At 72.1% G+C, this 56,089-nt stretch carries 51 protein-coding genes and 3 pseudogenes (1 of these 54 running past the window's edge); 29 read left to right on the top strand and 25 right to left on the bottom strand.

Going from position 1 to position 56,089, the window contains the following annotated elements; genetic code table 11:
* Positions 1-514, top strand: partial view of a CAF17-like 4Fe-4S cluster assembly/insertion protein YgfZ gene (gene ygfZ, locus GV126_RS27060; protein ID WP_159671691.1) — the 3' portion only. 452 nt of this gene lie to the left of the window's left edge; the window shows 514 of its 966 coding nt (coding positions 453-966); its start codon lies beyond the left edge, outside the window; it ends in the stop codon at positions 512-514.
* A 102-nt stretch (positions 515-616) separates the two neighbouring features.
* On the opposite strand, the gene dtd is transcribed toward ygfZ, so the two are convergent.
* The gene (dtd, locus tag GV126_RS27055; RefSeq protein ID WP_159671689.1) at positions 617-1,042 is read right to left on the bottom strand and encodes a D-aminoacyl-tRNA deacylase; all 426 of its coding nucleotides are present in this window, start codon (positions 1,040-1,042) and stop codon (positions 617-619) included.
* 178 nt (positions 1,043-1,220) lie between these two features.
* Between dtd and GV126_RS27050 the strand changes: the two genes are divergently transcribed.
* The 3 genes from GV126_RS27050 to GV126_RS27040 all read left to right on the top strand — a co-directional run bounded on the left by GV126_RS27050 (position 1,221) and on the right by GV126_RS27040 (position 4,842).
* Positions 1,221-2,033 carry an RsiG family protein gene (locus GV126_RS27050; RefSeq protein ID WP_438947866.1) on the top strand — a complete coding sequence of 271 codons (813 nt, stop codon included), beginning with the start codon at positions 1,221-1,223 and terminating at the stop codon, positions 2,031-2,033.
* 81 nt (positions 2,034-2,114) lie between these two features.
* Positions 2,115-3,380: a GNAT family N-acetyltransferase gene (locus GV126_RS27045; RefSeq protein ID WP_159671687.1), complete on the top strand. Its 1,266-nt coding sequence runs from the start codon at positions 2,115-2,117 to the stop codon at positions 3,378-3,380.
* A 553-nt stretch (positions 3,381-3,933) separates the two neighbouring features.
* On the top strand, positions 3,934-4,842 hold the full coding sequence (locus GV126_RS27040) for a FadR/GntR family transcriptional regulator (protein ID WP_159671685.1): 909 nt from the start codon (positions 3,934-3,936) through the stop codon (positions 4,840-4,842).
* 72 nt (positions 4,843-4,914) lie between these two features.
* Here GV126_RS27040 and GV126_RS27035 read toward each other — a convergent pair whose 3' ends face one another.
* Positions 4,915-5,103: a hypothetical protein gene (locus tag GV126_RS27035; RefSeq protein ID WP_028421449.1), complete on the bottom strand. Its 189-nt coding sequence runs from the start codon at positions 5,101-5,103 to the stop codon at positions 4,915-4,917.
* Positions 5,104-5,274: 171 nt separating this feature from the next.
* On the opposite strand from GV126_RS27035, the gene GV126_RS27030 reads away from it, so the two are divergent.
* From GV126_RS27030 to GV126_RS27020, 3 genes are all read left to right on the top strand, one after another.
* Positions 5,275-6,150 (top strand): GntR family transcriptional regulator, encoded by an 876-nt coding sequence (locus GV126_RS27030; RefSeq protein WP_159671683.1) that lies wholly within the window; start codon positions 5,275-5,277, stop codon positions 6,148-6,150.
* The gene (locus GV126_RS27025; RefSeq protein WP_159671681.1) at positions 6,099-6,899 is read left to right on the top strand and encodes an HAD family hydrolase; all 801 of its coding nucleotides are present in this window, start codon (positions 6,099-6,101) and stop codon (positions 6,897-6,899) included. Before GV126_RS27030 ends, GV126_RS27025 begins: the two co-directional genes overlap by 52 nt.
* Before the next feature lie 319 nt (positions 6,900-7,218).
* Complete coding sequence (locus GV126_RS27020; protein WP_159671679.1) at positions 7,219-9,399, top strand: phosphotransferase family protein; 2,181 nt, start codon at positions 7,219-7,221, stop codon at positions 9,397-9,399.
* Positions 9,400-9,577: 178 nt separating this feature from the next.
* On the opposite strand, the gene GV126_RS27015 is transcribed toward GV126_RS27020, so the two are convergent.
* Positions 9,578-10,174, bottom strand: a complete 597-nt coding sequence (locus GV126_RS27015) for a TetR/AcrR family transcriptional regulator (protein ID WP_159671677.1) — start codon at positions 10,172-10,174, stop codon at positions 9,578-9,580.
* A gap of 85 nt (positions 10,175-10,259) precedes the next feature.
* Here GV126_RS27015 and GV126_RS27010 point away from each other — a divergent pair, with 85 nt between their 5' ends.
* The 4 genes from GV126_RS27010 to GV126_RS26995 all read left to right on the top strand — a co-directional run bounded on the left by GV126_RS27010 (position 10,260) and on the right by GV126_RS26995 (position 13,289).
* Complete coding sequence (locus GV126_RS27010; protein ID WP_159671675.1) at positions 10,260-11,207, top strand: SDR family oxidoreductase; 948 nt, start codon at positions 10,260-10,262, stop codon at positions 11,205-11,207.
* Positions 11,208-11,343: 136 nt separating this feature from the next.
* Positions 11,344-11,979, top strand: coding sequence for a helix-turn-helix domain-containing protein (locus tag GV126_RS27005; RefSeq protein WP_159671673.1), 636 nt, complete (start codon positions 11,344-11,346; stop codon positions 11,977-11,979).
* 73 nt (positions 11,980-12,052) lie between these two features.
* Positions 12,053-12,775 carry a hypothetical protein gene (locus GV126_RS27000; protein WP_159671671.1) on the top strand — a complete coding sequence of 241 codons (723 nt, stop codon included), beginning with the start codon at positions 12,053-12,055 and terminating at the stop codon, positions 12,773-12,775.
* A gap of 169 nt (positions 12,776-12,944) precedes the next feature.
* A complete protein-coding gene (locus GV126_RS26995) occupies positions 12,945-13,289 on the top strand; it encodes a DUF2516 family protein (RefSeq protein WP_185947360.1) in 345 nt (114 codons plus the stop codon).
* Positions 13,290-13,389: 100 nt separating this feature from the next.
* On the opposite strand, the gene GV126_RS26990 is transcribed toward GV126_RS26995, so the two are convergent.
* From GV126_RS26990 to GV126_RS26980, 3 genes are all read right to left on the bottom strand, one after another.
* On the bottom strand, positions 13,390-14,802 hold the full coding sequence (locus GV126_RS26990) for a PP2C family protein-serine/threonine phosphatase (RefSeq protein WP_159671667.1): 1,413 nt from the start codon (positions 14,800-14,802) through the stop codon (positions 13,390-13,392).
* A gap of 321 nt (positions 14,803-15,123) precedes the next feature.
* Positions 15,124-16,251: a C40 family peptidase gene (locus GV126_RS26985; RefSeq protein ID WP_185947297.1), complete on the bottom strand. Its 1,128-nt coding sequence runs from the start codon at positions 16,249-16,251 to the stop codon at positions 15,124-15,126.
* A gap of 220 nt (positions 16,252-16,471) precedes the next feature.
* Positions 16,472-17,263 carry a class I SAM-dependent methyltransferase gene (locus tag GV126_RS26980; protein ID WP_159674136.1) on the bottom strand — a complete coding sequence of 264 codons (792 nt, stop codon included), beginning with the start codon at positions 17,261-17,263 and terminating at the stop codon, positions 16,472-16,474.
* A gap of 423 nt (positions 17,264-17,686) precedes the next feature.
* On the opposite strand from GV126_RS26980, the gene mshA reads away from it, so the two are divergent.
* The 4 genes from mshA to GV126_RS26960 all read left to right on the top strand — a co-directional run bounded on the left by mshA (position 17,687) and on the right by GV126_RS26960 (position 23,299).
* Positions 17,687-19,024 (top strand): D-inositol-3-phosphate glycosyltransferase, encoded by a 1,338-nt coding sequence (mshA, locus tag GV126_RS26975; RefSeq protein WP_159671665.1) that lies wholly within the window; start codon positions 17,687-17,689, stop codon positions 19,022-19,024.
* On the top strand, positions 19,017-19,517 hold the full coding sequence (locus GV126_RS26970) for a type III secretion system chaperone family protein (RefSeq protein WP_159671663.1): 501 nt from the start codon (positions 19,017-19,019) through the stop codon (positions 19,515-19,517). Before mshA ends, GV126_RS26970 begins: the two co-directional genes overlap by 8 nt.
* 316 nt (positions 19,518-19,833) lie before the next feature.
* Positions 19,834-22,704 carry a 2Fe-2S iron-sulfur cluster-binding protein gene (locus tag GV126_RS26965; RefSeq protein ID WP_268977448.1) on the top strand — a complete coding sequence of 957 codons (2,871 nt, stop codon included), beginning with the start codon at positions 19,834-19,836 and terminating at the stop codon, positions 22,702-22,704.
* On the top strand, positions 22,697-23,299 hold the full coding sequence (locus tag GV126_RS26960; RefSeq protein ID WP_159671661.1) for a sarcosine oxidase subunit gamma: 603 nt from the start codon (positions 22,697-22,699) through the stop codon (positions 23,297-23,299). The genes GV126_RS26965 and GV126_RS26960 overlap by 8 nt, the downstream gene beginning before the upstream one ends.
* Positions 23,300-23,415: 116 nt before the next feature.
* Here GV126_RS26960 and GV126_RS26955 read toward each other — a convergent pair whose 3' ends face one another.
* From GV126_RS26955 to GV126_RS26940, 4 genes are all read right to left on the bottom strand, one after another.
* Positions 23,416-24,213, bottom strand: coding sequence for an IclR family transcriptional regulator (locus tag GV126_RS26955; protein WP_159671659.1), 798 nt, complete (start codon positions 24,211-24,213; stop codon positions 23,416-23,418).
* 192 nt (positions 24,214-24,405) lie between these two features.
* Entirely contained in the window at positions 24,406-25,278 is an 873-nt protein-coding gene (gene purU / locus GV126_RS26950; protein ID WP_159671657.1) for a formyltetrahydrofolate deformylase, read from the bottom strand.
* Between the two features lie 428 nt (positions 25,279-25,706).
* Positions 25,707-26,543 (bottom strand): helix-turn-helix transcriptional regulator, encoded by an 837-nt coding sequence (locus GV126_RS26945; protein WP_159671655.1) that lies wholly within the window; start codon positions 26,541-26,543, stop codon positions 25,707-25,709.
* Between the two features lie 9 nt (positions 26,544-26,552).
* Complete coding sequence (locus GV126_RS26940; RefSeq protein WP_159671653.1) at positions 26,553-27,314, bottom strand: SDR family oxidoreductase; 762 nt, start codon at positions 27,312-27,314, stop codon at positions 26,553-26,555.
* Positions 27,315-27,699: 385 nt separating this feature from the next.
* On the opposite strand from GV126_RS26940, the gene GV126_RS26935 reads away from it, so the two are divergent.
* Complete coding sequence (locus GV126_RS26935; RefSeq protein ID WP_159671651.1) at positions 27,700-28,641, top strand: MBL fold metallo-hydrolase; 942 nt, start codon at positions 27,700-27,702, stop codon at positions 28,639-28,641.
* Positions 28,642-28,731: 90 nt separating this feature from the next.
* Positions 28,732-29,021, top strand: a pseudogene (locus tag GV126_RS26930) (carbonic anhydrase); the annotation flags it as partial.
* 225 nt (positions 29,022-29,246) lie between these two features.
* Here the strand turns inward: GV126_RS26930 and GV126_RS26925 are convergent.
* On the bottom strand, positions 29,247-29,924 hold the full coding sequence (locus tag GV126_RS26925) for a TetR/AcrR family transcriptional regulator (RefSeq protein ID WP_159671649.1): 678 nt from the start codon (positions 29,922-29,924) through the stop codon (positions 29,247-29,249).
* Between the two features lie 70 nt (positions 29,925-29,994).
* Between GV126_RS26925 and GV126_RS26920 the strand changes: the two genes are divergently transcribed.
* Together GV126_RS26920 and GV126_RS26915 are read left to right on the top strand one after the other, a co-directional pair.
* The gene (locus GV126_RS26920; protein WP_159671647.1) at positions 29,995-30,870 is read left to right on the top strand and encodes an SDR family NAD(P)-dependent oxidoreductase; all 876 of its coding nucleotides are present in this window, start codon (positions 29,995-29,997) and stop codon (positions 30,868-30,870) included.
* 330 nt (positions 30,871-31,200) lie between these two features.
* A complete protein-coding gene (locus GV126_RS26915; protein WP_159671645.1) occupies positions 31,201-32,100 on the top strand; it encodes a Vgb family protein in 900 nt (299 codons plus the stop codon).
* Positions 32,101-32,370: 270 nt separating this feature from the next.
* On the opposite strand, the gene GV126_RS26910 is transcribed toward GV126_RS26915, so the two are convergent.
* The 4 genes and pseudogenes from GV126_RS26910 to GV126_RS26895 all read right to left on the bottom strand — a co-directional run.
* Entirely contained in the window at positions 32,371-33,627 is a 1,257-nt protein-coding gene (locus tag GV126_RS26910; RefSeq protein ID WP_202035721.1) for an APC family permease, read from the bottom strand.
* Positions 33,628-33,924: 297 nt separating this feature from the next.
* A complete protein-coding gene (locus GV126_RS26905; protein WP_159671643.1) occupies positions 33,925-34,335 on the bottom strand; it encodes a RidA family protein in 411 nt (136 codons plus the stop codon).
* Between the two features lie 180 nt (positions 34,336-34,515).
* Positions 34,516-36,974 (bottom strand): annotated as a pseudogene (locus GV126_RS26900) (FtsX-like permease family protein).
* A pseudogene (locus GV126_RS26895) lies at positions 36,968-37,195 on the bottom strand (ABC transporter ATP-binding protein); the annotation flags it as partial. The pseudogenes GV126_RS26900 and GV126_RS26895, both read right to left, overlap by 7 nt.
* Before the next feature lie 2 nt (positions 37,196-37,197).
* On the opposite strand from GV126_RS26895, the gene GV126_RS26890 reads away from it, so the two are divergent.
* A complete protein-coding gene (locus GV126_RS26890) occupies positions 37,198-37,758 on the top strand; it encodes a LuxR C-terminal-related transcriptional regulator (RefSeq protein ID WP_159671639.1) in 561 nt (186 codons plus the stop codon).
* Between the two features lie 142 nt (positions 37,759-37,900).
* Here GV126_RS26890 and GV126_RS26885 read toward each other — a convergent pair whose 3' ends face one another.
* From GV126_RS26885 to GV126_RS26865, 5 genes are all read right to left on the bottom strand, one after another.
* Positions 37,901-38,797: an SAM-dependent methyltransferase gene (locus tag GV126_RS26885; RefSeq protein WP_236570119.1), complete on the bottom strand. Its 897-nt coding sequence runs from the start codon at positions 38,795-38,797 to the stop codon at positions 37,901-37,903.
* A complete protein-coding gene (locus tag GV126_RS26880) occupies positions 38,794-39,423 on the bottom strand; it encodes a cysteine hydrolase family protein (protein WP_159671637.1) in 630 nt (209 codons plus the stop codon). The genes GV126_RS26885 and GV126_RS26880 overlap by 4 nt, the downstream gene beginning before the upstream one ends.
* The gene (locus tag GV126_RS26875) at positions 39,420-40,532 is read right to left on the bottom strand and encodes an isocitrate/isopropylmalate family dehydrogenase (protein ID WP_159671635.1); all 1,113 of its coding nucleotides are present in this window, start codon (positions 40,530-40,532) and stop codon (positions 39,420-39,422) included. Before GV126_RS26875 ends, GV126_RS26880 begins: the two co-directional genes overlap by 4 nt.
* Entirely contained in the window at positions 40,529-41,065 is a 537-nt protein-coding gene (locus tag GV126_RS26870) for an EF-hand domain-containing protein (protein WP_159671633.1), read from the bottom strand. Before GV126_RS26870 ends, GV126_RS26875 begins: the two co-directional genes overlap by 4 nt.
* A 311-nt stretch (positions 41,066-41,376) precedes the next feature.
* The gene (locus GV126_RS26865; protein ID WP_236570118.1) at positions 41,377-42,261 is read right to left on the bottom strand and encodes a fructosamine kinase family protein; all 885 of its coding nucleotides are present in this window, start codon (positions 42,259-42,261) and stop codon (positions 41,377-41,379) included.
* A 720-nt stretch (positions 42,262-42,981) separates the two neighbouring features.
* Here GV126_RS26865 and GV126_RS26860 point away from each other — a divergent pair.
* A complete protein-coding gene (locus GV126_RS26860; RefSeq protein ID WP_236570117.1) occupies positions 42,982-44,241 on the top strand; it encodes an MFS transporter in 1,260 nt (419 codons plus the stop codon).
* Positions 44,242-44,268: 27 nt separating this feature from the next.
* Here the strand turns inward: GV126_RS26860 and GV126_RS26855 are convergent, their stop codons facing one another.
* The 3 genes from GV126_RS26855 to GV126_RS26845 all read right to left on the bottom strand — a co-directional run bounded on the left by GV126_RS26855 (position 44,269) and on the right by GV126_RS26845 (position 46,878).
* Complete coding sequence (locus tag GV126_RS26855) at positions 44,269-45,429, bottom strand: oxygenase MpaB family protein (protein WP_159671629.1); 1,161 nt, start codon at positions 45,427-45,429, stop codon at positions 44,269-44,271.
* 86 nt (positions 45,430-45,515) lie between these two features.
* The gene (locus GV126_RS26850) at positions 45,516-46,568 is read right to left on the bottom strand and encodes a polyprenyl synthetase family protein (RefSeq protein ID WP_159671627.1); all 1,053 of its coding nucleotides are present in this window, start codon (positions 46,566-46,568) and stop codon (positions 45,516-45,518) included.
* Positions 46,561-46,878, bottom strand: coding sequence for a polyprenyl synthetase (locus tag GV126_RS26845; RefSeq protein ID WP_419796036.1), 318 nt, complete (start codon positions 46,876-46,878; stop codon positions 46,561-46,563). The genes GV126_RS26850 and GV126_RS26845 overlap by 8 nt, the downstream gene beginning before the upstream one ends.
* Positions 46,879-47,448: 570 nt before the next feature.
* On the opposite strand from GV126_RS26845, the gene GV126_RS26840 reads away from it, so the two are divergent.
* The 5 genes from GV126_RS26840 (at position 47,449) to GV126_RS26820 (ending at position 50,871) form a co-directional block, all read left to right on the top strand.
* A complete protein-coding gene (locus GV126_RS26840) occupies positions 47,449-47,769 on the top strand; it encodes a carboxymuconolactone decarboxylase family protein (protein WP_159671625.1) in 321 nt (106 codons plus the stop codon).
* A 70-nt stretch (positions 47,770-47,839) separates the two neighbouring features.
* Entirely contained in the window at positions 47,840-48,274 is a 435-nt protein-coding gene (locus tag GV126_RS26835; RefSeq protein WP_159671623.1) for a cupin domain-containing protein, read from the top strand.
* Positions 48,271-49,128 carry an aldo/keto reductase gene (locus tag GV126_RS26830; RefSeq protein WP_159671621.1) on the top strand — a complete coding sequence of 286 codons (858 nt, stop codon included), beginning with the start codon at positions 48,271-48,273 and terminating at the stop codon, positions 49,126-49,128. The genes GV126_RS26835 and GV126_RS26830 overlap by 4 nt, the downstream gene beginning before the upstream one ends.
* A gap of 365 nt (positions 49,129-49,493) precedes the next feature.
* The gene (locus tag GV126_RS26825; RefSeq protein WP_159671619.1) at positions 49,494-50,261 is read left to right on the top strand and encodes a glucose 1-dehydrogenase; all 768 of its coding nucleotides are present in this window, start codon (positions 49,494-49,496) and stop codon (positions 50,259-50,261) included.
* Between the two features lie 151 nt (positions 50,262-50,412).
* Positions 50,413-50,871 (top strand): DUF2255 family protein, encoded by a 459-nt coding sequence (locus GV126_RS26820; RefSeq protein ID WP_236570116.1) that lies wholly within the window; start codon positions 50,413-50,415, stop codon positions 50,869-50,871.
* Between the two features lie 269 nt (positions 50,872-51,140).
* Here the strand turns inward: GV126_RS26820 and GV126_RS26815 are convergent, their stop codons facing one another.
* A complete protein-coding gene (locus GV126_RS26815) occupies positions 51,141-51,941 on the bottom strand; it encodes a crotonase/enoyl-CoA hydratase family protein (RefSeq protein WP_159671617.1) in 801 nt (266 codons plus the stop codon).
* A 102-nt stretch (positions 51,942-52,043) separates the two neighbouring features.
* Between GV126_RS26815 and GV126_RS26810 the strand changes: the two genes are divergently transcribed.
* Positions 52,044-52,556 (top strand): winged helix-turn-helix transcriptional regulator, encoded by a 513-nt coding sequence (locus GV126_RS26810; protein ID WP_159671616.1) that lies wholly within the window; start codon positions 52,044-52,046, stop codon positions 52,554-52,556.
* Positions 52,557-52,925: 369 nt separating this feature from the next.
* Here the strand turns inward: GV126_RS26810 and GV126_RS26805 are convergent, their stop codons facing one another.
* A complete protein-coding gene (locus GV126_RS26805) occupies positions 52,926-53,582 on the bottom strand; it encodes a TetR/AcrR family transcriptional regulator (protein ID WP_159671614.1) in 657 nt (218 codons plus the stop codon).
* Between the two features lie 175 nt (positions 53,583-53,757).
* Between GV126_RS26805 and GV126_RS26800 the strand changes: the two genes are divergently transcribed.
* Entirely contained in the window at positions 53,758-54,789 is a 1,032-nt protein-coding gene (locus GV126_RS26800; protein WP_159671612.1) for a medium chain dehydrogenase/reductase family protein, read from the top strand.
* Between the two features lie 94 nt (positions 54,790-54,883).
* The coding region (locus GV126_RS26795; protein ID WP_236570115.1) for an alpha/beta fold hydrolase at positions 54,884-56,089 on the top strand (1,206 nt) is incomplete at its 3' end.

The raw sequence follows: 56,089 nt of genomic DNA, 5'->3' as shown, positions 1-56,089 counted from the left end.
GGGCGTCGTCGTCCGGGAGACCCCCTACGGCCGCGACCTGTTCCTGCCCCGCGCCGACCTGGAGTCGTACGCCGAGAAGGCCGGTCCGCCTGCCGGTATCCTCGCCCACGAGGCGCTGCGCGTCGAGCAGCACCGGCCCCGGCTCGGCTTCGAGACCGACCACCGCACCATCCCGCACGAGCTGGGCTGGATCGGCACGGCCGTGCACCTGCAGAAGGGCTGCTACCGGGGGCAGGAGACCGTGGCCCGGGTGCAGAACCTCGGCAAGCCGCCGCGCCGCCTGGTCTTCCTGCACCGGGACGGCAGCGAGGTCCACCTGCCGGTGCACGGCACCGAGATCCGCCTCGCCGACGAGGGCCCGGACGGCCGCAAGGTCGGCTTCGTCCCCACCTCCGCACGCCACCACGAGCTGGGTCCCGTCGCCCTCGCCCTGGTCAAGCGCAACGTGCCGGTGGACGCCCGCCTGATGGCCGGCGACACCGCGGCGGCGCAGGAGGTCGTCGTCGCGCCGTAGCGGCCCCGGCGGCGCACCCGCCCGACGGGGCCGGGCCGCTTGCCCCTCGGGGGGCGGGCCGGCCGGGACGGGTGGCGCACCTGGCCGTGCGGGGCCGGGCGGTCAGATCTCCAGCAGGACCGTGAACGGGCCGTCGTTCGTCAACGACACCCGCATCCGCGCCCCGAACCGGCCCGTCGCCACCGTCGCGCCCAGCGCGCGCAGCTGGGCGACCACCTCGTCCACGAGCGACTCGGCGACGTCGCCGGGGGCGGCCGCGTTCCAGGTGGGGCGGCGGCCCTTGCGGGCGTCGCCGTAGAGCGTGAACTGGCTGACGACCAGCAGCGGCGCGCCGGTGTCGCTGCAGGACCTCTCGTCGTGCAGCATGCGGATCGTCCACAGCTTGCGCGCCAGCTGCGCCGCCTTCTCCTCGGTGTCGTCGTGGGTGACCCCGACCAGGACGCACAGGCCCTCGCCCTCGATGGCCCCCACCGTCTCGCCGTCCACGACGACGCTCGCGCCGTCCACCCTCTGCACCACTGCACGCATGCCGACCATGATGCCGGGCGCCACGACACGCCCCGCAGCGGGGCGGGCGACCATATCGTGCTTCTTTCTGCTTCGTAACCCCCCATCTGGGGCTTATCGGGGGCACTCGGGCACATAGTCGCCGCTCCCGGTGGCACGATGCTGTCGTACGCGCCGGTCGAGGGGACGGTTGAGACGCATGAACACATCAGTCACCGGAGTGCCTGGAGCGCCCGGGGTTCCCACTGTCACCACCGCGACCGACAGGGCTGACAGCGCCGGTCTGGCCGGTCTGGCCGGCGCGCTCGGCGTGACCGGTGCGCTCGGGGGTACGGAGTGCCACCGGCCGCCCGTGCAGCGCACCGACAGCCCGCCGATGCCGGAGACCGTGCCGCCGCCCGACAGCGTGCCGCCGTCCGCCGGAACACTGTCCGCCGGTGCGCCGTCCGCCGGTCCGGCGGCTGCCGACGACCCGGCGCTGCCCGGGGACGACCGGCAGGAGCCCGATCTGGCCCTGCTGAGCCTGGCCGAGCTGCGCACCCTGCGCCGGCAGGCGCAGCGCGACGAGGCCGACCTGAGCTACGTGCGGCGGCTGCTGCAGGGGCGCATCGACATCCTGCGCGCGGAGCAGGCCCGCCGTGTGCCCGGGGCCGTCGTGGACAGCGGCCGGGAGTCCTCCGCCGAGCGGGCCTCCGTCGTGGAGCGGCTCGCGGAGATCCTCCGGGACGGACCTGCCCGGCAGCGTTCCTCGGCCCGCCACCTCACCCCCGGCACCCCGCCGGGCGAGGAGTACCGGCAGCTGGCCGCACAGATGCTGGGCGGGGTCGAGCTGTCGGACCTCGAGGCCCGCACCGCCCTGGAGCTGCGCGTGGCCATGGCCCGGCTCGTGGGCTACGAACGGGGGGGCTCCCGGCGCCGGCCGCGGGTGCAGCGGGCCGCCGACGACTGCAGCGCGGAGATCGCCCGCCGCTACCGCGAGGGCGAGGCCCAGGTGGACGACCTGCTCGTCTGACCCGCGGTCGCGCTCGCGGGCGGGGAGGCGGGGGGCGAAAACGCCGAGACAGCGTCGCGCGGGCCGTCCTACGGTCGGTCCATGACCTTCGTACCCGCCCGCACCGGCATCGACGTACGCCCGATCACCGAGGCGGAGATCCCCGACTGGATCCGCGCCCGGCACACCGGTTTCCTGCGCAGTCCGGAGGTCTCCGAGGCCGAGATCGCCGACCGCAGCCGGAACATCGTGCTCTCGCGCACCCTGGGCGCCTTCGACGCCGGACGGTGCGTGGCCACGTTCCGCTCCTTCGCGCAGGAGCTGACCGCCGTCGGCGGGGCGGCCGTGCCCGCCGACGCCGTCTCGAACGTCACCGTCACCGCCACCCACCGCCGCCGGGGCCTGCTGACCCGGATGATGGCGCACGACCTGGCGGCGGCCAAGGAACGCGGTGACGTCGTCGCCACCCTGCTCGCCGCCGAGTACCCGATCTACGGCCGCTTCGGCTTCGGCCCCGCCACCTGGAACACCGAGTGGACCGTCGACGTCACCCGGACCGGACTGGACCCGCGCTGGTCCGGCCCGGAGGACGGCGGCCGCGTCGATCTCGTCGACGGCGACGACGTCCGCAAGCTCGGTCCCGAGCTGCACGAGCGGCTGCGCCGGATCCAGCACGGCGTGATCGACCGTTCCGAGTACTGGTGGCAGCTCAACACCGGAGTCGTCCGGCTGCCCGGCACGCCGTGGACCGAGCCCTTCTACGTCGTGTACCGCGCGGCGGACGGCACGGTGGAGGGACTGGCGGCGTACGTGTGCGACGAGACCTGGTCGGAGGCCAAGCAGCCGCGGATCACGGCCACCGTGAAGGACCTGATCGCGGTGACCCCGGCCGCCGAGCGCGCCCTGTGGCTGTACGTCTGCTCGGTGGACTGGGTGGTGCGGGTCAAGAGCGGCCGGCGGGCCCCGGACGACCTGCTGCCGCTCCTCCTGCCCGACCCGCGCGCGGCCGCCGTCACCGCGCAGGCGGACGGGCTGTGGGTGCGCATCCTGGACGTCCGACGGGCCCTGGAGGCGCGGACGTACGAAGGGACGGGCACGCTGGTGCTGGAGGTCGTCGATCCGGCCGGGCTGACGGGCGGACGGTTCCGGCTTCAGGCGTCGGCCGACGGGGGGTCCTGCACGCCGACCACCGAGGGGGCCGATCTGACCCTGGGTGTGGGGGAGTTGGCGACCCTGTGGCTCGGTGACGAGTCGGCGGTGCGCCTCGCCGCGCTCGGCCGGGTCCAGGAAGAGCGAGCGGGCGCCGCCCGTGTGGCCGACGCCCTGCTGCGCACGTCCAGGCGACCGTGGTGCCCGGACCTGTTCTGAGTGGTCCGCGGGGCTCCCTTCTGCCGGGGACGATGGGGAAGTGGTGCATCCGTAGCGTGGCTGTTCAGTTGTGGCTGTACGAGACGCTCTTCGGTTGTGGCTGTGCGGGAAGCTCCCGTGCCGGTGCTTCCGTCGTGACCGGTCTTCAGTTGTGACTGTGCTGTGGTGTTCGGTTGTGACTGTGCTGTGGTGTTCGGTTGTGGCTGTGCCGCGGTCTTCAGTTGTGGCTGTCCCGTGTTCTGTTGTGGCTGTGCGGCCGTGTTCGCTTGTGGCGGTGCTCGGGTCTTTCGATGTCAGCTCTGCGGCTGCGCCGTCTTCGGTTGTGGCTGTACGTCGCTGGTGCCGGCTCGCGGCTGTGCCGTACGGCTCCCGGCTCCCCTCCGGAAGGAAGCACGTGCGGCATTCCCCATCTGTCACCCTGGTGGCCAACCTCTGGATGACCTGACCAGGTTGCTCAAGTTGGTTACCAACTCCTCTCTTCTTATCTCCGCTTGGAAGCGGCTCATAACCACCTTTCGTGGAACTGCCTAAAGATGGCGGGAAGTTGTACTGTTTGGGCGTGGACCCGGAACCCGCCTCCGCCCCTGGGCCGAAGAGGCCGCAACGGCCACAGACGTCACACCGCGAGGTGGCCGACGAACTGCGGCGCCGGATCAGGACCGGCGTGCTGCGGCCGGGTCAGCGCATGCCCACGCAGGCCATGCTGGCCGAGGAGTTCGGCGTCGAGCGTGGAGCCGTGCGCCAGGCCCTGCGCATCCTGCAGTCCGAGCGGCTGCTGACCAATGTGTCCAAAGGGAGCCCCGCGACGGTGGCGCCCGATCCGGAGCGGGCGCTGAGCGGACCGACCGCGCCGCCGCTGCCGACCACGGCCGCGCTCGCGCCCCGCATCGCCGCCGCCTTCGAGTCGCCTCAGGTGCAGGTCGACGCCCTGTGCCTGACGGCGGTCTCGCTCACCCTCGCCATCGGCGAGCCGCTGCGCCAGATCCACGCCGGGCGACTGAAACCGGCCAAGATCGACGTGCGGGTCCTGCTGCCCAGCCGGGACATCGACCTCGCCTTCCCCGCACCGGTGGACGCCGCCGAGTCGGGCCCCCTGCGCCGGCGGTGGCTCGCCCAGCGCAACGCCCAGGGGCAGGTCCTTCAGCACAATCTGCTGTCCCTGCGCACCACGCACGGCATCGACGTGCACGTGACCTTCCGCGCGCTGCCCTTCACCCCGCCGGTCAAGCTGTACCTGCTCAACGGCAGCGAGGCGCTGTTCGCCTACTACACCGTGCGGCGGCGCGAGGAGGAGATCGACCAGCGGCAGCTGCAGCTGTACGACGCGCAGGGCACCCAGTCGATCCTGTTCTCGTTCGCGCAGGGCGCCGGGCTGCGCGACACGAAGTTCGTCGAGCAGTCCCACCTGTGGTTCGACGCACTGTGGGAGACGATCAGTTCGGAGCTGGATCTCACGAACTGACCGTCTCCCACGGGGAGCGGCCCGGCGAGCGCCGGGGGGCGCGGCGGGTGTGACGGACCCGCCGGCCGGCCGTCACAGCACCGGGCCGGCGACCAGCATCGCCAGCACCACGGCGCCGACGGAGCTGAGTGCGGGGCTCTTGGCCTTGAGGCCGATGCTGAACAGCAGCAGGCCGATGAAGCCCACCGCGCCGTACTTGACCTGGACGATCTGCTCGAAGCCGACGACGAAGAGCGCGGACAGAATCGCGAGAGCGGGCATGGACGGTTCCCCCTTCGGGCGCTTTCCTGGGCGGGTCGATGGTGGGGGGAGTTGAAAGTTCCGCCAACTCCGGGGAGTTGGCAACCAACTCTGCTGTAGTTGTGCCCACTTGGCAGTCACTCATAAACAAGTTGCCAACAACTCCCGCCAAGTGGATCAGAGTTGTAGCGTTTGGCCGTGACCCAGGAGAACGTGGCCGTGAACGGCAGCCGCAAGAACTCGGCCCAGGAGATCGCCGACACCCTCCGGGAGAGGATCCGCGCCGGCGAGCTGAAGCCCGGTGACCGCCTGCCCACCCAGGCCGAACTCGCCGAGGAGTTCGGAGTGGAGCGCGGCGCCGTGCGCCAGGCCCTGCGGGCACTGCAGGAGGACGGCCTGCTGACCAACGTGAGCAAGGGCAGCCCGCCGAGGATCGCGGAGGCCACCCGGGTCCGCGAGGAGCCGCAGCCGACCATGGTGGGCCTAGGCCCCCGGCTGACGGAGGCCTTCCAGGCGTCGCGCGTGCGCATCGACGTGGTGTGCCACACAGCGGAGACCCTGATGGTGGCCCTCGGCGAGCCGCTGCGCCTGATCCACGAGGGCCGCCTGCACCCGGAGGCGATCGACGCCCGCATCCTGCTGCCGTCCCGCGACATCTCCCTGGCCTTCCCCGTGCCGGCGGGCGAGGGCGGGGACGAGGTGGTGCACCGGCGCTGGCTGGACATGCGCAACGCGCAGGGCAACGTGCTGCGGCACAACCTGCTGGCGCTGCGCGCCACGCACGGCATCGACGTGCACGTGTCCTTCCGCGCGCTGCCCTTCACCTCGCCGGTCAAGCTCTACCTCATCAACGGCGAGGAGGCGCTGCTCGGCTACTACACGCTCACCCGGCGCGCGGAGGAGTGGGGCGGCGAGACGCTGGACATGTACGACGCGCTCGGCTCGCAGTCCCTGCTGTTCTCCTTCGCCCGGCACGCCGGGCGGCGCGACGCCGCGTTCGTCGCGGAATCGCAGAAGTGGTTCGACGCCCTCTGGGAAACGATCACCACGGAGATGACACTCTCCTAGTGACCTCTGACCGGACGCGTACCGAAGCGGTGGCGGCGCAGACTGCCACAGAGACCGGAAAACTGCGGAATCTGATCAAAGGCGCCCATGTGGTGCTCTGGGACTTCGACGGACCGATCTGCCGGCTGTTCGCGGGGCACTCCGCCGAGCGGGTGGCGACCGAGCTGGTGGGCTGGCTGGAGGGCCGGGGCCTGCACGGTCTGCTGTCGGAGGACGAACGGGAGCTGCTGGACCCGCACGCCGTTCTGCGCGCCGTGGACCACCGGCACCCCGGCAGCGACCTGGTCACGGAGCTGGAGGCGCGCCTGACCGAGGAGGAGCTGCGCGCCACGGCCTCCGCCTGGCCCACGCCGTACGCCGACCCGCTGATCCGCACCTGGTCGGCGCTGGGCCGCCGGCTGGCCGTCGCGACGAACAACTCGCCCCTCGTGGTGCGCGCCTACCTCGACAGCCGCGGCCTGTCCGCCTGCTTCGCCCCCCATGTCTACGGCCGCACCCGGGAACTGCGCCGCCTCAAGCCGGACCCGCACTGCCTCAACCGCGCCCTGCGCGCCACGGGCGTGGCCCCGGCGAAGGCCCTGATGATCGGCGACACCCCCGCCGACCACGAGGCCGCCCTGCGCGCGGGCGTGCCCTTCCTCGGCTACGCCCACAACGCCCGCAAGGAGAAGCTGCTGCGCGAATCCGGCGCCACGACGGTCGTGGACTCACTGGAGCCGGTGCTGCGGATCGTGCGGGGGCAGGCCTGAGCGACGGGCGCCAGGCGCGGCACGCTCCCCGGCCCCTCGCCCGCCCGACACCGCATCCACGCGACGCGCATCCGAACGCATCGGGATCGGTTTTCGCCACATCCAGGCAGACCTGGTCCGAGTCCGTGAGGAAGCCGCCGGCTCCATGAACAGCGCGTCAGGCCGTGCAGGGCCGTGCTGTAGCATGCCCGCACCGCCCGAGCAACACCTGGCACGCCACCCGTTGTGCCGCGACGAAGGGTCGGCCCGTCGTGACCGAAATGACCGCAGGCGTACCTTTTGCCATACTGTGATCATCGTGTGAGCACTTGGAGCGGCCGTGGGCGCACCACCTCCTTCCCGACCCTTCCTCGGGGAGCGTGCCGCTCGCGACGTACAGGAGTTCGTACGCCTCGCGGCTGAGCAGGGCGTGGTGAGCGGCGGGCACCACCACCACAACCGTGTCCTGCCCCTGACCGAGCCCCTGGCCCGGCTGCTGCGCAGGGAGCCCGGCACGCCGGTGACCGTCCGGAGCCGCCGCGCGGACGCGCTGCCCGTGGTGATCCGGACCTGGCAGGACGAGGCACGGATCCTGGACTGCGTCCAAGGGGTGCTGCCCGGCGTCCCGCAGTGCCTGGTCGCACTGGACGGCCACGCCGTCCACAGCCATGTGGAGGGCGTGCCGCTCTCGCGCGTGTGCGCCGACGGCAAACCGGTCGACACCCTGTTCGTCAAGGCGCTGGCCGACCTGCTCGCCCGGATGACCCAGGTCCGCCGCGAGGCGCTGCCCCCGCTGCCGCCGCAGTGGCCGCGCAACGACAAGGACAGCCAGGGCTTCCTGCAGACCCTGGCCCGCCGGGCGGACCTGCAGATCAGGCGGCCCAACCGGCCCACGTTCGGCGGCCTGTTCGCGGCGCTGGGCGTACCGGAGGACGCCCTGGTCCGGCTGGCCGAGCAGGTGCCGGCGATGGCCCGGCGGCCGTACAGCCTGCTCCACGCGGACCTGCACCGCGACAACCTGATCGTGCCGGAGGGCGGAGAGCCGGCCCTCGTCTGCGTCGACTGGGAACTGGCCACCTACGGCGACCCCCTGCACGACCTCGCCGTCCACCTGGTCCGGATGCGCTACCCCGGCCACCAGTGGGCCGAGGTGATCGACACCTGGGCCGAGGCCATGGAGCGCGTCCGCCCCGCCGCCGTCCACGGGCTGGCCAAGGACCTGCGCCACTACGTCGCCTTCGAGCGGGCGCAGTCCGTCTACCCCGACGTGATGCGGGCGGTCCGGGCCCTGGAGGACGCGCCCGGCCAGGAGGGCCTGGACGAGGCGACCGCCCGTGTGCGCCGGGCCCTGCGGGCCGCCGCCGAACCGCTCGGCCTGAGGAACGTGCCGGACACGGCCGAGGTCGAACGGGTCCTGTTCCGCTGGCGGGCCTCGCGGACGGCGCTGCGCGGCGGCCCGGGCCGCGCCGCCGAGGCGATCGCCTGGACCTGGGACCGCCGTCTTCCCGAGCGGCCCGACTTCCCCGCCCCTGCCGTCGAACAGGCGCTCGTCGCCGAGGGGTTGGCCCCGGCCGGCCGGGTGTTCAAGGGCACCGCGCACCTGAACTCGGTGGTCCGGGTGCCCGGCGTCGACCACCCGGTCGTGGTGCGGCGCAAGATCGCGGGTTTCTGCCGGCGCGAGCCGAGTTTCCTCAGTGAGCACGCCGTGCTGTGTGCCATCGAACGGTCGGGGGCCCGGGTCGCGGCCCCCCGGGTGCTCGCCCTGGGCCACAGCCACGGCGGGGAGCAGTACGCCATCCACACCTACGTCGGCCCCGAGAACACCGACGACCCGCCCGGCCACCCGGTGCACGGCCTGCTGCCGCACGAGGCGGACGGGCTCGTCGACCAGCTGTGCGCGCTGACCGAGGTGGACTACTCCGGCCTCGACCCGGTCGCGGGCGAGGAGAGCTTCTTCGACTGGCTGTGCGACCAACTGGTGCTCCTGGTGGGCGGTCTGCCCAAGGAGTCGCAGCACCTGGCCCGCCACCTCGGCCTGCCCGACGCCCCGCGGCTGCGGCAGATCCTGCGCCGGTACACGGTGCGCCGGCGCCGGCCGGCCCTGCTCCACGGCGACCTGAACCCCTGGAACCTGGTGCGCCGCGACGACGCCCTCGCGCTGACCGTCATCGACTGGGAGATGGCCCTGGTCGGCGACCCGCTGTACGACCTGGTCCGCCACATGCACCTCACCCCGACCCGCCCGGAGATCCGCGAGCGGATGTTCCGGCGCTGGGCGCGCGGCCTGCCCGCCGCGTACACGGCCGGCTGGGAGCAGGACTGGCGCGTGTACCGGTGGGTCGAGACCGTCCGTTCCGCCTACGTCGACCTCGACCGCCTGGTGACGGGAGCCGGCCTGGACGCCCCCAACGTCTCCCGGGCCGTCGACTCCTACGCGATGACCCTCGCGGCGGCCACCGGCTCCCTCGGCCTGAAGGCCCGCTCCACGGCGAACCCGGACCTTGCCCGGGTCCTGGCCTAGCGGGACCACGGCCGACACCGGAACTGCCGCCGCCTGCCCGGTAGTTGAGGTGGCATCGGGCGTCTCGACGGGACGGGGGCGAGCAGGGCCGCAGGGACTGTGCCTGACCGGTCCCGCGGCGTGACCGGTCGGGGGCCTGCGGGCCTGACGGCCGCCCACCGCTCCGGGGCGCTCCCGCTCACCGCTCCTGTAGCGCGTCGGGCCCCGGGCCGGCGCCCGCGGTGACGGTCCGCAGCTCCGCCAGGGTCTCGCGCAGCAGCTGCCGCAGGGGGCGTTCCTCGTCCGCGGCGACCCAGCGCTCGTAGCCGATCTTCAGCACGGCCATGCCCGCCTCGGCGGCCAGGTCCGCGGTCGAGGCGGGGACGCCGCGGTGGCGCAGGGCGTCGGCGAGCGCGGCCGACAGCGAGGCGAGCTTGATCAGCTCGCGCTCGCGCAGCTCCGTGTTCGCCACGATGACGGCCTGGCGGCGCCGGGACTGCTCGTGGCGGCCGTCGAACACCGTGGACAGCGCGTCCAGCCCCGCCCGCACCGCGTCGATGGGCTCCACCGGCTCGGGCGCCCCGGCGACCGCCTCGGCGAGCAGCGCCTCCATGACGGCCGAGCCGTCGAACAGCACCTCGCGCTTGTCGGTGTAGTGCCGGAAGAAGGTGCGCTCGGTCAGCCCGGCCCGCTTGGCGATCTCCGCCACGGTCGTCTGCTCGTAGCCGCGCTCGCCGAAAAGCTGCAACGCCGCTTCCGCCAGGCGCAGGCGCGCGTTCGGCTCCCATCTGCCCATGCCGGGATGGTACGCGATGACAGTGACTGACATCGAGTGCTACGGTCGATGTCAGTCACTGACATCGACAGGATGGGGCTCTCCCATGCGCATCTTCGTGACCGGCGCCTCCGGCTGGATCGGCTCGGCCCTCGTCCCCGAACTCCTCGACGCGGGCCACGAGGTCGTCGGGCTCGCCCGCTCCGACGCCTCCGCCGCCGCCCTCACCGCCGCCGGGGCCGACGTGGTCCGCGGCACCCTGGACGACCTCGACGTCCTGCGCGCCGCCGCCACCGCGTCGGACGGCGTCGTCCACCTCGCCTTCCGGCACGACATCGCCTTCACCGGCGACTTCCGCACCGCCGCCGAGACCGACCGCCGGGCCGTCGACGCCTTCGGCGACGCGCTCGCCGACACCGGCCGCCCCTTCGTCCTCGCCTCCGGACTGGCCGGCCTGCAGCCGGGGCGAGTGGCGCAGGAGCGGGACATGCCCACGGTCGACGGCTCGCCGAACTCCGTCCGCGCGGCCACCTCCCTGGCGGCGCTCGACCTCGCCTCCCGGGGCGTGCGCTCCTGCGTGGTGCGCCTGGCCCCGACCTGCCACGGCGAGGGCGACCAGGGGTTCATGGCCGCCCTGGTGTCCGTCGCCCGGGCCAAGGGCGTCTCCGGGTACCCCGGCGACGGCGCCAACCGCTGGCCGGCCGTGCACCGCCTCGACGCCGCCCGGCTGTTCCGCCTGGCGGTGGAGAAGGCGCCCGCGGGCAGCGTGCTGCACGGCGTCGCGGAGGAGGGCGTCGCCATCCGCGACGTCGCCGAGGTGATCGGCCGCCGGCTCGACGTGCCGGTGACCTCCGTGGCTCCCGAGGCGGCGACCGAGCACTTCGGCTGGCTGGGCGGCTTGGTCGGCCTGGACTTCCCCGCCTCCAGCACCCTCACCCGCGACCTGCTGGGCTGGCGCCCGACCGAGCCGGGCCTCCTGGCGGACCTCGACGCGGGGCACTACTTCCGCGGCTCCTCCACCTCTGCCGCCCCCTCTGCCACCCCTGCCTCCTGAACGCGGCCACCGAAGCCCTCGGTGCGTGACGGGCCCCGCCGCGCACCGAGGGTATTCCGGCGCGTACGGGTGGTGTCGTGCACTCTTGCAAGCGGTGTGCTTGCAATTGTTAGCGGGATGGGTGCAAGGTGGACGCATGGCATCGCTCAACGTCGGCAACCTCGGCGAGTACCTGCGCGAGCAGCGGCGCAACGCGCAGCTGTCGCTGCGGCAGCTCGCCGATGCCGCCGGGGTGTCCAACCCGTACCTGAGCCAGATCGAGCGCGGGCTGCGCAAGCCGAGCGCGGAGGTGCTGCAGCAGGTCGCCAAGGCGCTGCGCATCTCCGCCGAGACGCTGTACGTCCGCGCCGGCATCCTCGACGCCGAGCGTGACCGGGACGAGGTGGAGACGTGTGCCGTCATCCTCGCCGACCCCACGCTCAACGAGCGCCAGAAGCAGGTGCTGCTCCAGATCTACGAGTCCTTCCGCAAGGAGAACGGATTCGGCAGCGGCAGGGCGGGCGACGGGGACGCGGCCGGGAAGAGCACCCCGGACACCACCGGGGACGAGGGCCACGACGGTTCCCCGGAGCGTCACGGCGCCGACGGCGACGCCACCGCACACGACAGCGCGCTCGACCCCGGGCTCGGCACCGCGTCCGACGACGCGAACGGCGGCGCCATACCGTCCGCCGCCGTCCCCGAGCCGGACGGCGGCCGCCCCGCCCCCGCCGAGCGCCGCACCCGCACGTCCGGCGGCAGTGACGCCGATCCGCGGCAGGCAGCCGGCTGATCCACGGCCCAGGCGGCCGGGCCACCGCGGCACCTCAACCCTCAGCCGAACGCGATCCGGGAGGATCAACACCATGGCCATCACCGACGACCTGCGCAAGACCCTCAGCGACCCCACGCCGCTCTACTTCGCCGCGGGCACCGCGGACCTGGCCCTGCGGCAGGCCAAGAAGGTGCCCGCCCTGGTGGAGCAGCTGCGCACCGAGGCCCCGGCGCGCATCGACGCGGTGCGCAACACCGACCCCAAGGCCGTCCAGGAGCGGGCCACCGCCCGCGCCAAGGAGGCCGGTGCCCGGGTCAAGGAGACCCAGGAGACCCTGCAGACGCGGGTCAGCCGGTTCCTCACCTCGCTGGACTCCGACCTGAAGAAGCTGAGCACCAGCCTCGACGCCGACCTGAAGAAGCTCGGCGAGACCGCCCAGGACCTCGCCCTGCGCGGCGTGGGCGTCGCCGCCGAGTACGCCGTGAAGGCCCGCGAGACCTACGAGAAGGTGGCCGAGCACGGCGAGCAGGCCGTGAAGACCTGGCGCGGCCAGGCCGCCGAGGGCATCGAGGACATCGCCGAAGAGGTCGAGGAGCTGGCCGTCGCCGTCGAGCCGAAGTCCGACTCCAAGGCCGAGCCGAAGAACGGCACCCAGGCCGCCGGGGCGAAGCCCGCCCCGGCCCAGGCCCAGACCGCGTCTGCGGCGAAGAAGGCCCCGGCGAAGAAGGCTCCGGCTCCCCGCCGGACCACCACCACGACGACCGGCACGACCACGACCCCGGCCGCGAAGAAGACCACGCCGCCCACCAAGTGAGCGGCAGCCGGGTAACCGGGGGTAATAGGTAGCCGGGTGACCGGGTGCCGACCCCCGGGTTCACCCGGACGGGCGACGGACGGACGGGCCGGGCACGCTGGAGGTGCCCGGCCCGTTCTACGGGTACGGTGGCCGAGAGCCGAGTCGGAGAGAACGGGCGGTGGGCGACATGCTGATGTTGGGCTTCGCGGGGTTCCTGGGGATCCTGAAGATCCTCCTCATGGCCCTGGCCGCGTTCGGGCTGGTGGACGCCGCGTTCCGGCGTGAGGACGCCTTCCGCGCGGCGGACAAGCAGAACAAGGTGTTCTGGCTGATCATCCTGGGTCTGGCGCTCGTCGTGAGCTACCTGTTCTCGATCTTCATGTTCCTGCCGGTGATCGGCGCGATCGCGAGCATCGTCTACATCGTGGATGTCCGGCCGGCGCTCAAGCAGGTTTCCGGCGGCAGCGGCTGGGGCCGCCGCCGCGGCAGCAGCAGCGACGGCCCGTACGGCCCGTACAACGGCGGCCGGTAGAGCCGGCCGGCAGAGCGGCCCGCAGAAGGGCCGGTGGAGCAGGACGAGCCGGTACGGCAGGGCGGAGCCGGGCCGCCGGGGTTTCCCGGGCGGCGGCCCGTCAGGGCTCGCGCTCCAGCATGACCACCGCCACGTCGTCGGTGAGTTCGCCGCCGTTGAGGGCGCGGACCTCGTTCACCGCCGCCCGCAGCAGTTCCTCGCCGCGCAGGCCCTCGCCCAGCTGGCGGCGGACCATGTCCACCATGCCGTCCTGGCCCAGCCGCTCGCCCTCGGCGCCGATCCGGCCCTCGATCAGGCCGTCGGTGTACAGCATCAGGCTCCACCGGGACCCCAGCTCGACCTGCGTGCGGGGCCAGCGGGCGCCCGGCAGCAGTCCGAGGGCGGGGCCGTTGTTGTCGTACGGCAGCAGCCTGGCGGGCCGGCCCGGGGTGATGACCAGCGGCGACGGATGGCCGGCCAGGCACAGGCCGGCGCGGCGCCCGTCGGGCGAGATGTCCACCGTGCACAGCGTCGCGAAGATCTCGTCGTTGGTGCGCTCGTGCTCCAGCACCTGCTGCAGCGTGTTCAGCAGATCGTCCCCGCACAGCCCGGCCAGCGTCAGCGCCCGCCAGGCGATGCGCAGCTCCACACCGAGCGCCGCCTCGTCGGGGCCGTGCCCGCACACGTCACCGATCATGGCGTGCACGGTGCCGTCGGGGGTGCGCACGGCGTCGTAGAAGTCGCCGCCGAGCAGCGTGCGCGAGCGGCCGGGCCGGTAACGGGCGGCGAAGCTCAGCGTGGAGCCGTCCAGCAGGGGCGTCGGCAGCAGGCCGCGCTCCAGGCGGCGGTTCTCCTGCGCGCGCAGCCGGCCCTCGGCCAGCCGGCGTTCGGCGGTGTCCGAGCGCTTGCGCTCCACCGCGTACCGGATCGCCCGGCTCAGCAGGCGCCCGTCCAGCTCGTCGCGGAACAGGTAGTCCTGGGCGCCCACGCGCACCGCCTCCGCGCCGCGCTCGGCGTCGCCGGACGCGGTCAGGGCGAGGACGGCGTGCCGGGGCGCGAGCCGGAGCACGTGCTTGAGCACGGCCAGCTCGTCGTGGTCGCCGGCACCGGAGCCGGAACCCGCGGAGCCGGCAGAGCCCGCGGAGCCCGCAGACCCCGCGCCCGAGCGGCCCGGGGCCGGCAGGGCCAGGTCCAGCAGGATGCAGTGGACGTCGTCGGTGAGCAGCCGCTCGGCCTCGGTGAGGTTGCGGGCCGTGCGGACGCGGATCGGCTTGCCGGCCGAGTCGAGCAGCCGGGGCACGATCGGCGAACCCGCCGGATCGTCCTCGATCAGCAGCAGCGTGAGCGGGCCGCTGGGGGCACTCTGGTGGCCGGTGGTCCGGTTGTTGTCCTTCTCGACCGTCGTTTCCTTCGGCTTCGTGGTCTCCCCGTGCGGGGCCGGTGCCGCGGAGGGGCCGCCGCCGTGGGACACGGTCTGCGCCTGGCCGCTCTCCGCGGCCGGGATGACTCGCTGCCGCGGTATGGGCACGGGCATCGTCCTGGGTTTCCTTCCCTCCCCCCGAGGGCGTGGATGGGTACGGGGTACCGCCCCACCGACGGGGACCTTAGCGGTACTCGGCGGCGCAGCGGAATGGTGTGAGGCGCGTCGCTCCGGCCAGGGCTGCTGTCATATGCCGCGATCCGTACCGGAGTTGGACAGCGCGGCCGGACCCCGGGGATGACGAAGCTCACGTCCGTCCCGGGTTTGACCGCGGCGCGAGGTGCGGTGCGTCACATGGCCCAGGTCACCGGGTGGGCGAGCGGGAGTGCGGGTGCGCGAGCGGGGCACGGGTGCGCGGTGCCCGCGGTGGGCGGTTCAGGCCGCGTCCGGGCGGACGACTCCCAGGATCGGCATCTCGCCCGCGCCCGCGAGTGTCACCGTACGGCCCGGGCGGGGCGCGTGGACGATCGTGCCGCCGCCGACGTACAGCGCGACATGGCTGGCGTCGTCGAAGTAGATGATCAGGTCGCCCGGGCGCATGTCCTGCACGGCCACGTGCGGCAGCCGCTTCCACTGCTCCTGCGAGGTGCGCGGGATGGGCCGGCCGGCCGCGGCCCAGGCCTGCGAGGTCAGCCCGGAGCAGTCGTACGTCCTCGGGCCCTCCGCGCCCCACTCGTACGGCTTGCCGATCTGGGCCGTGGCGAACTTCACCGCCTGCTGCCCCGCCTCCGACGCCTTGCCGCGGACGTCCTTGAGGACCCCGGTGTCCAGCCACGCCGTCTGCGCCCGCCGGGCCGCCTGCCGCTCCAGCTCCGCCAGCCGCTCCCGCTGCTTCTTCTCCAGCGTGGCCTGCAGCTTCTCGGCCTGCTCGATCCGCTCCTTGATCCGCTTGCGTGCCGCGTCCTTGGCCTTGCGGGTGGCCTCCAGCTGCGCCAGCCGGTCGGCGGCCCGGTCGGCGTACTGCCGCAGCTCCTTCTGGGTGCGGGTCATGTCCTGGATCAGGTCGCGGGTCGCGCGCTCGCCCTGCATGGCCCAGCCGGCCCCGTCGAGGAACGCCTGCGGGTCCTCGCTGAGCAGCAGCCGCGCCTCGGGCGGCAGCCCGCCCGTGGCGTACTGGGCGCGGGCCGCGGCACCGGCGCGGTCCTTCAGCTCGTCGAGCTTCTTCTGCCCTTCGCCGATCTTCCGGGTCAGCTCGGCGATCTCGGCGGACTGCTGCTGCGCCTGCTCCTCGGCGGCGTTGTAGGCGTCGGTGGCGACCGCGGCCTCGTGGTAGAGCTTGTCCAGCTTGGTGCGGACGGCCTCCAGCTTGTCGTCCACCGCGGTGTCCGGCGTCGGCGTGGCGCTCGGTGAGCCGGAGGGGGAGGGCGCGCCGCCGTCGCGCGGTCCCGGGGAGGGCTGCCGCGCGGTGGCGAACGCCGTGCCCGGTGCGCCCAGTACGGTGATCCCGCAGACGGCGGTCACGGCCGCCGCGAGCACACTGCGCCTGCTCCGTCCCCGTTCCATGGCCCGGCCCCCACCCGATGTATCTGATTTACCGTCAGTAACGTTGCGGTCGTCGGGGGGATCGTGCCATGCCCACGGCCAAAACAACAGAGCCCCGCCGCCTCCTGAGACCCACGGCACGACACCCCCGCCTGTGTGACGAACGACTCACGGAGATCGTTCCCGGCCCCGGAACGGCACCCGGATCAGCAGCGGAACGGCACCGACACGGCAGCCGCGGTCAGGTGCGCGGCGCCAACGCCTCCCACGCCACCGTCACCTCGCCCTGCCGCCACCGGACCGGCCCGTCCGTCACCGGCCAGTCGGCGCGCAGGTCGCGCACCGCGCGGATCCAGCGCTGCCGGGCGCCGTAGGAGGCGTAGGGCGCGGCGGCCGCCCAGGCGCGGTCGAAGTCGCGCAGGAAGGCGTGCACCGGCTCGCCGGGGACGTTGCGGTGGATGAGCGCCTTGGGGAGGCGTTCGGCCAGGTCGGAGGGGCGGTGCAGGGTGCCGAGCCGGGTGGCGAAGGTGACCGTGCGGGGCCCTTCCGGGCCGAGCGCCACCCACACGTGCCGCCGCCCGATCTCGTCACAGGTGCCCTCCACGAGCAGGCCCCCGCGCGCGTGCCGGTCGGCGTCCGCCGGGGCCAGGCGCGCGCACAGCCGCTCCCAGACCGCGGCGACCTGCGCCTCGTCGTACTGGCGCAGCACGTTGGCGGCCCGGATGAGCAGGGGCCGGCCGGGGACGGGCACCTCGAAGCCGCCGTGCCGGAAGTGCAGCCCGTCGCGCTCGTACGGCCGGGCGGCCGCGACCCGGGCCGGTTCGATCTCCACGCCCACCACGCGCGCGCGAGGCGCCACGGTGCGCAGCCGGCCCAGCAGCTCGACCGCCGTCCAGGGGGCCGCGCCGTAGCCGAGGTCGACGGCCACCGGGTCGGCCGCGCGGCGCAGCTCGGCGCCGTGCACGGCCGCGATCCAGCGGTCCATGCGGCGCAGCCGGTTGGGGTTGGTCGTGCCGCGCGTCACCGTTCCCACGACCGGGGCCTCCCCGCGCGAGCGAGGCTGCGAGCGGGGGAGGGAGGCGGCGCGGGAGGTCATGGATACGAGGGTAGGGGGCACCCGGTGCCCCGTGGCTGGTGGCCGGTGACCGGGACCGGGGTCCGGCGTGTGGTGACCGGTTGTCCGGGACCGGCGTCCGGTGTCTGGGGGCCCCGCGCGTCCCCGGGGCCCGTGGTGGCTGCCCTACCGCACCGTGCCACCCCGCCCGCCCCCGCAAGGTTGAGCGAGTTCCCGTAACGATCGGGCAAAGAACCCCGCGGTGGACGGGGAACGGAAATGGAGCCGTTCCTTCCGGTGTTGCCGCTTGAAGGGTGCCGTACGCCGCCGTCCGGCCTGCCCGCAGCACGACCGGCACCAAGAGCCCAGAGCCCAAGAGCCCGCACCAAGGAGGAACGCCACGTGAGCCAGTACGTCAGCAGGCTCGGGCGTCGCTCCGCGGCGGGTCCCGCGCGGCTGCGGCTGCACCGCCGACCCCGGCGCGTCGCCATGCTCTCCGTGCACACCTCGCCGCTGCACCAGCCCGGCACGGGCGACGCCGGCGGCATGAACGTCTACATCGTGGAGCTGGCCCAGCGGCTGGCCGCGCTCGGCATCGAGGTGGAGGTCTTCACCCGGGCCACCGCGGGCGGTCTGCCGCCCACCGTGGAGCTGGCCCCCGGCGTCCTGGTCCGGCACGTCGACGCCGGCCCCTACGAGGGCCTGGCCAAGGAGGATCTGCCCGCCCAGCTGTGCGCCTTCACCCACGGCGTCATGCAGGCGTGGGCCGGCCACCGCCCCGGCTACTACGACCTGGTCCACTCCCACTACTGGCTCTCCGGCCACGTCGGCTGGCTGGCCGCCCAGCGCTGGGGCGTGCCCCTGGTGCACGCCATGCACACCATGGCCAAGGTCAAGAACGCCAACCTGGCGGAGGGCGACACCCCCGAACCGGCCGCCCGCGTCATCGGCGAGACCCAGATCGTCGCCGCCGCCGACCGGCTGATCGCCAACACGGAGGAGGAGGCCGAGGAGCTGGTGCGGTACTACGCCGCCGACCCCGGCAAGGTCGCCGTGGTGCACCCCGGCGTGAACCTCGCCCGCTTCCGCCCCGCCGACGGCCGCGCCGCCGCCCGCTCCCGCCTCGGCCTGCCCCAGGACGCCCTGATCCCGCTCTTCGCGGGCCGCATCCAGCCGCTCAAGGCCCCCGACGTGCTGCTCAAGGCCGTGGGCGTCCTCCTGGAGGAGCGCCCCGAGCTGCGGTCTCGCATCGTCGTGCCCGTGGTGGGCGGCCCCAGCGGCAGCGGGCTGGCCAAGCCGGAGGGGCTGCAGAAGCTGGCGGCGCGGCTCGGCATCGCCGACGTCGTACGGTTCCGCCCGCCGGTCGGGCAGGAGCAGCTCGCCGACTGGTTCCGGGCCGCGTCCGTGCTGGTCATGCCGTCCTACAGCGAGTCCTTCGGCCTGGTCGCCATAGAGGCGCAGGCGACCGGGACGCCGGTGCTCGCGGCCGCCGTCGGCGGACTGCCGGTGGCCGTGCGGGACGGCGAGACCGGATTCCTCGTCCAGGGGCACGACCCGGCCGACTACGCGCGTGTGCTGCGCCGTTTCGCGGACGAGCCGGGCCTCGCGGCGCGCATGGGGGAGGCCGCCGCCCGGCACGCGCAGTCCTTCGGCTGGGACACCGCGGCGGCCGCGACCGCCGACGTGTACACGGCCGCGACCCAGTCGCACCGCCGTCGCGTACGCTCCCATCATGGGTGATGTGCAGCAGGCCGGGCAGGTCCTCGAATCGGTCTTCAAGGACGCCGAGCTGGAGTGGGAGTCCCCCGAGCCGGGGAACTACGTGGTCAAGCTCCCCGGCACCCGCAAGCTGTCCACGACGGTCTCGTTCCTGGTGGGCCGGCACTCCCTGTCGCTGAACGCCTTCGTGATCCGCCACCCCGACGAGAACGAGGCGGGCGTGCACCGCTGGCTGCTGGAGCGCAACCTCAGGATGTACGGGGTGAGTTACGCCGTCGACCGGCTCGGCGACATCTATGTCACCGCCCGGCTGTCGCTCGCCGCCGTCACCGCCGACGAGATCGACCGGCTGCTCGGCCAGGTCGTGGAGGCGGCCGACGGCGCCTTCAACACCCTGCTGGAGCTGGGTTTCGCCTCCGCGATCCGCAAGGAGTACGCCTGGCGGGTCTCCCGCGGGGAGTCCACGCGGAACCTGGACGCGTTCACGCATCTGATCGAGCGCCAGGCGGACTGACCGCTCCCTCCTTCCCTCCTGAAGTGTTTCCGCTCGTGCGCCCTCTTCCCTGGCGCGGGCGGGCGGTGGCATGCTCACGCCCAGCGTATTCCTGAACGTCGTTCACATAGATGAATGCGGAGGGGTGGCGGCATGACCGAAGCGCGCCGGGACACCGGGAACCTGACCAGACGGACCCTCCTCGCCGGCGCCACCGCCGTGGCCCTCGGCGCGACGACCGGCAGGGCGGCCGCCGCCGCGCCGCCGGGCCGCCTGGGCCCGGTCCCCGGGGCCCCGCGCGCCGCCGGCCCGCCCCCCCCCCCCCGCACTCCTCGCTGTGGCCCGCGGTCACGAAGCCGCCCGGCCCGAGCCCGCCACCCCCCGCCCCCGCCCGGGGACCCGGCGCAGCCCCACCGGCGGCCGCATCCACCGCCAAGAACCCCTCACCTTCACCTTCGACGGCAAGCAATACCAGGGCTACCGAGGCGACACCCTCGCCTCCGCTCTCCTCGCCAACGGCGTCATCCAGGCCGGCACCAGCATCAAGCTCGGCCGCCCCCGCGGCATCTTCTCCGCCGGTGTCGAGGAACCCAACGCCGTCGTCCAGATCGAGGCCCCTTTCCCCGAGCCCATGCTGCCCGCCCCCGCCGTCGAGCTCTACGACGGCCTGGTCGCGAGCAGCCTCCCCGGCCAGGGCCGCCTCGCCACGGAACCCGACCCCGCCCGCTACGACGCCCTGCACGCCCACTGCGACCTGCTGGTCGTCGGCGCGGGCCCGGCCGGACTGGCCGCGGCGGCCGCCGCGGCGGACAGCGGCGCCCGCGTCATCCTCGCCGACGACCAGCCGGAGGCGGGCGGCAGCCTGCTCGGCACCGGCGAGCACCTCGACTGGGTGGCCGAGACCCGGGCCCGGCTCGACCGGGACCCCGAGGTGCGCGTCCTGCGCCGCACCACCGTCTTCGGCTACTACGACGACAACCACCTCCTCGCCGTCGAGCGCCGCACCAACCATCTCGGGGCCGACGCCCCGCAGAACGTCGCCCGCGAGCGCGTGTGGCGCATCCGCGCCCGCCGCGTGGTGCTCGCGACCGGCGCCCACGAGCGCTCGCTGGCGTTCGGCGACAACGACCGCCCCGGCGTGATGCTGGCCTCCTCGGCACGCACGTACCTGCACCGCTACGCCGTCGTCCCCGGCCGGCACGCGGTCGTGTTCACCACCAACGACAGCGCCTACCCCGCCGCCCTGGACCTGGCCGCCGCCGGCGTGGGCATCGCGGCCATCGTGGACACCCGGCCCGAGCCGGGGGAGTGGGCCGAGCGGGCCCGGGCCGCCGGGATCCAGGTGCTCGCCGGACACGCCGTCACCGGCACGGAGGGCAACGAGCGCCTGACCGCCGTGACGGTCGCCCCGTTCGGCGAGAGCGCCGGGCAGCACCAGTTCGCCGTCGACCTGCTGCTGGTCTCCGGCGGCTGGAACCCGGTCGCGCACCTGTTCAGCCAGTCCGGCGGCACGCTCCGCCACGACGACACCCTCGGCACGTTCGTGCCCGACAGCGGCCGTCAGGCCGTCGAGGTCGCGGGCAGCGCCAACGGCGCCTTCGACCTCGCCACGGCCCTCGCCCAGGGTGCGGCGGCGGGCGCCCGGGCCGTCGAGGCGCAGGGCTACACCGCCCGCACGCCCGTCCTGCCGGCGGTCACGGCCCGGCCGTACACCCCGCCCATGCAGGTCTTCACCGTGCCCGGCGCCTCGGGCGCCCCCCGGTTCGTCGACCTCCAGCGCGATGTCACCGTCGACGACCTGGCGCGCGCCACCGGGGCGGGCCTGCGCTCGGTGGAGCACACCAAGCGTTACACCACCGCCGGCACCGGCGGCGACCAGGGCCGCACGGCCGGCGTCCTGGCCCGCGGCGTGGTCGCCGAACTCCCCGGCGTGGACGTCTCGGCGCTCGGCCTGCCCACCTTCCGGCCGCCCTACCCCCCGGTCTCCTTCGCCGCCCTGGCCGGCCGTCACCGCGGAGTCCTCAGCGACCCGATCCGCACGACCGCCCTGCACGAGTGGCACGTCGAGCACGGTGCGCTGTTCGAGAACGTCGGCCAGTGGAAGCGGCCCTGGTACTACCCGCGGGACGGCGAGGACATGCAGAGCGCCGTGCTGCGCGAGTGCCGCGCCGCCCGCGAGAACGTGGCGTTCATGGACGCCTCCACCCTCGGCAAGATCGACGTGCAGGGCCCGGACGCGGGCGTCTTCCTCGACCGGCTCTACACCAACATGATGAGCACCCTGAAGGTCGGCATGATCCGCTACGGCGTGATGTGCCGCCTGGACGGCATGGTCTTCGACGACGGCACCGTCATCCGGCTCGCCCCGGACCGCTTCCTGGTCACCACCACGACCGGCAACGCGGCCACCGTCCTGGACTGGATGGAGGAATGGCTGCAGACCGAGTGGCCCGAGCTGAAGGTGCACTGCACCTCGGTGACCGAGCAGTGGGCGACCGTCGCCCTGGTCGGCCCGAAGTCCCGCGAGGTCCTCGGCTCCCTCGCACCCGGCCTGGCCGTCGCCAACGACGCCTTCCCGTTCATGGCGTGGCGGGAGGCCACCGTCGCGGGCATCGAGGCGCGGGTGTGCCGCATCTCCTTCTCCGGTGAACTCGCCTACGAGATCAACGTGTCGCCGTGGGAGGCCGTCGCCCTGTGGGAGGCGCTGTACGAGGCCGGCGCCCCGTACGGCATCACCCCGTACGGCACGGAGACCATGCACGTGCTGCGCGCCGAGAAGGGCTATCCGATCGTCGGCCAGGACACCGACGGCACGGTCACCCCGCAGGACCTCGGCATGAGCTGGGTGGTGTCGAAGAAGAAGCGCGACTTCATCGGCAAGCGCTCCTACGCCCGCGCCGACACCCTCCGCCCCGACCGCAAGCACCTGGTCGCCCTGCTCCCCGAGGATCCGGCCCTGTTCCTGCCCGAGGGCACGCACCTGGTGGCCGACAGCGAACTGCCCGCCCCGCCCGTGCCGATGCTCGGGCACGTCACCTCCAGCTACCGCAGCGCGGCACTGGGCCGGACCTTCGCGCTCGCCCTGATCAAGGGCGGCCGGGAGCGCATCGGCGAACGCCTCTACGCCCCCGTCGGCGACCGGCTGGTCCCGGTGACCGTCGCCAGTCCCGTCCTCTACGACCCCGAGGGAGCCCGCCGCGATGGCTGACACCGCCCGGACCGCACGGCAGCGCAGCCCCCTGGCGCACGCCGCCCACCGGCTCGCCGCCGCGACCCGCGCCTCCAAGGGCGCGATCCGCCTGGCCGAACTGCCCCTGCTGGCCCAGGTGAACGTCCGGCTCGACGCCAAGAGCCCGGCGGCGGACGCCGTCGGACTCGCCCTGGGACTCCAGCTGCCCCTGGAACCCAACACCGTGGTGCACGCCGGGGAGGTCACCGTGGTGTGGCTCGGCCCCGACGAATGGCTGGTGGTGGGCCGCCCCGGCACCCAGCGCGCGCTGGAGGAGCGGATCCGCGCGGCCGCCGGGGACGAACACGTCTCCGTCACGGACGTCTCCGCCCAGCGCACCACCCTGCTCGTCGGCGGGCCCCGCGCCCGCGACCTGCTCGCCCACGGCTGCTCGCTGGACCTGCACCCGCGTGCCTTCGGGCCCGGTCGCAGCGCCCAGACGATGCTGGCCCGCGCCCATGTGGTGCTGGTGGCCCGTGAGGAGCCCCGGGCGGGTTTCTGGGTCCTGGTGCGCTCCTCCTTCGCCGGCTATCTGACGGACTGGCTGCTGGACGCGGCCGTCGAATACCGGTGACCGCGGCGCCGGGACCGACCTGACACCGCGGTGCCGGGCCGCCTCCCGCGGTCGGCCCGGCACCGCCGCGCCTGCGGGGGCGGCCGCACACGGCCGCCCTCTCTCGCGGGGCGGGCTCAGCCCGCGTACCCCATCCGGTGGCTGATCTCCTGTGCTCCCTTGACCAGCAGCGGGGCCAGCTCGTGCATGCGCTCCTGGGTGAAGCGGTACCCCGGGCCGGAGGCGCTGATCGCGGCGATGACCTCGCCGTGGTGCGAGCGGACCGGGGCCGCCATGGCATGCAGACCGATCTCCAGCTCCTCCAGCGTCACCGCGTAGCCGCGCTCGCGTGCCTCGGTGAGGTCCTTCTCCAGCTTCGCCCGGGCGGTCAGGGTGTGCGGCGTCAGCTTCTGCAGCCCGGAGGCGGTGAGCACCGCGTCCCGCTCCTTCGCCGGCAGGTGTGCGAGCAGGATCTTCCCGCTGGACGTGGCGTGCACCGGGGTGAGCTGCCCGACCCAGTTGTGGGTGCCGACGGCGCCGGGGCCGCGCACCTGGTAGAGGTTGACGGCGTAGTGCTCCTGCAGCACGGCGATGTTGACGGTCTCGCCGATCTCCTCGCTGAGCCGCTCGCACACCTCCCGGCCCTGCTGGGTGATGTCGAGCCTGCCGGTGACCGCGCCGGCCAGGCGCACGATGCCGAAGCCGAGCCGGTACTTGCCGCGCTCGGCCGCCTGCTCGACCAGCCCGCGTGCCTCCAGCGCCCCGAGCAGCCGGAACGCGGTCGACTTGTGGACGTCGATCTCGGCGGCGACCTCGCTGACGCCCGCCTCCCCGCGCTGGGCGAGGATCTCCAGAACGCTGACGGCCCGGTCGACGGACTGCACCCCGTTCACCGCGGGAGCTGTTGTTTCGCCATCTGCGGTGTAGTTGCTCATAGCGCAACTATACGCAGCGGCGGCCCGGAGATCCGCTGCTTGCGGAGGAAGCCTTCCGCGGCCCGTGCGGGGGCGTTGCTGGGGCTGCGCAGAGGGAGGTTATACGACGGCTCCCCGCGTGGGGAGTCGTCGCCGGTCGTTTCGGGTACGTGGGGGCGCCGACGGCGCTGTTCTCGGGGGCCTGGGGGAGCGTCAGCGGAAGACGACCGTGCAGTTGCCGTTGACCAGCACCCGGCTCTCGCTGTGCCACTCGACGGCGCGCGCGAGGACCCGGGCCTCCACGTCCCGGCCCAAGGTGACCAGTTCGTCCGGGGTGTGGGAGTGGCTCACGCGGACCACGTCCTGCTCGATGATCGGGCCCTCGTCCAGATCGGAGGTCACATAGTGCGCGGTCGCCCCGACGAGCTTGACACCGCGCTGGTGCGCCTGGACGTAGGGCCGGGCGCCCTTGAAGCTCGGCAGGAAGGAGTGGTGGATGTTGATGGCCCGCCCCTCCAGCTGCTTGCACAGGTCGTCGGAGAGGATCTGCATGTAACGGGCGAGCACCACCAGATCGATGCCGAGTTCGTCGACCAGTTCCAGCAGCCGGGTCTCCGCCTCGACCTTGGTCTCCTTGGTCACCGGGACGTGGTGGAAGGGTATGCCGTAGGTGCGGGCCAGCGGCTCGAAGTCGCGGTGGTTGGAGACGATCGCCGGGATCTCGATGTTGAGGGCGCCGGTCGACTGGCGGAAGAGCAGGTCGTTCAGGCAGTGGCCGAACTTCGACACCATGATCAGGGTGCGGGTCGGCGTCGAGGCGTCGTGCAGCTGCCAGGTGATCCGGTACGCCTCGGCGACCGGGCCGAAGCCGAGGCGCAGTTGCTCCAGGGAGACACCGGGATGCGAGACGTCGAAGTGCACCCGCATGAAGAAGCGGTCCTGGAGGCGGTCGTCGAACTGCTGGCTCTCCAGGATGTTGCCGGAGTGCCGTACCAGGTAGCCGGTCACGGCGTGGACGAGGCCGGCGCGGTCGGGGCACGAGAGGGTGAGGACGAACTCGCGGCCGGGCTGCGGGCGAGGTGACATGGCATCTCCGTGGGTGCGTACTACGCAACGATGAGAGTGATACGCAACATCGTCCCCGGGGTGCGGTGAGCTGGTCAAGGGTCTGTTCCGGATGCGGCGTCAGGATCTTCTCTAGGTCACCAGGTGAGCCGGCTTCGGCCACGACGTGCCCCACCCGCTCGGCCCTCGCGACGAGGCGGTGCCGTACGACGCGCTGGAACCAGGGACGCCACTCGGTGTCGTTGACGGTGGAGGGGTGGTCGATCCAACACCGGCTCGCCGGGGTAGGCGGAAGCGGCCGTGGTCGTTGCCCGAACAGCATCCGCTTGCCCTGTGCGGTTGCAGCCGCGTCCCAGCCCTGTCGGCCGGCGCGGGTGGTCTCCTGCCCGGTCGGGTGACGCCCCTCGGAGCAGCGTCGATCCCCGGCGATCGAGGCCGAACCGGCACCGTCAGCTGCGATCGTTCGACCCGGCGAGAGAGGCGAGGAGAGCGAGTTTGTCCGCGCTGTCGCTGCCCGCTTCGGCGTAGTAGAGCACAAGGAGGAGCCCGTCGACGGGGAGTTTGTCCCGATGCAGCCGGAGTTCGCCGACGATCGGGTGCAGCACGGTCGTCGTCCCGCCTTCGAGCCTGCGTACGTCGTGACGCGCCCAGAGTTCTCGGAAGCGTCCGCTGGCCAGCGACAACTCGCCGACGAGTGCTACGAAGCGGGGGTCGTCGGTGTGGGCCCCGGCCTGCTCGCGGAACGCGGCGATGATTCCGGCTGCCGAGGTGGCCCAGTCTTTCTGGAACGCTTGCTCCTCGGGGTCCAGCAGGAGTGAGCGCAGCCGGTTCTGCCCTGGCCGCAGTCGCGGCGAGAGAGCGGTCGCGAGCTCGTTGGCCGCGAGGACGTCGAAGGTGCGCCCCTCGACGAACGCCGGCACGTCGACTGCGGCCAGGAGGTGATGCAGCCGTGCGGGGACCCGTTCCGGCGGCGTGCGCCGCGCGCGCGTCCGGTTCCGCGTCGGCGGTGCGGCGAGTTCGAACAGGTAGCCACGTTCGGTCTCGTCGAGTCGCAGCACCCGCGCCAGCGCGTCGAGCACCTGGGGTGAGGGATGGGTGTCCCGGCCGCGTTCGAGGCGCAGGTAGTAGTCGGCGCTGATGCCGGCCAGCATCGCGACCTCCTCGCGACGCAGGCCGGGCACACGGCGGATGCCTCCTGCCGGGATGCCCGCCTGCTCCGGAGAGACCAGGCCGCGCCGTGCCTTCAAGTAGGCGCCGAGCCGGTTCGTCTTCGCACTTTCGGGCATCTGTGAATGCTAGCCCTGCGTGCGGCCCGGCAGCGTGGCGAGGGCCTGCGAGCGCTGCGCCACGAGCGCATCGTAGGTGCCGTCGCGCTCGGCCCATCGATGCATGAGCACCGCCTGCACGAGGATCTCGTGCGGCGTGGGGTCTTGCGCGAGCAGCTCCATGACCTCTTCGCCGTAGGCATCGAGGGCGAGCGCATGCGGGTTGCTGCCCCCGATGCGGGTCGCGACCGCCGGCGGCACCAGTTCGGCGACCTCGATGCCGGTGCCCGCGAGCTGGGCGCGCAGCGCCTCGCTGTAGGCGTGCACCGCCGCTTTCGACGCGCCGTACGTCGGCATCAGCGGGAAGGGGAGGAAGCCGATACCGGAGCTGACCGTGACGATCGTGCCGGCGCCGCGAGCGAGCAGATGCGGGGTGAAGGCGTCGATGACGCGGATGGTGCCGAGCAGATTGACCTCGACGATGGTCTGGGCAAGGGCGAAATGTGCCGTGTCCCACAGGTCTTCCGGCCCTCCGGTCCCCGACATGGTGACGACGGTGTCGAGATCGGGATGCGCCTTCAGCACGTTGTCGCGGGCTCGAGCCACCGAATCGGCGTCGGTGACGTCGATCTCGACTGCGCCGAGCCCCTCCGCGGTGAGCTGCGCCAGTACCTCGGTGTTGCGGCCACCGACGACCACAGTGCTGCCTGCCGCCCGGAACCGGTGCGCCAGCTCCAGGCCGATGCCCGAAGTGCCACCGACCATGAAGACGGTACGAGAGGTGATGTCCATGCCTGTGACGCTAGAACGACCGTGCGCTGTCAGGGGAGGCCCTGCCAGGACCCCGGCACGCGGTTCCCCCTGGTGAAACACCGTCCTTGCGGTATCGGTCGGGACGTCTTCTCGGTCTTCCCGGTCGCAGGTCCTTCTCCTACCGGTGTCCGGACGGTCGCCGCCTCCTTCTCCCGTCGGTGCCTGGACGGTCGCCGCGCGCGTTCCGGAGGCGTGCTCCTCGGTCCGGCGTCCGATCGGACGGCGGTGAGACGGCAGGCGCACGCCGCTTCGGGCGGTGTCGCCTCGGGGCTTGCCTTCGTCGTCGGACGGTCGGCCTCGTGAGCCTTTTGTACGAGCCGCATGCATGTCGAGACGATCACCCGACCTTCCTTAAGGTCGATCCATGATGAACGACGACGAGGGTGTACAGAGCATGGTGCTGGGAGACGTCGAGGTCGTCCGGATTCTCGAGTGGCACGAGCCGTTCCTGCCCACCTCCAGCATGTTCCCGACAGCTGCCGCCGATGTGTGGAAGGACAACGAGCACTGGCTGGCACCGGACCACTGGGAGCCGGACGGCGACTTGGCGGTGCTTGCTCTGCAGAGCTGGGTGCTGCGCAGCGCAGGCGGGACCGTGCTGGTCGACACCGGAGCGGGGAACGGCCGCGAGCGACCGGGTATGGGGCCGTTCCACCACGCTCGGAGTGACTTCCTCGGCCTCCTGGCGAGGGCCGGTGTCCGCCCGCAGGATGTCGACGTCGTCGTCAACACCCACCTCCACGTCGACCACGTCGGCTGGAACACCGTCGACGCGGACGGGCAGTGGATACCGGCGTTCCCCAACGCCCAGTACCTGATTCCGGCCGCCGACGACTTCCACTTCGGTCCGGACAACGCGTACGGGGGCGGTGCGCAGGAGGTCGACCGCCTGATCCACGAAGACAGCATCGCGCCCGTCCACCAGGCTGGACAGGCCGTGCTGTGGGACGGTCACCACCGCATCGACGAACACCTCGTCCTGGAGTCCGCCCCCGGTCACACTCCCGGCTCATCCGTGCTGCGGCTCGCGTCCGGCAGCGACCGGGCGGTCTTCGTCGGAGATCTGCTGCACAGCCCGGTGCAGATCCTGCACCCCTGCTGCAACAGCAGCGCCTGCCTGGCACCGGAACAAGCGGTGGCCAGCCGCCGCCGGATTCTGGGGCGGGCCGCTGACGAACGGGAGTTGGTCTTCCCCGCGCACTTCGGTGGCGCGGGGGCAGTGGAAGTACGACGGGACGGTGACAGGTTCGCCCTCGGCCCATGGGCAGCAGTCGACCGGAAGAAGAGCACAGACGCCGCAGAGTGAGCCGTCACCACACCGGCTCGTCGCAGCCGGGCGGCAGGCGGATCCTGCACCCCAGCCTCCCGCGTCCGGCGCCGGTGACGGATGGCACCGGCTTTGACCGCCCTCGCCGAAGGACACGACCTCGGTGCCGCGCCGGTCGTCGCCGACTGGCTGCGCCACGCGGACGAGGCCCGCGCCCCCGCCGCTGCCGCCCCGCCTCCGGCCCGGCCGGGGTGACCGCCCTGGTGCGGGCGAACGTCGCCGCACAACTGCAGAACCTGGCCACCCACCCGTCGGTGACCCGGGCCCTGGCCGAGGGGGCGCTGGCGCTGCACGGCTGGGTCTTCGACATCGGGGCCGGCACGGTCGAGACGATCGACCACGCCGTCGCCGCCGCCTGACCTCCCGACTCCTTTTCGTCCACAGCCCCGATCACCGCCTCCCGCGCCGGACCGCGGCCGGCGGCCCGGCACCTCTCAACGCCGAGCGCGCCCGCCCCGCGGCGCGGCGAGTGCGTCGGCCACCTCGTCGAACGTTCTCGACCCCTCGCGGCGTGGTCCGTCAGCCCCCGGGCGTCAGCGAGCGGCATGTGCAGATCGACGATCCGCTGATCGGAGCGGTACTGCCTAGGCCGGCCGGGTCGTCCGGGTGGAAGTGGTGTCCAGTCCGGTGAGGTAGGCGGTGAGGACGCGGTGCAGGCGGGGTTCGACCTCGACGACGGCATGGCTGAGCCGGGGGTCATTCCGGTAGAGCTCCAGCAGGCGTGGGCCCGGGGTGGCCATCTGCCACAGCGCACCGGCCAGGCTCGTCGCCGTGGCGACCAGGTCGACCGTCTGCAACTCGGTCAGTGCCAGCAGTCGGCGCAGCTCCGCGCCGATCAGCTCGATCTCCTCGAGCGTGACGAGTTTGAACGCGCGCACCGAGTCGACCGACACGTTGCGTTCGAGGTTCAGGGGTGCCTGTGCCAGCAGATCGCAGAACATCGGTCGTGCCGCCAGAGTGGAGGCCATGATCCCGGCGACCTCCCCGGCGGTGGCGTGCGCTCTGCGTGCCAGGTCGGCGCGCACGTCGGCCGACCACTCCCGCCAGCCTTCCGCGGTGAGTCTGAGGAAGATCTGCTCCCTGGTCTCGAAGTAGCGCAGCAGAGCCGACTTGTGCATCCCCACGGCCTCGGCGATGTCGGTGAGGGTGACGTTGCGGACCCCGCGGCTGCGGCCGAGCGCGCGGGCCGCGTCCAGGATCGCTTCTTCCCGTGCCTGCTTGGCCTGGGCACTGCGTGCGCGCTGGAAGGCAGGCGTAGTCATGCGGCACATCATAGGAAAGCTTTAACAAAACAGCGTTGCGTAAATAAGAGAACGGTGTTGCACTAAGGGTATGAGTCAACAGGTCTGGTTCATCACCGGTTCGTCGCGCGGACTCGGCCGCGCCCTGGTCACCGCTGCCCTCGAGGCGGGAGATCGCGTCGTGGCCACCGCCCGCCGCCCCGAGGCTCTGGCCGAGGCGGTCGGCACCTACGGCGACCGCATTCATCCCCTCGCACTGGACGTCACGCGCCCGGAGGCGGCACGTGAGGCCGTCGAGGCGGCGCTCGCACGCTACGGCCGTATCGACGTGCTCGTGAACAACGCGGGATACGCGAACGTGGCACCCATCGAGACCGCGGACGAGGACGACTTCCGCGCCCAGTTCGAGACGAACTTCTGGGGCGTCTATCACGTCACCAAGGCCGCGCTGCCCACCCTGCGACGCCAAGGGGCCGGCACCGTCGTGCAGATCTCCTCGATCGGCGGGCGCGTCGGCGGATCTCCGGGCATCGCCTCCTACCAGGCGGCCAAGTTCGCCGTCGACGGCTTCAGTCGTGTCCTCGCCGCGGAGACCGCACCGTTCGGCGTGCAGGTCATGGTTGTCGAGCCGAGCGGCTTCGCCACCGACTGGGCCGGTTCCTCCATGACGGTCCACCCGATTCCCGCCGCCTACGACGAGACGGTCGGGGCGATGAACCGGCGGGTGCGACAGAGCCCGGAGGGACCGGCCGGTGACCCCCAGCGCGCCGCGGAGATCATCGTGCGGACCGTCCGGCGCGGGCGGGTCCCGAGTCATCTCCTGCTGGGTGTGAACGCGGCGACCATGGCCCTGGAGCATTCCCGCCGCCAGCTCGCCGAGGCGACCGCCTGGGAGAAGGTCAGCCGGTCGGCCGACTTCGGTGAGCCCTACCCCGTGGAGCTCCCGCCCGAGGACACCGCCCGTTAGGGCGACGTTCACAATCCGTGGACCGGCTGGGCAGGACGTATCTCTGTCGTGATCGACTCTGTGGTTGACGGCGACGGCGTCACCACTGGCGGTGCGTCGCTGTTGGACGAGATCGTCCCCGGTGGGAGCGCGGCGGCGGCTCCGCCGCCAGCCGGACCACGTTCAGCTCTATTTCCCTGGCCCCGGTTCCCCGCTCCACCAGTGATCAGTGATGTCCGGTTTCGTGTCGCTGGTGCCACAGGACCGGAATAATCCAGGGGCGTGGGCGCCGTGGGCACGGATACCATCCGCAGCCGCACTTCCACCGCTCACCGATCAAGGAAACGACCGATGCCGAGCCGTCCGCCCGTAGCGATCACAGAGTTCTCCGTCTCCGACCGTGGGGCCGGACCCTACGGGATCACTGCCGGACCAGACGGTGCACTGTGGTTCACCATGGTCCACCACGGACGGATCGGTCGCATCACGCCCGACGGCGACGTCGCCTCCTACCAGCTCGAACCGGCTTCCGGCGGGCCGTCGATCATCACAGCGGGGCCGGACGACGCGCTGTGGTTCACCGAGTTCCGCAGCCACCGGATCGGCCGGATCACCACCACCGGAAGCATCACGTCGTTCCCGCTCCCGACGCCGGATGCCGGGCCGTTCGGCATCGCCGCGGGCCCGGATGACGCACTGTGGTTCACCGAGGCCAACGCCGACCGCGTCGGCCGCGTCACGCCCGAGGGGCAGGTCACCGAGTTTCCTCTCCCGCTTTCGGGCGCCTTCCCGTCAGCCATCGCCGCCGGCCCGGACGGCCGGCTGTGGTTCACGATGAACCGGGCGAACGCGATCGGCGCCATCGCAGGCGACGGTGACGTCACCGTTCACCCATTGCCTACACCGGCCGGCGCCCCGGTCGGCATCACGGCCGGCGCCGACGGCGCCATGTGGTTCGTCGAGATCGGCGCAGGTCAGGTGGGGCGGATCACACCGGACGGGAAGCTCGACGAATTCGCCCTGCCCGACCGTACGTCACGCCCGCACGCCATCGCCGCCGACGCCGACGGAAACTGCTGGTTCACCGAATGGGGAGCCAACCGCGTCGGCCGCATCACCCCCGACGGCCATATCGACGTTCACGACCTTCCCAGCCCGGCCTCGGAACCCCACGGCATAGCGCAGGGGCCGGACGGCGCGATGTGGACCGCTCTGGAGATCGGAACGATCGCACGCCTGACCGCACCCTGAGACGGAATCCCGGCAGGGACGGCGCATGCGGAACCCAGAGTTCATGCCGACCGGTAACGGGCCTTACCTCTCGTCCTCCGCGTACCGCTTCGATTCCGGCAGCCTGTGAACGTACCCACCCATCCCGGTACGGTCCTCGGAACTCGTGCCCGACCGGCGGGCAACGGGGCCAACGCAGCTGCCGCAGCTCCGTCAGTGGGACGCCCCGCGCCCGCTCCAGCGCGGCAGCGGGCGGGTGCAGCGGCACCGAGCCGCAGACACCCGCGTCGCTCAGGACCGGGCCCGGCGGCGATGACGGGCGGCGACGGCCCCCAGGACCACGCCGACAGCGATGACGAGCAGCCCGCGTGCCCAGACCTCGGCCTCGATCTGCGTGGCGAGCGCCACGCAGGAGGCCGCTCCCAGGAGGGGGACGGCGGTGTACGCCCGGAAGTGCGGACGGTCGGAGCGGTCGCGCCGTTGGACGAGCACGGCGGTGTTGACGATGAAGAACACCACGAGGAGCAGCAGCACGAGGGTGGAGGCGAGACTCGCCACGTCACCGGTGAGCGCCAGCAGGAAGGACAGCGTGGTCGTCGTCGCGATCGAGGCCCACGGGGTGCGGCGGCCCGGGAGCACACGGGTCAGGAAGCGGGGGAGGAGGCCGTCGCGCGCCATGCCGTAGGCCAGGCGGGAACTCATGATGCCGGTGAGCAGCGCTCCGTTGGCCACGGCGACGAGTGCGATGGCGCCGAACACCTTCGGCGGTACCCCGCCCGCCTCCTTGACCACCTCCAGCAGCGGACCGCTGGAGCGGGCCAGCGTCGCGGTCGGGACGGCGGCCGAGGCGACGACACCGACCAGGACGTACACGACTCCCGCCGTCACCAGTGCGCCGAAGAGGGCGCGCGGGTAGGAGCGGCGCGGGTCGCGGGTCTCCTCGGCGACGTTGACGGAGGTCTCGAAGCCGACGAAGGAGTAGTACGCGAGCACCGTTCCACCCAGCACACCGGCGGCGGCGCCGTTGTGGGCAGTGCCGAGGTGCACGAGCCTGCCGGGATCGCCGTCGCCGCGCAGGAACAGCCAGACCCCGAGTCCGACGACGAGCAGGAGACCGCCGACCTCGACGACCGTCGCCGCCACGTTCGCGCGGGTGGACTCGCTGATACCTCGGGCGTTCAGCAGGGCCAGGGCGCACAGGAAGACGGCCGCCACCAGCACGACCGGAAGGCTGACGAAGACGGCGAGGTAGTCACCGGCGAAACCCCGTGCCAGCGCGGCGACGGAGACGATGCCCGCGGCGAGCATGCAGAAGCCTGCGAGGAAGCCGGTGAACGGCCCGTAGGCGAGAGCCGCGTAGTGGGAGGCGCCGCCCGCCCTCGGATACTTCGTGGCGAGTTCGGCGTACGAGGCGGCCGTCAGGAGCGACAAGAGCAGGGCCAGGAGCAGCGGCAGCCACACGGCGCCGCCCGACTCCGAGGCGATCTGGCCGACCAGGACGTAGACCCCGGCGCCCAGCACGTCGCCGAGGATGAAGAAGTACAGCAGGGGGGTCGTCAGCGCCTTCTTGAGGGTGGGCGACCCGTTCTGCGGCGAGCCGTCCGTCGCAGCTGTGGAAGGCGTGGAAGGAGTGGTAGGAGGTGTCACCACACCCGCTTACCCCCTGGAGCCGGATGGCAGACGGGAACCGGGCCGACCGGTTCTGTCACCGCTCGAACGCGAACATGTCCGCGATGTCCCACGTGACCGGGCTGCCGCGACCAGTTCGAATCCCACAGGCTCGACGTGAGAACGGTCTCCGAGTGGCAACACCGGTCGGGTGGCCATGCCGCGCGTCCGCTGAACTCAGGAATCGAGGACGGCAGCAACGGCCTCGATCTCGACCAGCTGGTTCTCGTATCCAAGGACGGTGACACCCAGCAACGTACTGGGGACATCATGATCACCGAACGCGTCCCGGACCACCTTCCAAGCGGTCACCAGGTCCTCGCGCCGGGCCGAGGCGACGAGGACGCGTGTGCTGATGACGTCCTGGAGTGTTGCACCGGCGTCGGCCAGAGCCGTCTCCATGTTCTCGACTGCTTTGGCAGCCTGGCCCGCGTAGTCCCCGATCGCTGCCGTGGAGCCGTCGTCGTTCAGCGGGCAGGCACCAGCGAGGAAGATCAGGCGGGAGTCGGCGGGTGCCGTGGCCGCGTAGGCATACTCGGCGACGTCGGAGAGCGAGGCGGAGCGGATCAGAGTGACGGTACGAGGCATGCCGGTCAGTCCTTTCGCGTCGAGGGTGGAGCGCGGGCATTTTGCCAATGCTCTGCCGGGTCCCGCCTCCCATTTCCTCTCCGCCCCACGTGATGAGTGGCTGCGTCACGGGTTCCAGCCGCAGCCGCCGTGACGCGGCTGGCTGGTGTCTGGCCGCTGGCATGCCGACGCCGTCAGCGGTCACTCGCGTGCGCCCGCCGGCTCCACCGCCCTGTGGCGCAGGGAGAGGCCGGCCGGAGCGACCGCCGAGATCACGGCGACCACCGCGCAGGCACCCGTGGCCGAGGCAAGCGTCGCCCACGGCATCTCGATGGAGGTCCGCACCGAGAGCAGGCCCAGCGCGCTCCACATGCCCGCCAGGTTGACGCCGGCGACCAACGCCCCCAGCAGTCCGCCGACCACGACCACCATCAGCGCCTCGGCGCCCACCAGCCGCAGCACCTGCCACCTGGTGGCGCCGGCGAGTCGCAGCACAGCCAGCTCGCGGACCCGGTCGGAGGTCGCCATGACCATCGTGTTGGCCAGCGAGATGCCGGTGTAGAGGAGGGCGATCCCGAGGACCAGGAGGAACCCCGTCCGGGTCGTCCGGTCGGTCTCGGGGAACGTCGCCCGCACCCAGGCGTCCCTGGTGAGGACCTCTCCGCCCGACGCCCGCACCGCCTGACGCAAGGCAGCGGCCACGGTGTCCGCGTCGGCACCGTCCGCGAGGCGTACGTCGACCCGGTCGACAGGTGCCGAGGGGGCGTTGCGCGGGGTGACGTAGACGCCGTTGTCGCCGGTGCCGATGGTCATGACCGCGGCGATCCTCAGGGACGTCCTGGTGCCGTCGCCGAGCCACACGTTCACCCGCTCGCCCACGGTGTGCTTCTCCCACTCTTCGTTGACGATGATCGAGCCGTCGTCCAGGTCGCTCACCTTCCCCGAGGCGAGCGGGAGACGGGCCGTCGCCGCGAGCCCCTCCGGCTCGACGGCCCTGGCATCGGACCTGAGGAGCGCCACGCCGTCCTCCAGGACGTACACGGCGCTCGACGAGCTCGCCGAGACCTCGGCGCCGGAAACGGCCCGAAGCCGCTGCAGCGTCGCCTCGTCGAAGCCGGCGTCGCCCTTGGCGGTGACCACGAAGTCGGCTGCCGTCTGCTGGCGCACCTCGGTGGCCTTCGCCTCGCCGAGGGTGGCGGTGGCGCCGAGCAGAGAGCCCGCCAGCGCGACCGTGACCAGCACGGGCGCCGCGACGGCGGCAGTGCGGCGCACCCCGGCGGCGGCGTTCTCCCGTACCAGCATCCCGCCGGCGCCGGGCAGGTGCGCCGGCAGCCAGGCGATCAGCCGGGCCAGTGGCCGCACCAGCACCGGGGCGAGCAGCGCGACCGCGGTGATCAGCAGCATGGGCCGGCTCACATAGGTCTTGCGCTGCAGCAGGTCGCCCGGGTTCGTCACCAGGGCCAGGGTCAGTGTCACCGCGGCCGTGATCAGCAGGGCCGCGCCGCACAGCCGGCGGCCCCGGGTCATCGCCCGGGTGTCCACGGACGCCTCGCGCAGTGCCTCGGTGGGACCGGTGCGCCCGGTCCGCCAGGACGCGGCCAGCACACCGCACAGGGCCACGATCAGGCCCGTCCAGAACGCCATGTGGTAGGGCCAAGTGTAGTCGCCGATGGTGAACCAGCGGGGTGCGAGGCTCTCGTCGACCGCCCACTCGGCGAGCTTCGGAGCCCCGCAGGAACCGAGCAGACAGCCGGCGGCCGAGGCGAGCACACCGATCGCGAGCGCCTCGCGGACGACCATGCGGCGGATCTGGCCCGGGGTCGCCCCGGCGGTGCGCAGCAGCCCGAATTCGCGGCGCCGCTGGGCCACCGCGAACGCGAAGGTCGAGGCCACCACGAACACCGACACGAAGGCGGTGACGCCGCCGGCCGTGCCGAACATGGAGTTCATCGCGGTGAGGGCCTCACTGTCCCGGTCGGGGTCGGCGTCGGCGTACCGGCGCGCGTCCCCGGTGAGGACCTGGACGCCCTCGCTGCCGCGCACCGCCTCGCGCACGGCCGCCGCATCGGCGTCGACCACGAGCTGGACGGTGCGCGGCGACAGTCGGGCGGCGCGGGCGTCGGTGTAGAACACGGCGTTCTCGAAGCCGAGGCCGCGCACGGTGCCGACGACGCGCACGGTGCCGCCGTCGGTCCGCACCTGGGTGCCCGGACGGGCCCACCCGCCGCTGAGGACGACCTCGTCCGCGGCCTCGGGCGCGCGCCCCGCGTCGAGCCTGTACGGCGCGAAGGCGGCCGTGGACCAGGGGTGGCCCACCAGATCGGCAGGCCCGCCCTCGGCGCGCACGGCGAACGACCGGTCCTCGACGACGGTCCCGAGGCCGCGCAGCTTCGCGACCGTGTCGGCGGGCACGGCACGCGGCTGCGCGAGCTTTCTCGGTGCGGTCGCCGATCGAGGTGGGCACCTCGAGGGTGTCCTGGCCCTTGACGACGACCGGCGCGGCGGCGAACCGCTCCGGTCCCCGGTCGGGTGCGTCCAGCGAGGAGGCCAGGGCGAGCCCCATGACGGCGATCAGCGCCACGCCCAGGCAGAGGGCCGACGAAACTGCCGACGAAGGTGACCCAGCGGGTGCGCAGGGTGCGCAGCGTCGTACTCAGCACGGCGCCGCCTCGAGCTTGGTCATGCGCGCCGCGATGTCCTCGGCCGAGGCGCCGATCAGCTCGCCGTTGACCCGGCCGTCGACGAGGAAGACGACGCGGTCGGCGCAGGAGGCGGCGACGGGGTCGTGGGTGACCATGATGATCGTCTGGCCGCCCCGGTCGACCATGCCGCGCAGCAGGGTCAGCACCTCCCGGCCGGTCTGCGAGTCGAGCGCGCCGGTCGATGTCGGCCGTCGGGCACGCGCAGGCACTGGTCGCCGCAGTCGAGGAGCACGCCCCCGACATCGTGGTGACGGACGTACGCATGCCGCCGGGATTCCAGGACGAGGGCCTGCACGCGGCAGTGCGGCTGCGCGAGAAGCACCCAAGCCTCCCGGTCCTGGTCCTCAGCCAGTACGTGCAACGGGCCTACGCCGCCGAACTCCTCGACTCCGGCGACGGATCGGGTGTCGGCTATCTGCTCAAGGACCGGGTCGGCCAGGTCGAGGAGTTCGTGCAAGCGCTGCACAAGGTGGCAGACGGTGGGACGGTGGTCGACCCCGAAGTGGTACGCCAGTTGCTGCGCCGCCGCCGCGATCCGCTGGAGCAGCTCACCCCGCGCGAACGCGAGGTACTGGCACTGATCGCCGAAGGCAGGTCCAACAGCGCGATCGCCAAGGAACTCGTGGTGTCCGAAGCGGCGATCGGCAAGCACATCGGCAACATCCTCACCAAGCTGGACCTGCCGCCGACGGACACGACCCACCGCAGGGTCCTCGCCGTGCTCACCTACCTGCGGGCCTGACCTCGCCTGGGCACACCGGGCCGCCGGGGTCGATCCGCGGTGACCACGGTGTCTTCGTCGTTGTTCGCGCGCGAGGCGCGGGTAGCCACGACCGTCATGAGCTGTGATGCCCGTCGTAGGCGATCGGGCCGCTTGCACCTCATCACGGCGGTGGTGATGCGGCGAAGATCCAGCGGTTGGCGGCCAGGGCGTCGTCCGGTTCGGGGAGGGGGCCGCGGCCGTAGAGGGCGGTGAAGTCGTACGGGGTGTGGGTGCGAACGGTCCAGCCGCGGGCGGTGAGGTCACCGGCCGAGTCGGGGCGGGGGCGGGGGTCGAACAGGGCCGTCAGGTCGATGCCGAGCCGTTCTCGAGCGGCGACGTACACGGCGTTGGCGCGAACCCGCGGAGACTCGGCGACCTCCTTGATCTCGTAGGCCAGGTTGCTGCCCGGCGCGCTGAGCCGGTCGACGGTGGCGATCAAACGGCGCTCCGCCCTCGCCGGGAGGTAGAGAAGCAGTCCCTCGGCCAACCAGGCCGTGGGCGCGGACGGGACGAAGCCGGTGTCCAGCAGGGCGTCGGCCCAGTCGTCGCACAGATCGGCCGCGAGTGTCCGCCGCTCCGCCGCCGGCACCGCGTCCGCGCGGTCGAGCACCGCCTGCTTGAAGGCGAGCACCTCGGCGGTGTCCACCTCGTACACCGTGACGCCGGGCGGCCAGTCCAGGCGGTACGCTCGCGCGTCCAACCCGGCGCCCAGCAGCACCACTTGGCGCACACCCACGCCCACCGCGTCGAGCAGATGGTCGTCCAGCGTGCGGGTGCGCAGCGCGAAGTAGCGGCCGAGGCGCCCCCAAAGGGGGTCGGCGTCCCCGCCGGGCACCTCGTCCGGGTGGACGGGCCAGCCGGACGAGTCGGGCGCGGCCCTGACGAAGTGCTCCGCGAGCGGGTCGCGGGCCAGGGCGTCAGAGCGGTGGCTCTCGATCGCGCGGGCGGCGGCCACCAGCAAGGCGGTACGGCCCACGCCCGCCGCCATACCCGCGGTCAGCTCCGAGGCGGTGTTCATGCCTCCTCCTTTCGTGCGAGTCCGGGAACGAGCGCCGGCACCGTCCACGCAGCCGGGTCGTCCGCGGTCGTGGTCCGTGCGCCGTACACGGTGCGCATGAAACGCAGGACCTCCTCGTACGGCAGGTGCAGAGAGGTCGTGCAGTCCGTCAGGACGGTGACATGGAAGCCCTTTTGGAAAGCGGTGCGGGCGGTGGAGTCCACGCACACGTCGGCGAACAGCCCGGCGAACACCAGATGGCGCACGCCTCGCCCGGCCAGGTGGTCCTCGAAGCCACCGGCGAGGAAGGCGTCGAAGCACGCGTGCTTGGTGAACACGGCCTCGCCCGGCTCCGGCAGTGGACCATGGAACTCGGCACCCCACGACCCCTCCAGGCACTTCGGGTCCTTGCCGAGCAGCCGGTCGCGCAGCCGCCAACTCTCCCCCTGATGCTCGACATCACCCAGGAAGCGCACGAACACGACCTCCACGCCCGCTCGGCGGGCCGCCCCGGCGGCGCGGCCACTGCCGGCGACGACCGCGTCGAGGACGGCGGGGTCACCGCCGAAGCGGGCCCTGGCCACAGGACCCGCGCAGAAGTCGTTCTGCAGATCCACGATGACCAGGATCGTCCCCACTCCGCTCACGATCCGCCCGCCAGGGCGCCGTCCCGCATCCCTCGCTCCCCGGCGGCCGGCGCCAGCGCGTCCAGCAGCGCCTTCACCACCCCGCTGGTGGAGTGCCGACCGCCGAGATCCGGGGTGCGTACGCCCTCCGCGGCCAACGCCCTCAGCGCCGTCTCGGTCCGCTGCACAGCGCCGTCGTGCCCGACGTGCCGCTCCGCGACGAGGGCCGCCGCGCGGATGGTCGCGACCGGATTGACCAGGTCCCGCCCGGCCAGATCGTCGGCCGAGCCGTGCACGGTCTGGTACTCGACGAGGCCGGCCGCTTCCGGGGCGAGATACACGTTCTCCGTGCAGCGGTTCTCCTGCCGCTCGGAGCCGAACCGGTCCAGCAGCACGACGTGCATGATGTCGGCCCACTCGTTCCCTGCGATGAGCAGCGTGCGGTCCGGCAGGTCGTGTGCCAGCAGATTGCGGTTGACCGTGTCCGGCTGGAACACGTCGATACGCACCCCGTGCCGTGCGGCGATCGCTGCCGCCCACGCGTCGAACGCGCCGTCCAGCAAGTGGAATTTGTACGCCATCACAATCCGGTCGGGGCCACCGTCGGGCCAGGCGAGCCGGGCCCTTTCCAGCGCGTGGACGATGACCGCCTCGGTGATGTCCCGGCTGAAGGCGAGGGTGCGGACCACCTGGCCGTCGGTATGCCGGTTCTTGCCGGTGTAGAAGCCCTGCGCCTGATCGCGCACCAGGAGCAACGACTTCCCGCCGGCCGCGAGGTGGTCGACCTTCACAGCGCGCAAGCGCTGCCGGACCAGGTACAGAGACTGAGCGTTGACGGCGGTGCGGAACACAGCGGGCGTGCCCCGTGCGGCGAGACCACGGCAGAATTCCTCGTAGTGCGCTGCGTCCTCGGCTGTCAGCCGCCGGATCCGGGCTACGTCCCCCTCAGCGCGCAGCGAGACGTAGGAGTGGTACAGCCGCGGCGACCGCACGATGCGGACGCCGGTGGTGAGCGCTTCGAGGACCCGTTCGAAGGCGTCCGCGAGCTCGGGGCCGGTGCCCCGGCCGACGGCGAGCCCGACGGAGGGTAACTCCCGCTCGTCCTGGCGCTGTCCGGCGATCGGGATCATCCAGCGGCCCCTGCGGTCAGGTGATCGCCGGGGATGCCGGACTTCTCGGGCCGGTAGTAGTCCCGGATGCCGTCGGCCCAGGTGCGCACGGCCACGCGGTCGTCCCCGTCCGGGCCGAAGGCGTCGAACAGCGCCTCGATGTTGGCCTGCTCGAAGCCGATCGCGGTCATCAAGGCGAGGAAGTCCGGCCGGGTGACGCGGCCGTCGCCGTCCGGGTCACCCAGCGCGGCGAGCGCCTCGGCGAACTCGCTCACCGTTGCGTCGAAGCGCTGGGGATTGAGGACGGTCGCGGTGAACTCCTCGGGGCTGATACGCCCGTCGCCGTTGGCGTCCAGCTCGGTCACCAGCGTCTGCCAGTACCGCTGGAAGGCACTCAGCAGCCTGTTCTTCGCCTCCTCCCCGGCCGCAGGTACGGCGGCGGCGACCCGGCCGCCCATCAACTCGAAGTCGGCGGGCTCGATGTAGCCGTTCCCGTCGGCGTCGAACAGGGAGAAGACGAGCCGGGCACGGTTGTTCGCCTCGGTGGTGGCCATGGTGGTACACCTCTGCTTTGCGGTCGGAACCCGCCGGAACCCCTCGCCCCGGCGGCGGATTCACTATCCGTCCCCACCGGCCCCACACACGTGCGCAGACGGCCTATTGCACACCAACGGGCGAATTTCGCCGTGCAAGGTATGAAACGCCGACCGGCGTGATCGGACCGGTCGGGCGGTGACGACATGGTCGGCCTTCGCACCCCTGGGTGATGCCCCGCCCTCCGGGAGCGCGACCGAACCTCTCGTCGACCCCGGTGAGGTGCTTCTGCCGCTTCTTGACCATCTCCAGCTCGAACGAGCCGTTGGGCTCAGTGTCGCGGCCGGAACGGGGCGAGCGTGGCGCGCACGAGATCGGCGGCACCCCAATCGGGGTCGAACTGGGCGATCACGGCCAGGTGCTGGCGCAGCTGGAGGATCGGCATGCGTGCGCGCCAGGCGCGGTCCAGCCCGGTCAGCTCGGCGTACAGCTCGAAGAACACGTGTGCCTCGGCCGGCGGCGCCGTCGTCCACAGGTGGGCCAGGTCGACCTCGGCCCACGTGTACGACACGGCCGGGTCGATCAGCGCGGGCCGCCCGTCGGGGGTGGCCATGACGTTCAGCGCCCATAGGTCGCCGTGCGTCAGGCACGCGGGTCTGACCGGCAGCAGTTCGGGCAGCCGGTGGCACAGCCGCTCCAGCGCCGCCCGGTCCGTGGCGTCGAGCGCCTCCTGGACGCGACGCTCGCCGAGCCAGCGCAGCAGACGGTGCTGGGCGAAGAACTCGAACCCGTCGTCAGTCCAGGTGTTGACCTGCCGACGACGGCCCAGCCAGTTGTCCCGGTGCCACCCGAAGCGGGGGGAGCGCGTGGTGGTGTGCAGATGGGCGAGCGCATGCGCGAGCTGCTCCCAGAAGGTTTCGGGGCCAGGCCGGGGTTGCAGCGCGGACAGTACGAGCAGGTCGCGGTCCGCGAGGATGATCTCGGGCGTGGCGACGCCGCCCGCCTCGCGCAGGACGGTGAGCCCTTCGGCTTCCGCGGTGAAGGCGTCGTCCGACGGCGGCTCGCCGAACGCCTTGACGAATATCGACGTGCCGTCACTGCGGCGCGCGAGCCCTGCGGTCGCGGCGAGGCCTCCCGTGGCCGGCTCGGCCGCGACGACGTCGGTCAGGCCGGCCGCATGCAGGCGTTCGAGCAAGAAGGACATCGGGTCCGTCATGGGTGTGCTCCTGTCGTCGTGGCCGAAATCAACGATGGTGGACGCGGGCTCGTGTGCCGGGGGTGGTGAGGAGACGGCTGGAGGGCTGTCGGAGGAGGTGATGTGCGGCAGCCGGGTGGGGCAGCGCGGCGGGCCTGGGAGAAGGGGCTGGGTCGTGTCGGTGCCGGGTGCAGCAGTGGTCGCGGAAGTGCGGCGGTTATTGTGTCATCTCGGCGTTGCCGTAGGTCCTTTCACCCGGGGCATGTGGCGCTTGGTCCCCGGGTGTGCGCGGACGGGTCGGTTTGCGCACTGATCCGTCATCCTGCGCAAGGGCGATGCGTGGCGCGGACGATGCCGCGCACCCTGGCATCGCGGTGTGTTCGGCGGGGTGGGAGTGTACGCCACTCAGGCGCCGGCTGGGCAATGGAGCCCATCGTGATGCGCATCGGCTGCGCAGTGAGCCTGCCCCGCTGTATGCGGCAGCGTGGCCCGGGTGTAACCGCGGTGCCCCCGGCGACCGTTGGGATCGCGTAACGAAACCAAAAGGCACGCTGAGGACACTTGCCCGCTGTCTACCAGCGCCACCTGCCGCTGTCCACGCGCACCTCAATCACGCGGGCCGTCCCGCGGAGGTGATGGCCGAAAGCTGCCGGCAGCAGTCGTACGCCTGGTTGGATACGCGCCAGTAGGTGAACCGCGGGGTCGTCGGTGCCGGAGCCTCGACAAGGAGAACTGATGCACGTGACCGGACCCACTGGCCTGAGGAAGGTGCTGACCGACCGGAACTCCGGCCTGTACCTGAGCGGTGTGGTCGTGTCGGGTTTCGGCAGCACGGCCATGTCGCTGGTCGCCGGCATGTGGGTGAAGGAGCTGACCGGGTCGAGCAGTGTCGCGGCGCTGGCCACCTTCTGCGTATGGCTGCCCACCCTCTTCGGCCCCGCCGTCGGGGTGGTGGCCGACCGGACCCAGCGGCGGACGCTGCTGATCGCCACGAACGTCGCCATGGCCGTGCTGCTGCTGCCGCTGCTGGCGGTCAGGTCCGCCGACGGCCTGTGGATCCTGTTCGCCGTCATGATCGTCTACGGGATCAGCACCGTGCTGCAGGACGCCGCGGAGGCGGCGCTGGTCACCGCCGCCGTACCGGCCGAGCTGCGGGGCGACTTCAACGGGCTGCGGATGACCGCGAACGAGGGGATGAAACTGGTGGCGCCCCTGGCAGGGGCCGCCCTGTTCGCCGCCCGGGGCGGCTTCTCCGTGGCCCTGCTGGACGCGGCGACCTTCCTGGCCGCGGCGGCGGCCTTCGCCTGCATACGGGTGTCCGAGCCCCCGGTCGGCCGCCCGGGGCGCGAGTCCTGGGCGGCTCAGACGGTGGAGGGCGCCCGTTACCTCTGGCGGCACCCCCTGCTGCGCCGCCTGGTCCTTGCGGGTGGCTCCGTCATGCTGCTCAGCGGTCTCAACGCCGCGGCCGTCTACGCCGTGGTGGACTCCGGCCTGCACCGCGACGCCGCCTTCGTCGGAGTGCTGTACACCTTCCAGGGGATCGGCTCCATGCTGGGCGGTCTGACGGCGGGCGCCCTGATGCGCCGTATGTCGGAGCCCGCTTTCAGCGCCGCGGGCATCGCCGTCTTCTCCCTGGGCGTGGTCCTGCGCGCCACCTCGTCCACCGGCCTCGCCCTCGCGGGAAGCGTGCTGATCGGCGTCGGTCTGCCGTGCGGGCTCATCAGCGCGTTGACGGCGGTGCAGCGGGAGACGCCGGAGAACCTCCTGGGACGGGTGGCGGCCACGGCGAACACGTTCCTGTTCGGTCCCAGCGTGGTGGCCCAGGGGGTCGGAGCCGGCCTGGTCGCTGTCGTCGACCACCGACTGCTGCTGGGGGCCGTCGGCGCGGGCGGCGTGGTCACTACGGTCTGGTGCCTCGCCGGTTCCCGACGGCAGCCACTGCGGCCCGCCGTCCCCGAGGAGGACGTGCGGCAGGCGAGCGCCTCGCCGTCCGACGGCTGAGAACGGGGGTGACCTGACGAAGCACGGCTAGGAGACGGTGGCGGCGGGGGGCGTCCATCGGTGGGTGCGCGGCAGGGCGCCGCTGACACCGAAGTCTTTCCTCAGCTGCTCCGGGACGGCGTAGTGCATGACGCGTCCGCGGGTGAGGGACGACAACTCGAAGATGGTGGTGAGGTGGCCGAGGCGGTCCAGCGCCCAGGCTCCGAGCGGGGAGCGGTCCTCGATGGTCTCCAGGACGCCGAGCAGGTGCGGCACGGTCTTGACGACGGTGTCCCACGGGGTGCGGGGGACCTGCAGCCAGTCGGCGCAGGTGTCGCCGATCAGGTAGCGGATCAGGGCGGAGACGATGGGGTCGAAGAAGGTGCCGGGCACGACATCCTCGTAGAGATCGATGAGTTGCCGGGTCAGCTGGGCTCCTTCTGCGGAGGGCCCCATATGCCGGACCATGTACAGGTCGAGGAACTGCCGGGCCTCGTCAAGGGTCTTCGGGACGGCCTCCTGGTCGACGCCCAGCATGGCGCCGACCACACGCCAGGCATAGAAGTACGCCTCGGCTCCCTCGGCGCTCATGTGGATGCCGAGCCGGTGCAGGCTGTCCAGGACCAGGAGGGAGAAGAACATCTGCCCGCCGATCATGTCCTCCTGGCAGATCGGCGTTCCCATCGTCTCGGTGTCCCAGCGGTTCTCCCGCGTGAGGTGGTGGCGGATGGAGGCGTGCAGCAGGCGCACTTTCTGGGCGGCGGGGATGAACCGGCTTCCTGCCTCGAAGGCGTCGGGCTGCATGAGGTAGACGGTGAACTGGCCGGTCTCCGCCATCCGCTTGGACGGGTAGTTCAGCCCGTGGGTGGCCGACAGCAGCTTCGCGACGTGCGGGACGACGTAGCAGGCGGGCATGGAAGCGAAGGCCAGCGCGGTGGAGATGTGCACGTTGTTGTCGATGAAGAACAGCCGGGCTTTCTCCATCTCGCCCCAGTCTACCCAGGTCGGTGGGACGCTGGTGGCCTGAAGGTACTCGCGTGCGACGTCGGGCAGTCCGTCCGGCAGGGGGGTGCCGGCGGTGGAGACGTGGCGCATCAAGGTGTTGAACTTGCCCACTTCCCCCCGTTCGAACAGTTCGGCGACGACGGCGTCGGCGAGGTCGTCACCGGCCTGGCGCAGGGCGTCCATGGAGGCCTCGGTGCAGGTCATGGCAGAACTCCTTGTACGGGCGGGATTTCCACGAGGCGGGGGGTGGCCACTGGGGGAGCGGCAACTGCCCGCCCCGGAGCGGCAGATCAGGACCGGCGGACCGCCGCGGAGTGCGCCAGTGCGGTCAGGGCCGCGACAGCGTGCGCGGGAACGTCGAGCTCGTGCAGAGCACCAAGAGCGGTCTCGACCCGCGCGGTGATCATGTCCTCGATGAGGTCGGGTGTCTTCAATCGGCGCATCAGCTCGCGGACCGTGTCCAGACCGCCGGTGTCCGCTCCGCGTCTGCCGAGCAGGCCGCGCAACTGCTCCCGATCCTCCTCACCGGCGACACGCCAGGTCTCCGCCAGCAGGGCGGTGGGTCGATGACCGCGTACGTCGTCGGCGCCGGCCTTGCCGGTATGTTCCGGGTCGCCGAACAGACCGAGCAGGTCGTCCCGCAGCTGGAACGCCTCGCCCAGCGGCAGCCCGTAGGCGGAGTAGCCCTCGCGCAGCCGCCCGCCGGCCCCGGCCAGCACCCCGCCGATGAGGAGAGGGTGTTCGACCGTGTACTTGGCCGTCTTGTACCGGATCACCTTCAACGACGCGGCGGTGTCCGGATCGGCCGCTGTGTGCAGAATCTCCAGGCACTCGCCCGCTACCAGTTCCCGGGCCATGACCGACCACAAGGGGCGGGCCCGCGCCAGGTATGCCGCGGGCAGACCGCTGGTGACGAACAGCTGCCCGGCCAGCGACATCAGCAGGTCCCCGACCAGCATCGCCAGCGACCTGGCTGCGGAGACGGCACGTGGGCGACGACGCAACGCCCCGCGCAGCGCCACCTGGGCCGTGGGCCGGCCGTGCCGCAACGGGCTGTCGTCGATGAGATCGTCGTGCACGATCGCAGCGGCGTGCACCAGCTCCATGGAGGCCGCCGCCCGCACCAGCGAATCACCGTCCGGCTGCCCTGCCGCACGCCAGCCCCAGTAGCAGAACGCCGCCCGCAGCCGTTTACCGTCCGCCACCGCCGCCTGAAGCTGCTCGGCCACCGGCTCCAGCGCGGGGTCGATCGCCACCAGCTGGTCCGCTTCCTGCGCGACGAAGTCGCGCAGCACCTTGTCGATCCGGCTCTTGAACGTGGCCGGCTCCCACCGCTCAGACATCGCCGGCGGCCCGCCGGGACAGGGCATGCCGAGCGAGGATCTCCAAGTGGGCCGGGGGAACGGCCGCGTGCCGGTCCAGCGCGATGCGACCGCGCGCCATCAGGTCCTGCTCGGCCTGCGCGGCCAGATCCGCGGCGTCCGAACGCCGCAGCAACCCCCGCACCGTCCCCAGAGCCGACCCCAATGCGCTCACCGCCAGATCGGCCACCCCGGCCACCAGCAGCACCGCCTGTTCATCCAGACGCCCGCGCCGATCCGCTCCCTGCATCAGGCCCCCTCCGGTCCAGCACGTCCGAGCGGCGCCGGTCATACGCCGTCCTGTCCAGCATCACGTCGCACCGGGAACATGAAGGGAAAAACTCACGATCGAGTGATCACATCGCACACCCGAACGAGAACTGCTGTACCCACGCGGTCACACTCTGTTCAGCCGACTTCGGCCTGCTCGGCCCGGGCTTGGTGTGGGGGAGGGGTAGGGGTGGCCATGAGGGCGAGCACACCCTTGAACGACCCGTACATGGTCGTGCTGCTGCGGACGGGGGCCGGGACGATGCCCGACGATCAGCGGATGAAGGACCCGGTCCAGGAGCTGTAGGCGGCCAGTGAGCCGTTCGCCCGGTGCCGGATCTCGTGGGTGGTGTCCAGGCCGTCCAGGCCAGGCCGGGCCGGGTGGAACACCCAGCCCTGGGGGGTTCTGTCAGTACCTGTAACAGCAGGGCCTTCCGCACGGCTGTGAGCTGCGATTTCCTCGATGGTGGCAGCGGATGCGGTCCACGTCCGGGAGGCGGGGAACCCCTCCTGCGGATGCCCGTCGGCCTCTTCTGGCCGACAGTGAGCAACGCCGCGTCCTCGTGTTCACACCTTTGCAGGGAGTCGCCTCATGGCACAGCAGTCCGCGCCTCGGGAACTGGCCGGCATCGCGCCGAAGCTGGTCGAGGTCACCAACGAAGTCCTCTTCCAGGACGTGTGGCAGCGTCCCGGGCTTGCCCCACGGGATCGCAGCCTGGTCACGGTCAGCGTGCTGGCCGCGCTGTACCGCAGCGAGCAGCTGCCCTATCACCTGGGTGTGGCGCTGGACAACGGACTCACGGTGGAGGAGCTGTCCGAGGCGATCACGCACCTGGCCTTCTACGCCGGATGGCCCAACGCCATGACCGCGATCACGCAGCTGAAGAAGATCGCCGACGAGCGCTCCGCCTGACCACGGCGCGAGCAGCGCAATGAAGCCCCGCACCGTCAGGGGGGCGGATTGAATCAGAGGAAAGAACGAAATGGCTGGCAACGGTTTCGATCAGATCTTCCCCCTCGGGGAGAAGAACGACGCCTTCGCGCAGTACTTCATCGGCCAGAGCTACCTGGCTCCGCTCGCCTCGGGGAGCGTCCCCGTCAGCAACGTCACCTTCGAGCCGGGCTGCCGCAACAACTGGCACATCCACCACGGCACGGGCGGCGGCGGTGACCAGATCCTGCTCTGCACGGCGGGCAGCGGCTGGTACCAGGCCGAGGGCGAGGAACCCGTCAGCATGGAGCCGGGAACAGTGATCCGCGTCCCGGCGGGCACGAAGCACTGGCACGGTGCGAAGGCCGACTCGTGGTTCTCCCACGTCGCCTTCATCACGCCGGGCGAGAACGTCAGCAACGAGTGGCTCGAGCCGGTCACCGACGAGGTGTACGGGCAGCTGCCGAGGAACGGAGCGCACGCATGACCATCCTGGACGAGACCTACACGCTGTCCAACGGCGTCGAGATCCCCAAGCTGGGGCTCGGCACCTGGTTCATCGACGACGACAAGGCGGCCGACGCGGTCCGCGCAGCCGTGGAGATCGGCTACCGCAACATCGACACCGCCCAGGCGTACGGCAACGAGGGCGGCGTCGGCGAGGGCGTACGCAGCGCTGGAGTGCCCCGCGACGAGCTGTTCGTCTCGACCAAACTCGCGGCGGAGATCAAGGACTACGACCAGGCGGTCGCCGCGATCGACGGCTCCCTGCGAAAGCTCGGCCTGGACCGCATCGACCTGATGCTGATCCACAGCCCGCAGCCGTGGGACGACTTCCGCGGCGGCGACTACGCCGAGGGCAACCGCGCGGCGTGGCGCGCGCTCGAGGAGGCGCACCAGGCCGGCAAGATCCGGTCCATCGGGGTGTCCAACTTCCAGCAGCAGGACCTGGAGAACCTTTTGCAGGGAGCGAGCGTCGTGCCGCACGTCAACCAGCTGCTCGTGCACGCGGGCAACACTCCCTCCGAGCTGCTGGCCTACTGCGAGAGCAAGCAGATCCTCGTCGAGGCGTACTCGCCGATCGCCCACGGCGCGATCCTGAAGCACGCCGAGGTCCAGGCGATGGCAGAAAAGTACGGCGTGTCCGTTGCGCAACTGTGCATCCGCTACACCCTGCAACTGGGCACCGTGTCGCTGCCCAAGACGGCAAACCCCGAGCACATGCGGTCCAACGCCGCAGTCGACTTCGAGATCTCCGGCGAGGACATGGACGTCCTGCGGGATCTGCGCGACGTGGACTACGGCGAGCACAGCGTCTTCCCTGTCTACAGCGGCAAGTGACGCCGGACCAGCGCCGCCCCGTGACGGCCTGACGCCCTGAGCGGCGGCTCGAAGTGATACCTCGACCGATGACCTCCACGCCCCCGTACCGCGACGACAGTCTCACCCCCGGAAAGCCGACCCGGGCCCGATCCGTCGCCGCCGGCGAGGTGTGCGGGCGCGCCTACAACGGCAGCACGTTGCGCCGGCGAGGGTCGGCCATGACGCAGCGAGCCGGACGATCGTCCTTGAGTTCCCGCCCCACGGGTAACCACCATCAGTGATCGACGCCTCCGGGGCCTGCGCCGCAGAAGGGGCGGGGCCGCGCACCGTGGCCCGGCCCACCCCCCTTGCGGCCGCACGCCCCGGGGCGAGGAGAGAGCACCATGAACCCCACCTACGACTTCACCGGGCAGGTCGCGCTGGTCACCGGCGCCGCCTCCGGCATGGGCCTGGCCACCGCGCGGGCCTTCGCCCACGCCGGCGCGGCCGTCGTCCTGGCCGACCTGGACCGCCGGGCGGCCGAGGCTGCGGCCGAAAGCCTCACCGGCGACGGCCACCAGGCCCTCGGTGTCGGCTGCGACGTCGCGGACGAGGACCAGGCCGCGGCCATGGTCGAGCGCGCCGTGCAGACCTTCGGGCGGCTGGACATGGCGTTCAACAACGCCGGCATCCAAGTGCCACCGGCCGACGCCGCCGAGGAGCGCGCCGAGGACTTCGACCGCGTCAACGCGGTCAACCTGCGCGGCATCTGGACCTGCCAGAAGCACGAACTGCGACAGATGCGCGCCCAGGGCTCAGGCGCGATCGTCAACTGCTCCTCCCTGGGCGGCCTGGTCGGTCTGCCGGAACGCGCCGCCTATCACGCCTCCAAGCACGGCGTGATCGGGCTGACCCGCAGCGCGGCCGTGGAGTACGCCGCCCGGGGCATTCGCATCAACGCCGTGTGCCCGGGCACGATCGACACGCCGATGGTCGCCGGCATGCTCGAAGGCCAGGCCGAGGCCATGGCCGAGATCATGAAGCAGCAGCCGATCGGCCGACTGGGCACCGCCGACGAGATCGCCAACGCTGTGCTGTGGCTGTGCAGCCCCGCTGCCACGTTCGTCATCGGCGTCGCCCTGCCCGTCGACGGCGGCTTCACGGCCCACTGAACGCCCAGGGCCTCCCAGGTTCCTGTGTTCGCACCGGCACGGGGCCTGGGTGGCACTGCCGGTACTTGGCACAGCGGTGCCTTCCCCGCGCACCCGGGCGGCGGGTCCCCGCCGCACCCTGCCCAGCCCCGCACAGCGAAGGGACCACCCCGTGACCACCTGGACCCCGCGCGCACTGGAGCACCTCGCCGCCGCCGACGAACTGCACATCGCTCCCCGCCGCAGCGACGGCTCGCTGCGCAAGCCGACCACCATCTGGGTCGTCACCGACGGCTCGCTGCGCAAGCCGACCACCATCTGGGTCGTCACCGACGGCGATCAGGTGTTCGTCCGCTCCTGGCGCGGCACCGACGGTGCGTGGTGGAAGACGGCGCGCACCACCGGCACCGGACACATCAGCGTCGGTCGGATCGACACCGACGTCTCCTTCACCCCGGTCACCGACCCCGCCGCCAACGACCGCGTGGACGGCGCCTATCGCGCCAAGTACGGCCGCTACCCCGGCCGGCTACGTCGAACCCATGACCGCCGAGCAGGCCCGCGCCACCACCCTGCGGCTGATCCCGAAGACCTGACCCGCTCCACTCGGAAACCGGAGACATCTCCATGACCGCGTTCGCTCTCACCGGCGCCGGGCCCGGGCCGGACGCGATGCGGCGCAGCCGGATCCGCCCGGTGACGGCCTCTGCTCCGGCGCTGAGGATGCCTGTGGTCATCGTGGACGCGAACTTCCGCGCCGTGGGTCGACGGCTGTGGGACGACCACGGGAAGCGCAATGCAGGCGGTGGGCCCGCATGCGAGTCTTGCGCTGCCGGCCGGCCCGTCGAACGCGGCCGGGAGGCCGGCGTACGGGCCACGGGCCATACGCCCGGGATTGAGTCACCGGCCGGTGAAGACCGCGTCGCGGCGCTCGACGAAGGACTGGACGCCCTCGGCGCCGTCGGTGGTGGTCAGGAGCCGGGCGATATCGGGACGCAGGCGCTCGATGGCGGCCCGGTCGCCGTGCTCGTGGGCCAGATGGGCGGATTTCAGGACGGTGCGCACCCCCAGGGGAGCGGACTTCTCCGCGATGAGGGCGGCGATCTCGGTGGCCCGCGCGACGGCCGTCGCCCCGTCGGCCGTGACCTCCTGCACCAGGCCGATGCGGTACGCCTCCGCGGCGTCGAACTCCTCACCGGTCAGCACCCAGCGCATTGCGTTGCCCCAGCTCGCCTGCCGCGGGAAGCGGAAGGTGGCGCCGCCGAACGGGTAGATGCCGCGGCGGATCTCGTACTGCGCGAAGCGCGCGTCGCGGGACGCCACGCGGATGTCCGCGGCGAGCAGCAGCTCGATGCCGAGGGTCATCACCCAGCCCTGCGCGGCGGCGACGACCGGCTTGGTCCAGGGGCCGTCCAGCCGCCAGGGGTCGCGGCCGCCGTCGGGGAGGGGGAAGTGCCCCGAGGCGAGTTCGCTGCCGACGTCGACCATGTCCAGGCCGCCGGTGAAGTGGTCGCCGTGCGCGAAGAGAACACCACACCACAGGTCGTCGTCGGCTTCCAGCAGCCCGTAGGCGGCGGCCAGCTCGCTGAGCATGTCCCGGGTGAAGGCATTGCGCTTCGCCGGGCGGTTCAGGCCCATGAGCAGCACGTGCCCCTTGCGTTCGACGGTGACGGTGTCCGGGCCCACCTGGGCAGCATTCATCACTCCTCCTCGTTAGTTGCATGATGAGACCCACTGGACGTTAGAGGGCGGGGCCACGCCGGGACAAGTCCGTCTCGTCATGAAACTGATAAGGTTGCTGGGGTGAGAAGAACCTCGTTCACCGGCTGGCCGTGTTCGATCGCCCGCACGGTCGACCTCCTGGGCGACGCGTGGACCCTGCTGGTGCTGCGCGAGATCTTCTACGGCGAGTCACGCTTCGACGGCTTCATCGACTCGCTCGGCATCGCCCGCAACACCCTCACCGACCGGCTCCGACGTCTGGAGGACGCCGGCATCCTGGAGTGCCGGGCCTACCAGTCGGACCCGGTCCGCCACGAGTACCTGCCCACGGAGAAGGGCCGTGACTTCTTCGGGGTGCTGGCCGCCCTCAACGCGTGGGGTGACCGCTGGCTGGCGGACGACGAGGGCGTACCGGTGGTCATGCGGCACACCGTGTGCGGTCACGACACGCGGGCCCGGGTGGTGTGCTCCTCCTGCGGTGAGCCCCTCGCCGGCGAGGACGTCACGGTACGCACCGGTGCCGGCTACCCGGCTCGCCTGCTCGACGACCCCCGTGTGAAGGCGCGCTTCGGAGCGGATGCGGCGAGCCGGTGACGGCGGTTCCCTCAAGCCGACGCGCCCCACGTCACCGCCTGCCCATGTAGGCGACGGCTGCTGGTGCCGTTCGCTCGTCACCCGCGTGGTGGGGGTGGAAGCCATCGAGCTTCAGGCGGCGCGTGCCGGAGTCGCGCTGAGGAGAGCGCCGACGCCGTGGCAGAGTGCTGCGATGGTACGACCGACCCAGGTCTGGGGGCCCCTGTGAGCGGCCGGTTCGAAGAAGGCTGAGCTGAGCGCACACCGACTGCTTGGGCCGGTTGCCCGAGGGGCGGCCTGATCGGCAGCGAGATGGGCGGACTCGGCCCCGCGGCTTCCTTGCCTGCCGCCCGCGGCCTGTGACCTTGGGCGATCGCCGTGGTTGTCCCCTCACTGTGCCAGGTGCCGTAGTTCGTTCTCGTACAGTTCGGCCGGATCGAAGCCCATGCCGGTGAAGTGGCCGGCCAGTTCCAGGGAAAGGGCGCCGTGCAGGCGGGGCCCGAACTGCAGGGCTCGGCGCAGGGCTGCTGGTGAGGCGGGGTGGTCGCCTGCCCACTGCCGGTGTTCGGCGAGGTGGCGTTCGAGCGGCGTCCCCTCCGTTGCGTCCGCGGCAGGGCCGGCGGCCGGCTGGGCGGCGTCCAGCAGGGCGTCCATGATCTCTGAGGCGATCATGGTGATGTCGTCGGGGGCGTGGTAGCCGGGCACGGGTGTGCCGTAGATGAGGAAGTAGCGCTGGGGGTCGTCCAGGGCCCAGGCGCGCAGGGCGCGCCCGAGTCCGGCTAGGTCGGCACCGGATGCGGCGGCGGTGCGGAGGGTGTCGGCGAGACTGCGGTAGGCGTCGCGGATCAGTTCGGTGATCAGTTCGTCCCGGCTGCTGAAGTACCGGTAGAGCGCCGGGCCGCTCATGCCCATCTGTTTGGCAATGGCGTTGAGGGACAGTCCCGGTGCCCCGGCGGCGGCGATCTGCTCCCAGGCGCGTTCCTTGATCTCGGCCCGAAGCTGGGCTCGGTAGCGCTCGCGTGGGGTCTCTTTCCCTGCGATGGCCATGGGTTCGTCCCTTCCCTGTCGTGTCCGCCGGCTTCCGGGAGCCGGAGGGGCGGCTGGTCAACCGTGGAGTTAGAGCCTATTACGAACGTACTTGACTGTCACTCGGCAGGCCCGTTATAACTTCTAACGAACGCGCCAGCCACTAACGGTGCTGGTGGAGTCCAGGGAGGTCGTCATGAACGCTGCTGAGATGGTCGAGGTCGTGCTGCCCGGCAAGGTCGAGCCGGAGGGGCTTCAGGTGCGCCGGGGAGCGGTGCCGACTGCCGGCCCGGGACAGGTCGTCGTCCGCATGGAAGCCACCGGTGTCTCCTTCGCGGAACAGCAGATGCGCCGGGGCCGCTACTACGACCAGCCGCCCTTCCCGTTCGTCCCCGGCTACGACGTGGTCGGCACCGTGGCGGCGATCGGCGAGGGCGTCGACGCGGGTCTGGTCGGCACCCGGGTGGCCGCGCTGCTGAAGGTCGGCGGCTGGGCCAGCCATGTGGTCGTCGACGCCGCCGACCTGGTGCCGGTCCCCGAGGGAATCGGCGCGGCGGAGGCGGAGACCGTGGTGATCAACGGCATCACGGCCTGGCAGATGCTCCACCGCAAGGCCCGCATCCGCGCCGGGCAGACCGTTCTGGTACACGGCGCCAACGGGGGAGTGGGGTCGGTCCTGGTCCAGCTCGCCCAGGTCGCGGGCGCCCAGGTGATCGGCACCGCTTCCGCACGTCACCACGCCGCCCTGCGGGAACAGGGAGTGATGCCGATCGACTACCGCACCGAGAACATCCCCGCCCGCGTCCGCGCACTCGCCCCGGGGGGCGTGGACGCCGTCTTCGACCACGTCGGCGGCCGCAGCATCGTCGACTCCTGGCGCCTGCTCGCCCCCGGCGGCACGCTCGTCTCCTATGGCAGCGCCTCCACCCGCGACGACGAGGGCTCCAAGCAGTGGCCCGTCCTCAAGCTCCTCGGCCGGGTCTGGCTGTGGAACACTCTGCCCAATCGCCGCCGCGCCTACTTCTTCAACGTCTGGGCCGGCCGTGCTCTGAACCGCGGTCGTTTCCAGGACCGGCTGCGCGCCGACCTCACCGAGGTCTTCGAAGCCCTGCGACGCGGTGAGATCACCGCCCGGATCGCTGCTGAACTGCCCCTGACCCAGGCCGCCGAGGCCATGCGGCTGGCCGAGTCCGGCACCGTCGCCGGAAAGGTCGTCCTGCACCCCTGACGACCCACGCAGGAGCCGGCGCACCCACGCGCCCACTCCCCGCACGGTCCCCTCGTCACCCGCGCCGTCGGCGCGCCCTCAGGAGAACAGTCCTATGCCCAGACTGCGCACCCACCTCCGGCGTACTCTCACCGCCGCTCTCGTTGCCACAGCCACGCTCGCCACCCCGGCGGTCGCCGCCCCCGCTCAGCACCAGACCGCCGCCTCCACGAGCCGGATCAGCTGGAGCGCTTGCTCCGACACGGAGTTCGAAGGAATGCAGTGCGGCACGCTGCGGGTCCCGGTCGACTACGCCCACCCGCGCGACGGCAGCCTCACCCTCGCCCTGGTCCGCCGCCCCGCCGACGACCAGGCCCACCGCCAGGGCACGCTCCTCCTCAACGACGGAGCCGGCGGGTCGTCGATCGAACAGCTCCGCCTGGCGATGCGGATCGGCTTCCCGTCCTTCGCCGGCGCCATGAGCCGGAACTTCGACCTGGTCGCCGTCGACCCGCGCGGAGTGGGCCACAGCACCCCTATCCGCTGCACCACACCCCTCAAGCCCGTCGGCGTCACCCACTTCCCGCGCAACCAGCAGCAGTTCGACACGCTCGTCGCCCACAACCGCGCCCTCGCCGTCGACTGCCTGCGCGAGAACGGCCCCCTGGTCGCCCACACCGACCTGACCAGCGCCGCATGGGACTTCGAAGCCGTGCGCACCGGCCTCGGTGAGAAGCAGCTGAGCTGGTACGGCATCCACTACAGCACCCTGCTGGGGCGCACCTACGCCGCCCTCCATCCCGGCCGGCTGCGCACCATGGTCCTGGACACGGCGCTGGACGACACCACCACACCCGTCGAGCGCATCCGGCGTGAAGCGGCCACGGCGGAGGAGGCGTTCCACCGCTTCACCGCCTGGTGCGCGGCCTCGACAACCTGCGCCCTGCACGGCAAGGACGCCGCGGCCGAGTACGACGCCCTCGTCGCCCGTGCCGACCGCACCCCGATCCCCACCGCCGACGGCACCCGGACCCTGACCGGCGAGGACATCCGCACCGCCACCCAGGACTACCTGACCCTCTCCGGCGTCACCTGGCCCGCCCTCGCCCAAGCCGTCGTCAAGGCTCAGGCCGGCGACGCGACCGACTTCACCTACGAACCCGACGACACCCTCGACCCCGTTCAGGTCCAGATCCCCGCCTGCCTGGACAGCACGCGCCCGGTCACCACGGTCGACCAGCTCACCCGCCTGCGCAAGGACCTGGCCCGGATCTCCCCGCACCTGGGCGGCGCCGTGCGCTCCTGGACCGCGCTCACCGGC

This window comes from Streptomyces mexicanus (genome assembly GCF_902506575.1).
Lineage (GTDB): Bacteria > Actinomycetota > Actinomycetes > Streptomycetales > Streptomycetaceae > Streptomyces > Streptomyces mexicanus.
The sequence above is the reverse complement of the archived record's forward strand: the minus strand, read 5'-3'. Positions and strand labels throughout refer to the sequence as shown.

Excerpts from the sequence above, each read along its gene's own strand:
- dtd (WP_159671689.1), bottom strand. The coding sequence starts at position 1,042 with ATGCGTGCAGTGGTGCAGAGGGTGGACGGCGCGAGCGTCGTCGTGGAC.
- GV126_RS27050 (WP_438947866.1), top strand. The coding sequence starts at position 1,221 with ATGAACACATCAGTCACCGGAGTGCCTGGAGCGCCCGGGGTTCCCACT.
- GV126_RS26850 (WP_159671627.1), bottom strand. The coding sequence starts at position 46,568 with ATGTCTGAGCGGTGGGAGCCGGCCACGTTCAAGAGCCGGATCGACAAG.
- GV126_RS26935 (WP_159671651.1), top strand. The coding sequence starts at position 27,700 with ATGATGAACGACGACGAGGGTGTACAGAGCATGGTGCTGGGAGACGTC.
- GV126_RS26920 (WP_159671647.1), top strand. The coding sequence starts at position 29,995 with ATGAGTCAACAGGTCTGGTTCATCACCGGTTCGTCGCGCGGACTCGGC.
- GV126_RS26985 (WP_185947297.1), bottom strand. The coding sequence starts at position 16,251 with ATGGAACGGGGACGGAGCAGGCGCAGTGTGCTCGCGGCGGCCGTGACC.
- GV126_RS27045 (WP_159671687.1), top strand. The coding sequence starts at position 2,115 with ATGACCTTCGTACCCGCCCGCACCGGCATCGACGTACGCCCGATCACC.
- GV126_RS26825 (WP_159671619.1), top strand. The coding sequence starts at position 49,494 with ATGAACCCCACCTACGACTTCACCGGGCAGGTCGCGCTGGTCACCGGC.
- GV126_RS26865 (WP_236570118.1), bottom strand. The coding sequence starts at position 42,261 with ATGACGGACCCGATGTCCTTCTTGCTCGAACGCCTGCATGCGGCCGGC.
- GV126_RS26940 (WP_159671653.1), bottom strand. The coding sequence starts at position 27,314 with ATGGACATCACCTCTCGTACCGTCTTCATGGTCGGTGGCACTTCGGGC.
- GV126_RS26885 (WP_236570119.1), bottom strand. The coding sequence starts at position 38,797 with ATGAACACCGCCTCGGAGCTGACCGCGGGTATGGCGGCGGGCGTGGGC.
- GV126_RS26945 (WP_159671655.1), bottom strand. The coding sequence starts at position 26,543 with ATGCCCGAAAGTGCGAAGACGAACCGGCTCGGCGCCTACTTGAAGGCA.
- purU (WP_159671657.1), bottom strand. The coding sequence starts at position 25,278 with ATGTCACCTCGCCCGCAGCCCGGCCGCGAGTTCGTCCTCACCCTCTCG.
- GV126_RS26955 (WP_159671659.1), bottom strand. The coding sequence starts at position 24,213 with ATGAGCAACTACACCGCAGATGGCGAAACAACAGCTCCCGCGGTGAAC.
- GV126_RS26870 (WP_159671633.1), bottom strand. The coding sequence starts at position 41,065 with ATGGCCACCACCGAGGCGAACAACCGTGCCCGGCTCGTCTTCTCCCTG.
- GV126_RS26960 (WP_159671661.1), top strand. The coding sequence starts at position 22,697 with ATGGCTGACACCGCCCGGACCGCACGGCAGCGCAGCCCCCTGGCGCAC.
- GV126_RS26995 (WP_185947360.1), top strand. The coding sequence starts at position 12,945 with ATGCTGATGTTGGGCTTCGCGGGGTTCCTGGGGATCCTGAAGATCCTC.
- GV126_RS27010 (WP_159671675.1), top strand. The coding sequence starts at position 10,260 with ATGCGCATCTTCGTGACCGGCGCCTCCGGCTGGATCGGCTCGGCCCTC.
- GV126_RS26815 (WP_159671617.1), bottom strand. The coding sequence starts at position 51,941 with ATGAATGCTGCCCAGGTGGGCCCGGACACCGTCACCGTCGAACGCAAG.
- GV126_RS27035 (WP_028421449.1), bottom strand. The coding sequence starts at position 5,103 with ATGCCCGCTCTCGCGATTCTGTCCGCGCTCTTCGTCGTCGGCTTCGAG.
- GV126_RS26835 (WP_159671623.1), top strand. The coding sequence starts at position 47,840 with ATGGCTGGCAACGGTTTCGATCAGATCTTCCCCCTCGGGGAGAAGAAC.
- GV126_RS26915 (WP_159671645.1), top strand. The coding sequence starts at position 31,201 with ATGCCGAGCCGTCCGCCCGTAGCGATCACAGAGTTCTCCGTCTCCGAC.
- GV126_RS26890 (WP_159671639.1), top strand. The coding sequence starts at position 37,198 with ATGTCGGCCGTCGGGCACGCGCAGGCACTGGTCGCCGCAGTCGAGGAG.
- GV126_RS26990 (WP_159671667.1), bottom strand. The coding sequence starts at position 14,802 with ATGCCCGTGCCCATACCGCGGCAGCGAGTCATCCCGGCCGCGGAGAGC.
- GV126_RS26840 (WP_159671625.1), top strand. The coding sequence starts at position 47,449 with ATGGCACAGCAGTCCGCGCCTCGGGAACTGGCCGGCATCGCGCCGAAG.
- GV126_RS26855 (WP_159671629.1), bottom strand. The coding sequence starts at position 45,429 with ATGACCTGCACCGAGGCCTCCATGGACGCCCTGCGCCAGGCCGGTGAC.
- GV126_RS27015 (WP_159671677.1), bottom strand. The coding sequence starts at position 10,174 with ATGGGCAGATGGGAGCCGAACGCGCGCCTGCGCCTGGCGGAAGCGGCG.
- GV126_RS26875 (WP_159671635.1), bottom strand. The coding sequence starts at position 40,532 with ATGATCCCGATCGCCGGACAGCGCCAGGACGAGCGGGAGTTACCCTCC.
- GV126_RS26845 (WP_419796036.1), bottom strand. The coding sequence starts at position 46,878 with ATGACCGGCGCCGCTCGGACGTGCTGGACCGGAGGGGGCCTGATGCAG.
- GV126_RS26800 (WP_159671612.1), top strand. The coding sequence starts at position 53,758 with ATGAACGCTGCTGAGATGGTCGAGGTCGTGCTGCCCGGCAAGGTCGAG.
- GV126_RS26805 (WP_159671614.1), bottom strand. The coding sequence starts at position 53,582 with ATGGCCATCGCAGGGAAAGAGACCCCACGCGAGCGCTACCGAGCCCAG.
- GV126_RS26925 (WP_159671649.1), bottom strand. The coding sequence starts at position 29,924 with ATGACTACGCCTGCCTTCCAGCGCGCACGCAGTGCCCAGGCCAAGCAG.
- GV126_RS26970 (WP_159671663.1), top strand. The coding sequence starts at position 19,017 with ATGGGTGATGTGCAGCAGGCCGGGCAGGTCCTCGAATCGGTCTTCAAG.
- GV126_RS26830 (WP_159671621.1), top strand. The coding sequence starts at position 48,271 with ATGACCATCCTGGACGAGACCTACACGCTGTCCAACGGCGTCGAGATC.
- GV126_RS27005 (WP_159671673.1), top strand. The coding sequence starts at position 11,344 with ATGGCATCGCTCAACGTCGGCAACCTCGGCGAGTACCTGCGCGAGCAG.
- GV126_RS27000 (WP_159671671.1), top strand. The coding sequence starts at position 12,053 with ATGGCCATCACCGACGACCTGCGCAAGACCCTCAGCGACCCCACGCCG.
- GV126_RS26905 (WP_159671643.1), bottom strand. The coding sequence starts at position 34,335 with ATGCCTCGTACCGTCACTCTGATCCGCTCCGCCTCGCTCTCCGACGTC.